Source organism: Thioalkalivibrio nitratireducens DSM 14787 (genome assembly GCF_000321415.2).
Taxonomy (GTDB): Bacteria; Pseudomonadota; Gammaproteobacteria; order Ectothiorhodospirales; family Ectothiorhodospiraceae; genus Thioalkalivibrio; species Thioalkalivibrio nitratireducens.
The window spans coordinates 3,842,844-3,898,231 of sequence record NC_019902.2 but is presented as its reverse complement, the minus strand read 5'-3'; the positions used below and the strand labels follow the sequence as shown (position 1 = coordinate 3,898,231).

At 67.4% G+C, this 55,388-nt stretch carries 55 protein-coding genes, 1 pseudogene and 1 riboswitch (2 of these 57 cut by a window edge); of the genes and pseudogenes, 18 read left to right on the top strand and 38 right to left on the bottom strand.

The genetic code is table 11. From position 1 onward, the window contains the following. A protein-coding gene (gene thiC, locus TVNIR_RS17845) for a phosphomethylpyrimidine synthase ThiC (protein ID WP_015260482.1) crosses the window boundary here: on the bottom strand, positions 1–173 show its beginning. Its footprint begins 1,717 nt before the window's first position; only the first 173 of its 1,890 coding nucleotides appear in the window; it begins with the start codon at positions 171–173; its stop codon lies beyond the left edge, outside the window. Between the two features lie 47 nt (positions 174–220). After that, positions 221–316, bottom strand: a riboswitch (TPP riboswitch). A gap of 196 nt (positions 317–512) precedes the next feature. On the opposite strand from thiC, the gene copM reads away from it, so the two are divergent. After that, the gene (copM, locus tag TVNIR_RS17840) at positions 513–917 is read left to right on the top strand and encodes a CopM family metallochaperone (RefSeq protein ID WP_015260481.1); all 405 of its coding nucleotides are present in this window, start codon (positions 513–515) and stop codon (positions 915–917) included. Between the two features lie 100 nt (positions 918–1,017). Here the strand turns inward: copM and pyrE are convergent, their stop codons facing one another. Then, entirely contained in the window at positions 1,018–1,662 is a 645-nt protein-coding gene (gene pyrE, locus TVNIR_RS17835) for an orotate phosphoribosyltransferase (protein WP_015260480.1), read from the bottom strand. A 238-nt stretch (positions 1,663–1,900) separates the two neighbouring features. Between pyrE and TVNIR_RS17830 the strand changes: the two genes are divergently transcribed. Together TVNIR_RS17830 and TVNIR_RS17825 are read left to right on the top strand one after the other, a co-directional pair. Continuing rightward, positions 1,901–2,713, top strand: a complete 813-nt coding sequence (locus TVNIR_RS17830) for an exodeoxyribonuclease III (protein WP_015260479.1) — start codon at positions 1,901–1,903, stop codon at positions 2,711–2,713. Between the two features lie 99 nt (positions 2,714–2,812). Then, positions 2,813–4,204 carry an AmpG family muropeptide MFS transporter gene (locus TVNIR_RS17825; RefSeq protein WP_043739920.1) on the top strand — a complete coding sequence of 464 codons (1,392 nt, stop codon included), beginning with the start codon at positions 2,813–2,815 and terminating at the stop codon, positions 4,202–4,204. A gap of 142 nt (positions 4,205–4,346) precedes the next feature. Here the strand turns inward: TVNIR_RS17825 and TVNIR_RS17820 are convergent, their stop codons facing one another. The 3 genes from TVNIR_RS17820 to TVNIR_RS17810 form a co-directional block, all read right to left on the bottom strand. Then, a complete protein-coding gene (locus TVNIR_RS17820; protein ID WP_015260477.1) occupies positions 4,347–5,024 on the bottom strand; it encodes a hypothetical protein in 678 nt (225 codons plus the stop codon). A 207-nt stretch (positions 5,025–5,231) separates the two neighbouring features. Then, positions 5,232–6,848 carry a BCCT family transporter gene (locus TVNIR_RS17815; RefSeq protein WP_015260476.1) on the bottom strand — a complete coding sequence of 539 codons (1,617 nt, stop codon included), beginning with the start codon at positions 6,846–6,848 and terminating at the stop codon, positions 5,232–5,234. A 183-nt stretch (positions 6,849–7,031) separates the two neighbouring features. Further along, positions 7,032–8,096 carry a porin gene (locus TVNIR_RS17810; protein WP_015260475.1) on the bottom strand — a complete coding sequence of 355 codons (1,065 nt, stop codon included), beginning with the start codon at positions 8,094–8,096 and terminating at the stop codon, positions 7,032–7,034. Between the two features lie 553 nt (positions 8,097–8,649). Here TVNIR_RS17810 and TVNIR_RS17805 point away from each other — a divergent pair. From TVNIR_RS17805 to asnB, 5 genes are all read left to right on the top strand, one after another. Continuing rightward, positions 8,650–9,159: a MarR family winged helix-turn-helix transcriptional regulator gene (locus tag TVNIR_RS17805; RefSeq protein WP_043739919.1), complete on the top strand. Its 510-nt coding sequence runs from the start codon at positions 8,650–8,652 to the stop codon at positions 9,157–9,159. Between the two features lie 52 nt (positions 9,160–9,211). Beyond that, positions 9,212–10,453, top strand: a complete 1,242-nt coding sequence (locus TVNIR_RS17800; protein ID WP_043739918.1) for a Zn-dependent hydrolase — start codon at positions 9,212–9,214, stop codon at positions 10,451–10,453. A 12-nt stretch (positions 10,454–10,465) separates the two neighbouring features. Then, positions 10,466–11,203, top strand: a complete 738-nt coding sequence (locus TVNIR_RS17795) for a cysteine hydrolase family protein (protein ID WP_015260472.1) — start codon at positions 10,466–10,468, stop codon at positions 11,201–11,203. A gap of 124 nt (positions 11,204–11,327) precedes the next feature. Next, positions 11,328–12,404 carry an aspartate/ornithine carbamoyltransferase family protein gene (locus tag TVNIR_RS17790; protein WP_015260471.1) on the top strand — a complete coding sequence of 359 codons (1,077 nt, stop codon included), beginning with the start codon at positions 11,328–11,330 and terminating at the stop codon, positions 12,402–12,404. Between the two features lie 233 nt (positions 12,405–12,637). Next, positions 12,638–14,656, top strand: a complete 2,019-nt coding sequence (asnB, locus tag TVNIR_RS17785; protein ID WP_015260469.1) for an asparagine synthase (glutamine-hydrolyzing) — start codon at positions 12,638–12,640, stop codon at positions 14,654–14,656. 46 nt (positions 14,657–14,702) lie between these two features. On the opposite strand, the gene TVNIR_RS17780 is transcribed toward asnB, so the two are convergent. The 4 genes from TVNIR_RS17780 to TVNIR_RS17765 form a co-directional block, all read right to left on the bottom strand. Further along, entirely contained in the window at positions 14,703–15,599 is an 897-nt protein-coding gene (locus TVNIR_RS17780; RefSeq protein WP_015260468.1) for a PfkB family carbohydrate kinase, read from the bottom strand. A gap of 783 nt (positions 15,600–16,382) precedes the next feature. Next, positions 16,383–17,216 carry an endonuclease/exonuclease/phosphatase family protein gene (locus TVNIR_RS17775; protein ID WP_015260467.1) on the bottom strand — a complete coding sequence of 278 codons (834 nt, stop codon included), beginning with the start codon at positions 17,214–17,216 and terminating at the stop codon, positions 16,383–16,385. Positions 17,217–17,527: 311 nt separating this feature from the next. Continuing rightward, entirely contained in the window at positions 17,528–18,160 is a 633-nt protein-coding gene (locus tag TVNIR_RS17770; protein ID WP_015260466.1) for a thiol:disulfide interchange protein DsbA/DsbL, read from the bottom strand. 168 nt (positions 18,161–18,328) lie between these two features. Next, complete coding sequence (locus TVNIR_RS17765; protein WP_015260465.1) at positions 18,329–18,946, bottom strand: c-type cytochrome; 618 nt, start codon at positions 18,944–18,946, stop codon at positions 18,329–18,331. A gap of 154 nt (positions 18,947–19,100) precedes the next feature. Here TVNIR_RS17765 and yihA point away from each other — a divergent pair, with 154 nt between their 5' ends. Continuing rightward, positions 19,101–19,748, top strand: a complete 648-nt coding sequence (yihA, locus tag TVNIR_RS17760) for a ribosome biogenesis GTP-binding protein YihA/YsxC (RefSeq protein WP_015260464.1) — start codon at positions 19,101–19,103, stop codon at positions 19,746–19,748. Between the two features lie 656 nt (positions 19,749–20,404). Here the strand turns inward: yihA and TVNIR_RS17750 are convergent. Genes TVNIR_RS17750 through polA form a run of 3 tightly spaced genes read right to left on the bottom strand, consistent with a single transcriptional unit; the run spans position 20,405 to position 24,255 of the window. After that, the gene (locus TVNIR_RS17750; RefSeq protein ID WP_015260462.1) at positions 20,405–21,034 is read right to left on the bottom strand and encodes an SCO family protein; all 630 of its coding nucleotides are present in this window, start codon (positions 21,032–21,034) and stop codon (positions 20,405–20,407) included. Continuing rightward, on the bottom strand, positions 21,031–21,528 hold the full coding sequence (locus tag TVNIR_RS17745) for a hypothetical protein (RefSeq protein ID WP_015260461.1): 498 nt from the start codon (positions 21,526–21,528) through the stop codon (positions 21,031–21,033). Before TVNIR_RS17745 ends, TVNIR_RS17750 begins: the two co-directional genes overlap by 4 nt. Before the next feature lie 18 nt (positions 21,529–21,546). After that, positions 21,547–24,255 (bottom strand): DNA polymerase I, encoded by a 2,709-nt coding sequence (polA, locus tag TVNIR_RS17740; protein ID WP_015260460.1) that lies wholly within the window; start codon positions 24,253–24,255, stop codon positions 21,547–21,549. A gap of 114 nt (positions 24,256–24,369) precedes the next feature. Here polA and TVNIR_RS17735 point away from each other — a divergent pair, with 114 nt between their 5' ends. The 6 genes from TVNIR_RS17735 to TVNIR_RS17710 all read left to right on the top strand — a co-directional run bounded on the left by TVNIR_RS17735 (position 24,370) and on the right by TVNIR_RS17710 (position 29,360). After that, positions 24,370–25,122 carry an LOG family protein gene (locus TVNIR_RS17735; protein ID WP_015260459.1) on the top strand — a complete coding sequence of 251 codons (753 nt, stop codon included), beginning with the start codon at positions 24,370–24,372 and terminating at the stop codon, positions 25,120–25,122. A 1-nt stretch (position 25,123) separates the two neighbouring features. Continuing rightward, positions 25,124–25,486, top strand: a complete 363-nt coding sequence (locus TVNIR_RS17730) for a DUF2782 domain-containing protein (RefSeq protein ID WP_015260458.1) — start codon at positions 25,124–25,126, stop codon at positions 25,484–25,486. Between the two features lie 53 nt (positions 25,487–25,539). Then, complete coding sequence (locus tag TVNIR_RS17725; protein ID WP_237251681.1) at positions 25,540–25,824, top strand: DUF4124 domain-containing protein; 285 nt, start codon at positions 25,540–25,542, stop codon at positions 25,822–25,824. 158 nt (positions 25,825–25,982) lie between these two features. Then, entirely contained in the window at positions 25,983–27,065 is a 1,083-nt protein-coding gene (glnL, locus tag TVNIR_RS17720) for a nitrogen regulation protein NR(II) (protein WP_015260456.1), read from the top strand. Next, entirely contained in the window at positions 27,062–28,495 is a 1,434-nt protein-coding gene (gene ntrC, locus TVNIR_RS17715; RefSeq protein WP_015260455.1) for a nitrogen regulation protein NR(I), read from the top strand. The genes glnL and ntrC overlap by 4 nt, the downstream gene beginning before the upstream one ends. Before the next feature lie 400 nt (positions 28,496–28,895). After that, the gene (locus tag TVNIR_RS17710) at positions 28,896–29,360 is read left to right on the top strand and encodes a tRNA (cytidine(34)-2'-O)-methyltransferase (RefSeq protein ID WP_015260454.1); all 465 of its coding nucleotides are present in this window, start codon (positions 28,896–28,898) and stop codon (positions 29,358–29,360) included. Between the two features lie 114 nt (positions 29,361–29,474). Here the strand turns inward: TVNIR_RS17710 and TVNIR_RS17705 are convergent, their stop codons facing one another. From TVNIR_RS17705 to TVNIR_RS17685, 6 genes and pseudogenes are all read right to left on the bottom strand, one after another. Next, a complete protein-coding gene (locus TVNIR_RS17705) occupies positions 29,475–30,497 on the bottom strand; it encodes an NAD(P)H-dependent glycerol-3-phosphate dehydrogenase (protein WP_043739915.1) in 1,023 nt (340 codons plus the stop codon). A gap of 73 nt (positions 30,498–30,570) precedes the next feature. Next, positions 30,571–31,074 (bottom strand): annotated as a pseudogene (gene secB / locus TVNIR_RS19415) (protein-export chaperone SecB); the annotation flags it as partial. A gap of 38 nt (positions 31,075–31,112) precedes the next feature. After that, entirely contained in the window at positions 31,113–31,553 is a 441-nt protein-coding gene (locus tag TVNIR_RS17700) for a thioredoxin family protein (RefSeq protein WP_015260451.1), read from the bottom strand. Further along, the gene (grxC, locus tag TVNIR_RS17695; protein ID WP_015260450.1) at positions 31,550–31,819 is read right to left on the bottom strand and encodes a glutaredoxin 3; all 270 of its coding nucleotides are present in this window, start codon (positions 31,817–31,819) and stop codon (positions 31,550–31,552) included. The genes TVNIR_RS17700 and grxC overlap by 4 nt, the downstream gene beginning before the upstream one ends. Before the next feature lie 144 nt (positions 31,820–31,963). Then, positions 31,964–32,392, bottom strand: coding sequence for a rhodanese-like domain-containing protein (locus TVNIR_RS17690; protein WP_015260449.1), 429 nt, complete (start codon positions 32,390–32,392; stop codon positions 31,964–31,966). 18 nt (positions 32,393–32,410) lie between these two features. After that, positions 32,411–32,761 (bottom strand): ArsR/SmtB family transcription factor, encoded by a 351-nt coding sequence (locus TVNIR_RS17685; protein ID WP_157092379.1) that lies wholly within the window; start codon positions 32,759–32,761, stop codon positions 32,411–32,413. 68 nt (positions 32,762–32,829) lie between these two features. Between TVNIR_RS17685 and TVNIR_RS17680 the strand changes: the two genes are divergently transcribed. From TVNIR_RS17680 to TVNIR_RS17670, 3 genes are all read left to right on the top strand, one after another. Continuing rightward, a complete protein-coding gene (locus TVNIR_RS17680; protein WP_043739914.1) occupies positions 32,830–33,981 on the top strand; it encodes a murein hydrolase activator EnvC family protein in 1,152 nt (383 codons plus the stop codon). Positions 33,982–34,085: 104 nt separating this feature from the next. Further along, positions 34,086–35,390, top strand: a complete 1,305-nt coding sequence (locus TVNIR_RS17675) for a S41 family peptidase (RefSeq protein WP_015260446.1) — start codon at positions 34,086–34,088, stop codon at positions 35,388–35,390. Further along, positions 35,387–35,944: a DJ-1 family glyoxalase III gene (locus TVNIR_RS17670; RefSeq protein ID WP_015260445.1), complete on the top strand. Its 558-nt coding sequence runs from the start codon at positions 35,387–35,389 to the stop codon at positions 35,942–35,944. Before TVNIR_RS17675 ends, TVNIR_RS17670 begins: the two co-directional genes overlap by 4 nt. A 119-nt stretch (positions 35,945–36,063) precedes the next feature. On the opposite strand, the gene TVNIR_RS17665 is transcribed toward TVNIR_RS17670, so the two are convergent. The 20 genes from TVNIR_RS17665 to mnmG form a co-directional block, all read right to left on the bottom strand. After that, positions 36,064–36,924 (bottom strand): HAD-IIB family hydrolase, encoded by an 861-nt coding sequence (locus TVNIR_RS17665; RefSeq protein ID WP_015260444.1) that lies wholly within the window; start codon positions 36,922–36,924, stop codon positions 36,064–36,066. Then, the gene (locus TVNIR_RS17660) at positions 36,917–38,200 is read right to left on the bottom strand and encodes an amylo-alpha-1,6-glucosidase (protein WP_211263130.1); all 1,284 of its coding nucleotides are present in this window, start codon (positions 38,198–38,200) and stop codon (positions 36,917–36,919) included. The genes TVNIR_RS17665 and TVNIR_RS17660 overlap by 8 nt, the downstream gene beginning before the upstream one ends. Continuing rightward, positions 38,197–39,435 (bottom strand): S1C family serine protease, encoded by a 1,239-nt coding sequence (locus TVNIR_RS17655; RefSeq protein ID WP_015260442.1) that lies wholly within the window; start codon positions 39,433–39,435, stop codon positions 38,197–38,199. Before TVNIR_RS17655 ends, TVNIR_RS17660 begins: the two co-directional genes overlap by 4 nt. Positions 39,436–39,539: 104 nt before the next feature. Continuing rightward, positions 39,540–40,106 (bottom strand): endonuclease dU, encoded by a 567-nt coding sequence (locus tag TVNIR_RS17650; protein WP_043740893.1) that lies wholly within the window; start codon positions 40,104–40,106, stop codon positions 39,540–39,542. A 28-nt stretch (positions 40,107–40,134) separates the two neighbouring features. Continuing rightward, entirely contained in the window at positions 40,135–40,437 is a 303-nt protein-coding gene (locus TVNIR_RS17645) for a DUF3175 domain-containing protein (RefSeq protein WP_015260440.1), read from the bottom strand. Positions 40,438–40,456: 19 nt separating this feature from the next. Further along, on the bottom strand, positions 40,457–42,304 hold the full coding sequence (gene glmS / locus TVNIR_RS17640; RefSeq protein WP_015260439.1) for a glutamine--fructose-6-phosphate transaminase (isomerizing): 1,848 nt from the start codon (positions 42,302–42,304) through the stop codon (positions 40,457–40,459). A gap of 10 nt (positions 42,305–42,314) precedes the next feature. Then, positions 42,315–43,703, bottom strand: a complete 1,389-nt coding sequence (gene glmU / locus TVNIR_RS17635) for a bifunctional UDP-N-acetylglucosamine diphosphorylase/glucosamine-1-phosphate N-acetyltransferase GlmU (RefSeq protein ID WP_015260438.1) — start codon at positions 43,701–43,703, stop codon at positions 42,315–42,317. 72 nt (positions 43,704–43,775) lie between these two features. Next, a complete protein-coding gene (locus TVNIR_RS17630; RefSeq protein ID WP_015260437.1) occupies positions 43,776–44,198 on the bottom strand; it encodes a F0F1 ATP synthase subunit epsilon in 423 nt (140 codons plus the stop codon). Positions 44,199–44,385: 187 nt separating this feature from the next. Then, positions 44,386–45,765, bottom strand: coding sequence for a F0F1 ATP synthase subunit beta (gene atpD, locus TVNIR_RS17625; RefSeq protein WP_015260436.1), 1,380 nt, complete (start codon positions 45,763–45,765; stop codon positions 44,386–44,388). A 71-nt stretch (positions 45,766–45,836) separates the two neighbouring features. Next, a complete protein-coding gene (atpG, locus tag TVNIR_RS17620) occupies positions 45,837–46,697 on the bottom strand; it encodes a F0F1 ATP synthase subunit gamma (RefSeq protein ID WP_015260435.1) in 861 nt (286 codons plus the stop codon). Positions 46,698–46,709: 12 nt separating this feature from the next. Then, a complete protein-coding gene (gene atpA / locus TVNIR_RS17615; RefSeq protein ID WP_015260434.1) occupies positions 46,710–48,251 on the bottom strand; it encodes a F0F1 ATP synthase subunit alpha in 1,542 nt (513 codons plus the stop codon). Between the two features lie 13 nt (positions 48,252–48,264). Then, entirely contained in the window at positions 48,265–48,801 is a 537-nt protein-coding gene (locus TVNIR_RS17610; protein WP_015260433.1) for a F0F1 ATP synthase subunit delta, read from the bottom strand. 9 nt (positions 48,802–48,810) lie between these two features. Then, positions 48,811–49,281 (bottom strand): F0F1 ATP synthase subunit B, encoded by a 471-nt coding sequence (locus tag TVNIR_RS17605; protein WP_015260432.1) that lies wholly within the window; start codon positions 49,279–49,281, stop codon positions 48,811–48,813. Between the two features lie 52 nt (positions 49,282–49,333). Beyond that, positions 49,334–49,573 carry a F0F1 ATP synthase subunit C gene (gene atpE, locus TVNIR_RS17600; RefSeq protein ID WP_006746696.1) on the bottom strand — a complete coding sequence of 80 codons (240 nt, stop codon included), beginning with the start codon at positions 49,571–49,573 and terminating at the stop codon, positions 49,334–49,336. 58 nt (positions 49,574–49,631) lie between these two features. Next, complete coding sequence (gene atpB / locus TVNIR_RS17595; protein ID WP_043739913.1) at positions 49,632–50,474, bottom strand: F0F1 ATP synthase subunit A; 843 nt, start codon at positions 50,472–50,474, stop codon at positions 49,632–49,634. A gap of 31 nt (positions 50,475–50,505) precedes the next feature. After that, complete coding sequence (locus TVNIR_RS17590) at positions 50,506–50,889, bottom strand: ATP synthase subunit I (RefSeq protein ID WP_043739912.1); 384 nt, start codon at positions 50,887–50,889, stop codon at positions 50,506–50,508. A gap of 352 nt (positions 50,890–51,241) precedes the next feature. Beyond that, positions 51,242–52,090, bottom strand: coding sequence for a ParB/RepB/Spo0J family partition protein (locus TVNIR_RS17585; RefSeq protein ID WP_015260429.1), 849 nt, complete (start codon positions 52,088–52,090; stop codon positions 51,242–51,244). A 74-nt stretch (positions 52,091–52,164) separates the two neighbouring features. Continuing rightward, on the bottom strand, positions 52,165–52,953 hold the full coding sequence (locus TVNIR_RS17580) for a ParA family protein (protein WP_015260428.1): 789 nt from the start codon (positions 52,951–52,953) through the stop codon (positions 52,165–52,167). Then, positions 52,950–53,576: a 16S rRNA (guanine(527)-N(7))-methyltransferase RsmG gene (gene rsmG / locus TVNIR_RS17575; protein ID WP_015260427.1), complete on the bottom strand. Its 627-nt coding sequence runs from the start codon at positions 53,574–53,576 to the stop codon at positions 52,950–52,952. The genes TVNIR_RS17580 and rsmG overlap by 4 nt, the downstream gene beginning before the upstream one ends. Next, on the bottom strand, positions 53,569–55,388 hold the 3' portion of the coding sequence (gene mnmG, locus TVNIR_RS17570) for a tRNA uridine-5-carboxymethylaminomethyl(34) synthesis enzyme MnmG (RefSeq protein ID WP_015260426.1). It continues 52 nt past the right edge of the window; 1,820 of the gene's 1,872 nt are visible here — the last part of the coding sequence; the start codon falls outside the window, past its right edge; the stop codon is at positions 53,569–53,571. The genes rsmG and mnmG overlap by 8 nt, the downstream gene beginning before the upstream one ends.

The following is a 55,388-nucleotide window of genomic DNA, read 5'->3' as shown; positions in this document are numbered from 1 at the left end:
TCCTCGGTTGCGGTCGAGGTGTGCGTCGGTTGCTGGATGACCTCGCGCATCGGCACACGAAGATCGGGGCGCGTGCCCTGCACGAACACCTTGCGGGAATTCGGGAAGGGCCGGGTCACGGCGTTGGAAACCTGCGCGGTGCGGCGGATGAAATCTTCGGGGATGGCGCTCATCGTGTTTCCTCGGGGCTGGACCTGTAGAGGAAACGCGATCCCGCGTATGCGGATTTCGCAAGCTTCCCTCCGCCGGTACGAGCCGGATCAGGTTCGAGGGGACTCTCTCAGCCGGCCCGGTGCCGGCACCCCCAGCTTGTATGCGTATGCGGCCACGCTATAGCAGCGACCGGACCTTTGCAAGAATCCGGTCCGAAGCCATCCGCGCAGGTCGGCGGCAGGGAGCGCTGCCCGCCCCGGGGCAGCGGGTGATATCCCCAGGGCGAACGCGGTCCGGGATTATCGTGCAGCGATCAGCGTCTACTGTTTCGGACACACCATTTCGCAAGGAGATAGCCCATGTCCGCATCGAATCATCTTGTCGCCAGCGCGTTGGCTGCAGGGGTGCTCGCCCTTGGAGGTTCGGCGTTCGCATCGAACCACGGTCACGACCACGCGCACCACGACCATCACGGCCACGCCGCGACGGCCGCCGACGAAGAGCCTGCATCCACGCGTGCTTTCCGCGAGGTGAACGATCGCATGCACGCCGAGATGAACATCGCTTTCACCGGCGATGCCGATGTCGACTTCGTCAAAGGCATGATTCCGCACCACGTCGGCGCGATCGAGATGGCCCGGGTCGTGCTGGAGTTCGGCGAAGACGAGGAGATCCGGGCGCTGGCCGAGGAAATCATCTCTGCGCAGGAGCAGGAGATCGAGCAGATGCGCGCCTGGCTGGTCGAGCGCGGCCACGGGGAATAGGCGCGCGCGGACCCTGCCGGGGCGGGCTTGCGGCGCGGCGCAGGCGGGTCGGCTCGTGGCCGGCCGGGCAGACCAGTGGCCCGGGCGGCACGCCGACGCCTCAGCCGCCGCGGATCCCGTAGCGATCGCGGTAGGCGCTCAGGGCCTCGGCGTGTGCCGGGTCGCGGCCATCAGCCTCGAGCATCGCGATCAGATCGGTCAGGCGCGCGACTCGGATGACCTGGAGGCCGAGTTCCTGCTCGACCTCCTGAATCGCCGAGCGGTCGCCCTGTCCGCGCTCTTCGCGGTCCAGCGCGATCGCGACCGCGGTCGGCTCGGCGCCCGCCGAGCGGATGATCGCCACCGATTCCCGGATTGCCGTGCCCGCGGTGATCACGTCGTCGACGATCAGCACCCGCCCGGCCAGCGGCGCGCCCACGAGGGCTCCACCCTCGCCGTGATCCTTCGCTTCCTTGCGGTTGAACGCCCAGGGCAGGTCGCGACCGTGTTCGGTATGCAAGGCCATCGCCGTGGCCGCCGCGAGCGGGATGCCCTTGTACGCTGGGCCGAATATCAGGTCGAACTCGACTCCGGACGCCATGATCGCCTCTGCGTAGTGGTGTCCCAGTCGCACCAAGTCCGAACCGCGATCGAACAGGCCGGCGTTGAAGAAGTACGGGCTCACACGGCCCGATTTTAGTCTGAACTCGCCGAAACGCAGCACGTTGCGTTCCAGGCAGTAGGCAAGGAAATCCTGCGCGGACATCTGGGATACCCCGGGAAAACTGTCATTCTGGCACGCGGCGGCCTCCGGGGCACGCCGGGGCTTGCGTGGTCCGCGCGTGCGGCGGCAGGAACCCGCCACGCGTGGCCCGGCCTGTGCTCCCCGTTGGCGGTGCGCACGCCGCAGCGGCCCCGGGCGGCTGGCGCAGGAGCGCGCGCAACGAGGCGTGGAGAGTTCGAGGTCTTCCCCGTGGGCACCGGCCCGGGTATCTTGCGCGCCCATGCGTGTACTCAGCCTCAATGCCAACGGGATCCGTGCCGCGGCGCGCAAGGGTTTCTTCGACTGGCTGCCCCAATCCGGGGCCGACATCGTCTGCATCCAGGAAACCAAGGCGCAGATCGAGCAGCTCGCGGACCCAGTGTTCCACCCCGACGGCTATCACAGTGCCTATGTCGATGCCGAGAAGCGGGGCTACAGCGGCGTTGCCATCTACAGCCGTGTCCGGCCCGACGCGGTGATCACCCATCTCGGCTTCGAGGAGGCCGACCAGGAGGGGCGCTACGTCGAAATGCGCTTCGGGAACCTGTCGGTGGCGTCGCTGTACCTGCCGTCAGGCTCGTCTGGAGACCATCGCCAGGAATCGAAATGGCGCTTCCTGGACTTCTTCCTGCCATGGCTCGCCGAGCGCGCACGTGAAGGGCGCCAATGGCTGATCTGCGGTGACTGGAACATCGCCCACCGCGAGATCGACCTGAAGAACTGGAAGCCGAACCAGAAGAATTCCGGCTTCCTGCCCGAGGAGCGTGCGTTTCTGGACCGGGTGTTCGGGGAGCTGGGGCTGGTCGACGTGTTCCGCAGCCTGGATCCACGGCCCGAGCAGTACACCTGGTGGTCCAACCGGGGCCAAGCCTGGGCCAAGAACGTCGGCTGGCGCATCGACTACCAGATCGCGACCCCGGCGCTTGCCGCGACTGCACGGGACCCGGTGATCTACAAGGAGCAGCGCTTCTCCGATCATGCACCGTTCTGGATCGACTACGATCATGCACTCGACTCCGTTCGCGACACGACCGAGACGGCCGCGGCCGGATGATGTCGAACATACCCGGCCGCTCGACAAGGAGCCGTTTCCAACGCGGGTCGGGCGGAACCCATTCCCGACGGCATCGACCCGCCACGGTGAATTACCGGCATGACTGAAACGACCGCAGCCCCGAACGCCCCTGGCCGGCGCGGGTGGGGCGCGGCGTTCGCTGTGTACGGCCACCCGCGGGTGATCGGGATGCTGTTTCTCGGCTTCTCGGCGGGGCTGCCGCTGTTGCTGGTCGGGGGCACCTTCACCGCCTGGCTGCGCGATCTCGGGGTCGAACTGGCCGCGATCGGTTTCCTCAGCTGGGTAGGCATGGCCCACAGCATCAAGGTGTTCTGGGCCCCGGTCGTGGACCGCATGGCGCTGCCGCTGCTGACCCGCTGGTTTGGGCGCCGCCGGGCCTGGATGCTGTTCGCACAGGGAGTGATTGCACTGGCGCTGGCCGGGATCGCCTTCACCGATCCGCGCGAGCACCTGTGGCTGGTCGCGGTATGGGCGATCCTGGCCGCGTTCGGTTCCGCGACCCAGGACATCGCGATCGACGCCTACCGGATCGAGGCGGTCAGCCGCGACCGCCAGGGCGCGATGGCCGCCAGCTACGTTTTCGGCTATCGGGTTGCGCTGCTCGCGGCAGGCGCCGGCGCGTTGCACCTCGCCGCGGCGGGCGACTGGAGCCTGGCCTACGGCACGATGGCCGCGCTGATGGCCGTGGGCATCGTGACCACGCTGATCATCCGCGAGCCCGAGGTCGGGGTCGACACCCGGACCCGGCGTCTCGAGCAGCGCGTGATCGACTACCTGGACCGCACCCGCCACCGCGGCTGGCGCCGGGACCTGACCGCCTGGTTCATTGGTGCGGTCGTCGGGCCGTTCGCGGACTTCTGGCAGCGCTTCGGGCTGGTGGCGATCGCGATCCTGCTGTTCATCGCAACCTTCCGTATCAGCGACATCTTCATGGGCGTGATGGCGAACCCGTTCTATCTGGATCTCGGTTTCAGCAAGACCGAGATCGCGAATGTCGCGGCGGCCTTCGGGCTGGCGATGACGCTGACCGGGGCCGCGATCGGCGGGCTACTGGTCATGCGCTTCGGCATCCTGCGCATGCTGATCGCGACCGCGATCCTGGCGCCGCTGACCAACCTGACCTTCTCCTGGCTGGCGACCCTCGGCCCGCAGACCTACGGCCTGGTATTCGCGATCATGGCCGACAACATCAGCGGCGGGCTCGCGATCTCGGTGTTCATCGCCTACCTGTCGAGCCTGACCAACACCGCTTACACGGCCACGCAGTACGCGCTGTTCAGTTCGATCATGACGCTGCCGGGGCAATTCCTCGGCGGGTTCACCGGGCTCTTGGCGGCACACATCGGCTGGTTCTGGTTCTTCATCTCGTCGGCGGTGATCGGCCTGCCGGCGATCCTGCTCGCCGTATTGCTGGGTCGCCTCGCCCACCCCGATCGGATCCGCCAGCCCGGCCGCGATTCCCCGGTTTGAGAACGCGGCTACAGGGGGGGGCGTAACCCGTCGCGGACCCTTTCCGCCGGATGAGGTGCGGCGGCAGCGGTTGCCGCTGCCCGATCCTGCACGTAACGGCCCCGGCGCCGGGTGGCCTGTCGGACGCCGGAGGCGTCGCGCGTCAGCGGGTCGCGTCCCACAGCGGCCGGTCGAGCAGCCGGGCGACTTGTTCCGCCTCCGCGCGCAGGGCGGCGAGACTGCCGCCGTGCCGCAGCACCGGCACCCGCTCGCCATCCTTCAGCACGAGGTTCAGTTCATAGACCCTGCGGCGGTTCTTCCCGGTGCTCCAGGTGCGAAGCAATTGCAGCGCATGGACGTCGTTCAGTTCCGCGAAGTGCTTGAGCCTGCGCCGGTCCGCGACTCGCCCCGGCGCCTTGCGGCCTTTCCAGAACAGGCCGCGGCGCAGGTCGAACACGATCGGCGCCGACGAGAAGTACAGGCCGCCGAACCCGACCGCCGCGAATACCAGCCCGAACGCGGTGACGCCCAGCATGTCCGGGTTCCATTCGAAGCCTTCCGCCTGAAGCCCGTTGCCGTAGAAGACTGCGAGCAGCCCCAGCCCGATCGCCGCGAAGATCATCCAGAACAGCTTGGCCCCCAAGGTGGTGCGGAACTCCAGCCTGCCCTGCTCGACCTCGCGCAGCCGGTGGGTGCGGAAGTTCGCGCTGCTGCCGCCGATCGGGGTCCAGTCGGTCTGCTCCGCCACCGGGTCGTCGTAGCGGGTGGGATCCAGTGGGAGGTCTCCCTGCAGCACCCGCTGTGCTGCCGCTTGCAGTCTCGCTCCGAGCCCTTTCGCCATCTCCCGTACCCTCCCCATTCGCCGACCGGCCCGCTACCGGGCACTCGCGGCGCAGGGTAGCCGGCGCTGCGTCGAGCAGCAAGACTCGAGCGAAGCCACCGCCGGCAGCAGCAGTGCCCGGATGCGGCCGCGGTCTGCCCGCCGAGCCGCCGCTGCAGACGGCCTGCATGGCGGCCCGGATCGCTGCGGAGTCGGTGCCGTGGTGGTTCAAGCCGCCTTGTCGGGCGCGAACTTCAACAGGATCCGCTCGTGGTGCAGACCGATCGCCAGGCTCACGCACATCAGCAGCAGCACCACCACGAACGGCAGGCCGGTGCTCACCGCGCCGGCCTGCAGCGCCTGCAGCGCCGCGACGCCGCCCACCGCCAGCAGGACACCGGCCACGAGGCCCTCGATGGTCGCCCAGAAGATGCGCTGTGACTGGGGTGAGTCGGTTTTGCCCCCGGAGGTGATGCTGTCGATGACCAGCGAGCCGGAGTCGGACGAGGTCACGAAGAAGATCAGCACCAGCACGATCGCGAGGAACGAGGTGATGGCCGTGAACGGCAGGTTCTCGAGCATCTGGAACAGGGCCAGAGACGAGTCGCTGATCCCGTCGGCCAATGCGCCGATTCCGGCCGAGGCCTGATCGATCCCGCTGCCCCCGAAGGCGCTCATCCAGATGATCGTGACCACCGTCGGTACCAGCAACACCGCGGTCACGAACTGGCGTACCGTGCGGCCCCGGGAGATCCGCGCGATGAACATGCCGACGAACGGCGACCAGGAGATCCACCAGGCCCAGAAGAAGATGGTCCAGCCGTGATAGAACGTGTCGTCCTCGCGGCCGACGGGATTGCTGAGCGGCAGCATGTACTGCGCATAGGCGGAAACGGTCGTCCCGATATTCGAAAGGAACGCGACGAAAGCCCCGGCGATCATCACGAAGATCAGGAGCAGCAGGGCCATGCTCAGGTTGATGTTGCTCAGCACCTTCACGCCGCCGTCGATTCCGCGGATCACCGAGATCAGCGCGATCACCGTGACCACCACGATGATCGCGATTTGCGTGTTCAGCCCGCCGTCGATGCCGAACAGGAATTCCAGGCCTCCCGCGGCCTGCTGGGCGCCGAGCCCCAGCGAGGTGGCCAGCCCGAACATCGTCGCCAGTACCGCGAGGGTATCGATCACGTGACCAAACGGCCCCCAGACGCGGTCGCCCAGCAGCGGGTAGAACGTCGAGCGGATCGTCAGCGGCAGGCCCTTGTTGTACGCGAAAAACGCCAGGGACAGGCCGACGACCGCGTAGATCGCCCAGGGATGCAGGCCCCAGTGGTACATCGTCGCGCCAAGGGCGGCCGCCTTCGCCTCCTCGGTGCCCCCCTCGATGTTCAGCGGCGTGCCGAACCATTCGGTGAAGTACGCAACGGGTTCGGCGACACTCCAGAACATCAGCCCGATGCCCATGCCCGCGGCGAACAGCATCGCGAACCACGACAGCACCGAGTAGTCCGGGGTCGCGTCGGCACCGCCGATGCGGATGCTGCCTACAGGGAGCACGATCAGCGCCAGGCAGAAGAGCACGAATAAGTTCCCGGCCGAGAGGAACAGCCAGTCGAAGGTGTCGCCGATCCAGACGCGGGTCGCGCCGAGGGCTTCATTGGCCTGCTCGGGGAAGATCAGCGATCCCACCACGAACACCAGGATCAGCAGCGAGCTGACCACGAACACCGGATTGTGCAAGTCCAGGCCCAGCGGGTTGATGTTCTGCTGGCCGATCTCGTAGTCGGTCTCGTAGCGTTGCGCGATTTCCTCGACCTTGGTTTCGATCTTGTCGTCGTTCACCGGGAATCCTCCCTTGTCTGGGTTCAACGGGGCACCCGAAGCCACCGCGTGCTGCGGCCGCGCGCGCCTCGCCGTCCGGAAGCGACCGCCGGCGTGCGTGGCTCAAGCACGGGTTAAAGGGCGCCCGTGCCTGCCGGAGCCGCCGGGCCGCGCAGGCGTGCGGCCCGGTTCGGCGCCCCGCCTTCAGAAGTCGTAGCGAAGCCCTGCCGCGAGCACCTGTCCGCCGTTCGCGCCTGCCGGAAAATCGCCGAGGCCACCGCGCTTGGTGGTGATCGCTGCGGTGCTTTCCTCGTAGTAATACTCGGCGAACAGGGTCAGGGCATCGTTGACACGATGATCGACGCCCAGATGGACGACGGTATCGCCGTAATTCTCGACATCGGCGAGCATGATCTTGAACGTGTTCTTGTCGCGCGTGTAACTGGCGAAGACGTTGAAGGCTTCATTGCCGTCGCGATTGAAGGCCCCGGGGCTGTCGTTGTCGGAATCGAAGCGTTCGTACTTGGCCGCGAGGTAGAGGTCCCCGAGCTGGTGGGCCGCGGCCAGGCCCCAGATCCGGTCCCGGTCACCGACCGGGCTGCCCCGGTCGTCGAGCCCGGCCGACACGGTGGTGTCTCCGAACGAGTAGGTTGCGGTCAGCTGTGTGCGGCTGTCGTCGATGCGCGACGTCGACTTGACGTTTCCGCGCTTGTCCGAATACGAGGCGGCAAACGACAACCCGTGGAAATCCGGGCTGTAATATGCCACGGTGTCGCGAACCCGAAAGACCGCGTAGGTTGCAAACCCGCTGTAATAGGTACTGAACATGTCGACCGGGTAGGAGATCGCGTTGTAGTACGGCATCCACTGCTGGCCGAACTGCAGCGTGCCGAAGTCGCTCCGCAATCCGATCAGTGCGACCCGCACGTTTTCCTCGTCGGAGCGCCCGAAGCCACCCTGATCGTACGGATCCTGGATCTTCAGGTTGGCCGTATCGACCGGCAGTTCCAGCTGACCGAAGACCTCCAACCCGGGGTTCAGCGCCCAGTCTGCGGTGACCCCCAGCCGCGAATAGGCGTCGCGCAGGGCGCTGTACGAGTCCAGGCCGCCGGCCGCCTCGTCCCGGTTGTCGGGGCGTACGTGCTCGCTGTGGATTCGCAGCGACCCATAGAAGCTGAAGTTGGGGCCGCCGGCGCCGTTGTCGGCACCTGCCATGCCCGGGGGAAACAGCGAAGCGGCGGCCAGCGCCGCGAGGATCTTCTTGTTCATTCGGTTTTCCCTCTGGTTCGGTTCCAAACGCCATCTTGTTGCGCGCAGGCGGTGCCCCCAGCACGCCTCCGCGCATTGCGCGGGCGATCTACACGGCACTCCGTTTCCCCCCGGCGCCAGGGCGTCACGCATCCCGTTGCGACAGGCCCCAGGTCGGGCATGGAGGCGTGATCCTCCGGCCAATGCTCGCACGGCCCGTGGCCCTGAGGTTGGCTGCGGGGTTGCACGGCCGGTATTTTTGCACAAAAATACCGGTCCGTCTCCTGGACAACAGACCGACACCCGGCGGGCGGCTGCCCGGAACCGGTCGAACCTCTCCCGGGGCGCCCGGCCCGAACTCCCGGCAGGGACATCTGTCGTCAGGTAAGGAAGGTTCTGCCGGGCGAAGGCCAGCCGCCGACCGTACCCAACGTTCAGGGAATCGAATCACCGTCGAGCCATGCATGCCTTGACCCCTTGCAGCACCATCGCCGGCGCGTGCCACCGTGAGCACGCGGTGCGCTGCAAGCCTCCGGATGTGAGGCACGAGGCTTGAGTCGGGGGTGGTATCGTAATGTCCAGAGCTCGTAGCACTCCGCCGACGCCCGATGCCGACCGGACCGAGACCGTGCGTTCGGTCATCCGGCAGTTGCGGGTGATCATCCGCGCGTTGCAGGGCCATTCCCGCAGCGTGCAACGTTCCTGCGGCATCAGTGCGGCGCAACTGTGGGCGCTGTGGGAAGTGCGAGGCTGCCCCGGGCTGAATGTCAGCGATCTCTCGCAGCGTCTATCGGTGCATCCGTCGACCACATCGAACCTGCTGGACAAGCTGGAACATGCCGGGTTGGTCGAACGCCTGCGGCGCAAGCGCGATCAGCGTATCGTGCGCCTGTTCGTCACCCCGGCGGGGGAGGCACTGCTGGACCGGGCGCCGGCTGCACCCCAGGGCGAGTTGAACCGTGCGCTGCACGCGCTGGATCCGGTTGAGCTGGAGGCACTCGACGCCTCTCTGCACGTCCTGGTAGGGCGCATGGCGTCCGCCGAACCGACCGCAGGCCTGCAACCCTTCGATGGCGGCGCATGACTCGCCGAACGCAGTACGCCGCCGGTTCAGAAATCCGTAAACGGGAATCACGATGTCCGAAATACGAGTGAACATGGAGCGGCTGCGGCAGGACGTGATGGATCTGGCACAAGTCGGCCGCGACACGGAATTCGGCCTCAATCGCCGTGCGTTCACCGAGTGCGATCGGCAGGGCCGGGACTGGTTCCGGCAACGCCTCGCGGTGGCCGGCCTCGAAGTCCATCAGGATGGTGCAGCAAACCTTCATGGACGGCTGGAGTTCGATGGTGAGCGCCCGGCGGTAGTGATGGGATCCCATCTGGACACCGTGCCCGGCGGTGGACCGCTGGACGGGGCGCTCGGGGTGCTGGTCGGGCTCGAGGTCCTGCGTACGGTGAAGGAACGCGCCATCCCGCTGCGTTTCCCTCTCGAGGTCATCGACTTCACCGACGAGGAGGGGCGATTCGGGGGGCTGTTCGGATCCCAGGCGATGGCCGGGCAGCTGACACCGGAACGGATCCACGGGGCCCGGGATCTCGAGGGGACCACGCTGGTGGATGCCATGGCCGGCTGGGGCCTGGACGCGAACGAGGCGCTGGGCGCTCGCCGCGACCCGAACAGCATCCACGCATTCCTCGAACTGCACATCGAGCAGGGACCGGTGTTGGACCGGCGGCGGATCGGCATTGGCGTGGTTGAGGCGATCACCGGCCTGTTCAAGTGGGAGGTGCGCCTGAAGGGCCAGGCCAACCATGCCGGCACCACGCCGATGGACATGCGCATCGACGCGTTCCAGGGTCTGGCCGAATTCGGCGGCGAGATCCACCGCATCCTCGAGGAGCACGGCGGTCCGAACAGTCGGGCGACCATCGGGCGGGTGGAGCTGAAACCGGGCGCCGCGAACACGATTCCCGGCCTCGCGACCTTCTCGCTGGAGGTTCGCGACACCGACGACCGGGTACTGAAGGCGCTGTCGGATGCCTGCCGGCGGACGCTCTCCAGTATTGCGCGCCGCCGCGACCTGATGTTCGAGTTCGACGTGCTCTCCGAGATTCCGCCGGCGAAATGTGATCCGGGGTTGGTCGAACTGATCAGCCGCGAGGCGGAGGCGATGGGGCAGTCGTACCTGTGCATGGCCAGCGGGGCGGCCCATGATGCTCAGAGCATGACTTCGGTCGCGCGCACCGGGATGATTTTCGTACCCAGTATCGAGGGCCGCAGTCATTCCGCGGGCGAGTGGACGAACTGGGAAGACATCGAGGCCGGCGCTAACCTGATGCTGCGCAGCGTGCTGGCGCTGGCGGCTCGAGACTGACGGGAGGATCCCATGACCGACAAGATCACCAGGATCACCGATTTCGACGCACTCGATCCACTGCGCGATCAGTACCGCGGCAGCCTGATCTCGACCCGCCTGCTGCGCGAGGAGCTTGCGCGCCACCATGTCGCACTGTTGTGCATCGACCTGCAGTACCTCGATGCCGCTCGCGGGCACGGCGTGTTCGCCGATGCCGCTGCCTCGGGGGTTCCGCTGGCGGCACAGGAGTACTACTTCCACAAGCTCGAGACCGAGGTGCTGCCGAACGTACGTAAGCTCCAGGATGCGTTCCGGGCACGGGGGCTCGAGGTGATCCATACCCGGATCCAGTCGATGACACGTGACGGGCGGGACCGCAGCCCGGGGCACAAGCGGCTGAACCTGCATGCCGCGCCCGGCTCGAAGGAAGCCGAGTTCGTCGAGTTGGTGGCCCCGGTCGGTGACGAAATCTTGCTGAACAAGACCGCCAGCGGCGTCTTCAATTCCACCAACCTGCACTACCTGCTGCGCAATCTCGACATCAGCTCGCTGTTCATGGTCGGGGTCTACACCAACGAGTGTGTCTCCACCGCGGTACGCGACGCCTGCGACCTGGGGTTCTACGTGACCCTGATCGAGGACGGCTGTACCACGGTGACGCCGGAACTGCAGCAGGCGACCATCACCACCATCCGGGACCGGTATGCGCGGGTGATGAGTGCTGCCGAGGCGATCGCGGAGATCAACCGAGCACGGCAGGCCTCGTGAGCAGCACACGCGCAAGCACGATGCCTGCCGGTCCGTCAGCCCGGGCGGGCCCGCCGGGCCGATCCCGGCCCGAAGCCCGCGGGCACCACGACCGTTTCCGTCCAGACAGCACGAGAGGCCCCGCGTGACCCACCTGGAAGAACAGCTGCAGCGTCCGCTGCAACCGAAGGACGGCACTGCCGGCATCGAGCGGCCGAAGGCGTTGGTCGATGCGCTGCCGGAAGACCCCGAGCCCCTGCTCGAGATCGCGGCCCGGCACGTGGTGTCCAGCCGGCAGTTCGACCGTGCGACGCTGATCCAGCTGTTCCGGCTGGCTGCGCAGTACGAGGCGACACCGGCGCTGATGCATCTGCCGCTGACGGGCAAGATCCTGATCAGCGCCTTCTACGAACCGTCCACGCGCACGCGGCTCTCGTTCGAGAGCGCCTGGCACCGGCTGGGCGGCGCGATCATGTCGATCACCGACCCGAAAAGCACCGGCATGGCCAAGGGCGAGTCGCTGGTCGACATCGCCGAGATGTTCAATAATTACGGCGACGTCATCGTGTTGCGCAGCAGCGAGGATCAGGCGGTCTACCAGATGCTCGAGGGGCTCCGCATCCCGATCGTGAACGCCGGTAACGGCATCGACGAGCATCCGACCCAAGCGCTGGCCGACGTGTACACGCTGGCGAAGTGGCGACCGGAACTGTTCCAGGGGCATGTCGACCTGCAGGCGCGAATCCGGGTCGGCATCATTGGCGTGCCCTCGCGCATGCGCACGGTGCGCAGCCTGTTGCTGATGCTCGGCCGGTTCCCGGAGGCGATCCGCGAGGTTGTGATCATCTCCCGAGAGCACGAGAATTTCGACTCCGGCCAGCGCGAGGAACTCGAGGCCGCGGGGCTGGTGCTGCGCGTGGTGGACCAACTCGACCCGGTGCTGCCGGAACTCGACGTGGTGTACATCAACGCAATCGCCTGGGTCGGCGACACTTTCGAATCGTTGGGCACCGGCCTGCACTTGACCCGGAACTCGCCGCTGAAACCGGGTGCGATCATTCTGCACCCGCTGGCGCGCGGGGACGAGCTCGCCACCGATCTCGATGATACCCCGCACAACTGGTACTTCGCCCAGGCCCGCGGCGCGGTGTTCGTGCGTATGGCGCTGCTGACCTCGGTGGTGCGCCGGATCAGCGCCGTGATGGACACCCCGGAACAGTGACAGGGGCCGTGGGAGACTCGGGGGCAGATGGGATGGCGTCGGCCGCGGCAGCGGGACGCCGTGAATGCACCTTTGCAGGCTTGCCGGCAACATCCCTGCTGACGACACCCGGTGCCGGACCGACGCCATTCGCCCGTACGCCCGCGATGAGAACCCGATCGGGGCAACCGCGCGCTGCTGACGATTCGTGACGCGCTGCGGCTGAACCACCCCAAAACTTCAGGAGACAGCCTATGTGTGGCATCGCAGGAATCTTTCATGCCGACCCGGAGCGCCGGGTTGATCCCGAAACGCTGGTCGCGATGGCCGCGATCCAGTACCACCGCGGCCCCGACGGCTTCGGCTATCGGGTGCAGCAGGATCGCGGCGTCGGCTTTTCTCATGCCCGGCTGTCGATCATCGACCTCGACGAGAACCGGGGCCGCCAGCCGTTCGTGATGCCCGACAACAGCATCATGACCGCGGTCAACGGCGAGCTGTACGACTACAAGCGCATCCGTGCCGACCTGACGCTGCGCGGCGTCCAGTTCCGCACCAAGAGCGATTCGGAAATGGTGATGCATCTCTACCGGCGCGTGGGGCTGGAGGATGCGATCCCGCACTTCCGCGGCGAGTTCGCGATCTCGCTGTACGACCGCGAGCACGACCGGCTGGTGCTGATCCGCGACCGCTTCGGCGTCAAGCCGCTGTATTTCACCGAGGCGAACGGCGCGTTCGTGTTCGGCTCGGAGCTGAAGGTGCTGTTCGCACACCCGGATGTGCCGCGCCGATTCTCGGACACCGGGCTGTTCCACCAGTTGATGCAGACCATCGTGCCTGGGACCACCGCGTTCGAGGGCGTACACCAGGTGAAGCCCGGCCACATGGTGATCGTCGAACGCGCCCACGGGAAGCTGAAAGTGCGTCAGGAGAAGTACTGGGACATGGACTTCCCGCTGGCTGCCGAGCGCCCGGAGCACGACGACACCGACGAGGAATACTGGATCGAGGGCGTACGCGAGCATCTGATGGAGGCGGTGCAGCTGCGGCTCGAGGCCGATGTCCCGGTCGCCTGTTATCTGTCCGGCGGGATCGACTCCTGCATCACGCTCGGGCTGGCGGCAGCCAGTCAGCAGAGCCCGGTCAAGGCGTTCACCATCGGCTTCGACGACGTCGCCTACGACGAGACCGCGATCGCTCGCGAGATGGCCGAGAGCGTAGGAGCGGACCAGGACATCATGACCCTGCAGGCCGACCACCTGTACGACAACCTGGTCGAGACGCTGTGGCACACGGAGCGATCCATCTACAACACGCTGGGTGTCGCGAAGCTGCTGATGAGCCGGCACGTGAACGAGGCGGGTTACAAGGTCGTGGTCACCGGCGAGGGCTCGGACGAGCTGTTCGCCGGTTATCCGGCGTTCCGGCGCGACATGTTCCTGCACGGGCTCGACACCCTGCCGCCGGCGGAACGCGCGTCCTGGGAACAGCTCCTGGCCGAGAGCAACAAGCTGTTCAGCGGCGCGATGCTGGCCGAGAACGAACTCGACGACCCGGCGCTGACCCGGCTGGTCGGGTTCACCCCGTCCTGCCTGCAGCCCTGGCTGGCCGCCGCCGATCACGTTCCGGGGCTGCTGGCTCCGGGGCGGCGCGCAGCGCTCGCCGGCTACGCGCCCGGCGCCGCGATCGCCGGCGCGCTCGATGCGGAAATGCTCGAAGGCCGGCATCCCCTCGACAAGGCCCAGTACGTCTGGATCAAGACCATGCTCGAGGGGCAGATCCTGACCTGGGGCGGCGACCGGGTCGACATGGCCAACTCGATGGAGGCCCGCCCGCCGTTTCTCGACCATCACCTGGCCGAATTCGCGGCGCAGCTGCCGCCGTCGATGCGCATCAAGGGCCGTACCGAGAAATACGTGCTGCGCGAGGCGATGAAGGGTCTGCTGCCGCGGGTGCTCTACGAGCGCGAGAAGTTCGCGTTCATGGCCCCGCCGGCGCATACCGACCCGAAGAAATGGGCGGCGATGAAGGCGCTGGCGGATCAGTACCTGTCGACGGAAGCGATCGAGGCGGCCGGGCTGCTGGATCCGGAGGGTGTGGCACGCCTGTTCGAGCTACATGAGGCCGAGGACACCCCGGTGGCGACCCAGGTTCAGCTCGACGCGGTGATCAACCACATGATCAGCGTCCAGGTGCTGCACGAGCACTTCGTCGCCGCCGACATCCCGCGCATGGCCCGCCGCAAGGCCGAAGCCCTCGGCTGGCGCCCGTGACACCACGCCTGTCGTCCCGCAACGGCACTGCCGGCAGGGTCGGCTGCTAGTCGGCCCAGCCCACCCGTGCGGCGGCGTAGAACGAGGGGTCGGTCGTGGTTGCACCCTGCAGCGTGCAGACGCGGGCGGCGAAATCGAGCGCCCGTGCCAGCGTGGTCTCCCACGGCCACGCCTCGAGGATGCCGAGGATGGTCACGCTGGCGAAGGCATCGCCGGCACCCACCGGGTCACGCAGATCGGTGACCGCAGGCGCGCCAGCGTCGAACCGGTCACCGGCGTTGGTATGGATGCCCGCCCCCTCGGATCCGGACGTCAGGACTACCGCCTCGCGAATCTCCGCGCGTTCGATTAGATCCCGGACCCGGTTCCCATCGTTCGTGCCACGCGTCAGTTCGCGGAGCTCGTCGCGATTAAGCTTGACGTAGTCGGCACCGCGAAGCATCTCCAGCACCGAGTCCGCCTGGTACCATGGAGGGCGCAGGTTCACGTCGACGAAACGGCGGTCGGCGCGCCCGGCCAGCAAGTTGCAGGCCGAGCGGCTCGGTTCGGCGCGCAGCGCGAGGCTGCCGTGGTAGAGCATCGGCAGCGGTTGTGTGAGGAATGCCGCCAGCGAGCCGGGATCGACACGGTCGTAGGCCTGGTTCGGCAGGATGTCGTAACAGGGCTCACCGACCTCCAGCGTGACCTGCACGCGTCCGGTCGGTGCGTAGGGCACGATTTGCAGCCCGCGCAGATCGAGTCCTGCGCTGGCCATGGCCGCGCACACGCGTTCGCCCAGTTCGTCGGTGCCGACTGCACCGACGAACAACGGCTCGGCGCCGAGCCGTTGCAGGTTCCAGGCGACGTTGAACGGGGCGCCGCCGAGCACGTTGCTGCCGTCCGGGAAACTGTCGAACAGCACCTCTCCGAAAATCACCGGGCGCACGCCGCTGCTTGCCGTCATTACAAGGATTCTCCCGAGGAGGATGAATGGCCCATGGTACCGTGAAGCCAGGTCCGATCACGACCCGCGGCCAGCCTGGGCCGCGGCGTACGTGCCGGGATCGTGCGCCCTGTGCGGGCGACGACGCCACCGAGAGATACCCCGAGACGACTCCTGCTCCGCGAAGGCCACCGGGTCGATGCGCGCCAGGGCACATTCATGAGAGATGGCACATCCACCGCTACACGGATCCAGCTGGCGGGGATGTTGCCGCTGGGGCTGTTCGCTGCGCTGCTTGCGCCCGATACCCTGGCGATCCCGGCCGTGGCGGATCGCATGGAGCGTCTCGCGGGGCTGCGCATCCTGGCGGTGGACGACCACCGGATCAACCGACACTTGATGCGGGCAGTGCTCGAGGCGAACGGTGCCGAGGTTGTGCTCGCTGCCAACGGCAGCGAGGCGGTGGCCAGGGCACCGAAGCAACGGTTCGACGTGGTGACATCGGGGTGTTCCTCCAGGTTGGGTAGTCGGGAACCGATGCGCGGCTTGCCGTGGCACGCCGGTGTACACCGGTTGGCACTTCACTTCTCTGGTGAAGTGCGCGACTCAAGCATGGAGGTTCCCCGTCCCTGGCGCTGTAGGAATTGCTCGAGAATAGACCTAGGACTTTTTCCTAACTTTCTGGGGTGCACCCCCGGGGACTTCGGGAACGCCCGCGGCTGGGCGCCGCAGAACGTGTACCCGGCAGGGCCGCTCCGTGCACGTGCCAGATCGGCCTGCGCCGGGCCCTCGAATCCGGCCCGACTAGGCGCTGGTGGCCGCGACGCGGGGGTGGCCCTGATCGGCGTCGATGATGCGTCCGGCCCCCGGCAGCTCGATCTCGATCCCGACCGGCAGGTGGTCCGACAGCTGTACGTCATACACGCGCATGTCGCTGACGCTGAGATCGGGGGTCAACAGGATATGGTCGAATACCCGTTGCGGATCCCAGGACGGATAGGTGGCGGCACAGGGCATCGGGTCGAGCAGGCCGGTGCGGGCCACCAGCTGCTTCAATTCCCGGCTCTCGGGATGGCAGTTGAAGTCGCCCATCACGACCGCGTGGGGCTCGTGAGCGATGCGTTCGGCGATGTAGTCGAGTTGCGAACGCCGGGCGCGCCGCCCCAGCGCCAGGTGGACCAGAACCAGCACCAGCGATTCGCCGTTCTCGAGCCCGAACCGCGCCTCGATCGCGCCGCGCCCCGGGATCGGACCGGGAAGGCGGTGCATTTCCACCCGGTCGGGTTCGGTGCGCGTCAGCAGGCCCATCGCGTGTTTCGCAAAGGTGCCGAGATCCCGGTTCACGCGCGTATAGGCATGCGGGAAACCGGCGCGTTCCGACAGGTACGCCGTCAGGTCGACGTAGCTGCTGCGCAGGCTGCCAGCATCCATCTCCTGCAGCCCGACCACGTCGAACGCCGAGATGAACCGGGCGACGCGGTCGAGATTGGTCATGCGCCCATCGAAGGGCAGCAGGTGTTTCCAGCTGTGCGTCAGGTAGTGGTGCGGTCGCGAGAAATGGATGCCGACCTGAGCGTTGAAGCTGAGCAGCCGCAGCCGCTTGCGTGCTCCCTCGGGGCGTTCGAGGGGGCTGCGCAACGGGAGGCCTTCATCGCTGGGTCCCAGGCTGACGAGTGACAAACAGCGCCTCCGGTGGTCGCGTTAATCTAGATGCGCGGGCGCTTCCCGAAGCCGGACGCGGTCCAGCCGTGGTGTACGCCCTGTTCATGCGACCTGCGGGGCGGCTTGTGGTTCCCCTGCGATCGGCGTGGGAAACGCGATGCGGCCGGCAATCGCGGTTCCGGGGTGCGACCCATCGCGCACACGCAGGGTGGCCGCCCTGGTTGGCACAGCCATCGGCCGGTGGGGTTCGGCACCCGCCGCCCGACGGGCGGGGCCACGGAGCTCCCTCAGGCCGAGAAGTCTCCGATCAGGTGGTCGACCACGCGCAGCATCTCCCGGTGGCTTCCGCTCATGCCGGAGGAGACCATCGCGCGCCCGTCGACGACCATGGACGGCGTACCCTCGACCTGGTAGGCCTGCACCCTGAGGCCGGCATCCTGCAGGGCCTCGCCGGTTTCGGGCGAACGCATGGCCTCGCGGAAGGCATCGGCGTCGAGCCCCCGCTGATCGACGAAACGCAGGATCGCGCTCTCCGAGCGCAGGTTGCGGCCCTGGCCGTGGATCGCCTCGAAAAACGGCTGGTGGATCTCCGGGAGCACGTCGAGCGCCTGCGCCGCAAAGAACACCCGGGCATGCAGCGCCCAGAGGTCGTTGAACGGCGCCGGCAAGTGCTGCAGATCCACATGATCGGGGAGGTTGGTCTTCCAGTCCCGCAACAGGGGCTGCAACTGGTAGCAGTGGGGACAGCCGTACCAGAACACCTCGACGACCTGGATCCGGCCTTCGGGCAGCCCGGTGTCTACGCGCGGGAACAGTTCGCGGTAGTCGATGCCCGCGGCGTAGTCGCGTGTCAGTCCGGCGCCTGATGCTAGCAGGGCGCTGCCTCCGACCAGGGTGCCAATGAAATGACGTCGATTCATGGTCCATCTCTCCGTTGGGTGTTGCCGTCTGCCGCCGACGATTCGAGGGCGGCGATGCCGGGTCCGGTGTTGGACGGCCGGCCACGCGCTTCGTTCACTCGGGAGGCGCGTCTACAAAAAAAGGTGGCCAGGGCCACCTTATTCGATTGCCGCAGGCTTCGTCGTGAGCTACCGAGCGCGCAGGCCGGCCATGTATTCCGACACCGCCCGGATGTCGTCGTCCGACATCCGGGCCGCCACGTTGCGCATCATCCGGCCGTTGTCGTTCGCCCGCTGCCCGGAGCGGAAATCATGCAGCTGGTCGGCATTGTACTGCGCGTGCTGGCCCGCCACTCGCGGGAACATCGCCGCCGGGTTGCCCTTGCCGGTGGCGCCGTGGCAGGCGATGCATGCTGCGACACCGGCAGAGGGAATACCGCCGCGGTAGATCCGCTCGCCGCGTTCGGCGACCGTCTCGTCAGCGGTTGCCGTGGACATCTCCAGGCGGGCGTAGAAGGCCCCGAGGTCACGCATGTCCTGTTCGTCTAGGTTCGCGACCTGCCCGGCCATCAGTGCGTCCTCGCGGCGCCCGGTCTTGTAATCCATCAGCTGCTTATGGATGTAGTCGGCATGCTGGCCGGCGAGCTTCGGCCATTCCGGGTTCGCACTGTTGCCGTCCGCGCCATGGCAGGCGGCGCAGGCCTGCGACAGTTCCTGGCCCCGCGCCGGATCCCCGGCCTGCGCCGACAGCGGCAGCAGAAGCGCCAGAGACAGGATCATGGGGAGGCTTGCACGCATGTAATTCATGATCGACGAAACTCCTGCTTGGAAACCACGAGCCGGTCGTGCCGGACCTTGTGCCCCGGGGGCCAGGGACATCAAAATAAGGGGCGCAGTATATAGCATAAGCGCCGCACCCCGGCAAAGACCCATGCCCGCGCGGGCCCGGTCCAGGACAATCATGCGTAACCCGTTTCGTGAAGCCGAGTTCGTGCTGGGCGCCGGCCAACTGGACCAGTTGCCCGAGGATACAGGTGCGGAAATCGCGTTCGCCGGCCGCTCCAACGCCGGCAAGTCCAGCGCGCTCAATGCGCTCTGTGAACGCCGTGCGCTCGCCCGGGTCGGCCGTACGCCTGGGCGTACACAGGAGATCAACGTGTTCCGGCTCCCGCCTACAGGCCGGCGGCGCCTGGTGGATCTGCCCGGATACGGCTACGCAAAGGTCTCCGCCAGGCAGCGCGCGCACTGGGACCGGCTGATCGGAGATTACCTTCGTGAGCGTCGCAGCCTGGCGGGCCTGGTGCTGATCATGGACATCCGCCACCCGCTGACCCCGCTGGACGAGACCCTGCTGCACTGGCTGGCGGGCCAGCCGCGTACGCTGCATGTGGTGCTGACCAAGGCCGACAAGGTCTCCCGGAGCGAGGCCGATCGGCAACTGCAGGCGACCCGCCGGGGGCTGGAGGCGCGCGGGCTCGAGGCCACGTTGCAGACCTTTTCCGCGCTCAAGCGCAAAGGCGTCGACGATCTGCGCGGATTGCTGCTCGACTGGCTCGACGCCGCGGACCCGGAAGGGCAGACCACCGGCGCCCATCGGGCGCCGGACTGACGCTCATGGCGATACGCGTCGCGCCAAGACCGGACCGATGAATCACAATCCCGAGGAAAACAGAACTATTCCCCGCCGATGGGTTGCGCGCCGCGCAACCTGGTAGAACCCTCGTGGGTGCGGGACACCATCGCTCCTGGCCCGTCACTGGCCGATGGTGCCGATCCCGGGGGGATTCTGGTCAAGGTAGGGAAAGGGCCAGTTCCGTACGCCATCGCGGCGACAATATCCGCCCTCTACGCGGCGCTGGTCCAGATATTGCTGGAGACTGTGGCCGGCAACTAAAGGCCGGCCCGGTCGCGACCCTTGGCGGGCACTGGGTACTCCGCCATGACAGGCTGTACTGGATCGGTTTCCAGTCACAGTATGCCGCTGTTCTCCGCCCGCTCGGGGATTCCGACGGCACCAACGAGCCGATCCGATAGTCGCTCAGCGATTCCCTACGTGCACGCTACCGTGGTGAATAGTGGCCAAAAAAATGCCCCAGTCACAGGGGGATGACCGGGGCAAGATGGGTTCCGGCAGGGGGGGCCGGAACCATCCCGCTCAGGGAGGGAAGCGGGAGGCGCTGGGCTTAGCGCCTATTACTGTGACGCGACCCCCGCGGAGAAGTTCCCGGCACGTGATGGCACTCGTGAAGGTGACTGCTTCCCGTTTCACTCGGGCTTGACCGGGGAGCCGGCGTGCGCCTCCAGCGCCTCGAGCAGCTGTGCCGAGGTGGTGCCGTGCGGGTGGACCTGCAGCAGCACGCCGTCCGGCCCGATCAGGTAGGTCGACGAGGAGTGATCGACCACGTACCCGAGCGTCGAGTCCACCTCCGTGTACTGGTAGAACGCCCCGTAGCGCTCGGCAATCTCCTGCAGGCGCTCCTGCGGGCCGGTCGCGCCGACGATTGCGGGGTGAAAGAACGCGACGTAGTCGCCCAGGCGCTCGGCGTCATCGCGCCCGGGGTCCACGCTGACGAACAGCCCATGGACGCGATCTTGCCACCGTGGCGGCAGGCGCGAAAGCGCGCCGGCGATCCAGCCGAGGGACACCGGGCAGGCGTCCGGGCAGGAGGTGTAGCCGAAATAGACCCAGACGAAGTCCTCGCGGAAGTCGTCAAGGCTCAGTGGTGCGCCGGTGGTGCTGACCGGCAGTTCGATCGGGCCGCCTTCCGGGGCCTGCGCGGTCGGGAGCACCCGGTGCGGCGCCGTCGGGTCGCTTTCAGGCGGGCGAAGCCCCAATACGATCAGCGTCAGCGCGAACGCCGCCAGCGCCAGCCAGACCAGCGTGCGGGTGGTCACGTGCCGCCGCCGGCCCCAGTGTTCCGGGTGACGAAGTGGAACCGCGCTTCGGCCCGGTCCGGGTCGCCCTCGGGCAGCACGGTGACCGCCCAGGTCATGCGCTCGCCGGTACACGCGGGCAGCACCGCCTCGCCCCGGTAATGCCCCGGTGCGATTCGCTCCAGGCGCGGCCGTTGATAGCCCATGAACATCTCGACGCCGGACAGGTCGATCTCGACCCATTCGGGGTCCAGTTCCGAGAACGCCACCTCGACGTTCATCGGCTCCAGGTGGCGGATCGGCCGCGGTTCGATCGCCACGCGCAGCGTTCCGCCGGAAGGCAGCGGCGTCAAGCAGGTGCGCGCCGCCAGGTCGCAATCCCGAGGTTCGACGATCACGGCCGTGTCCGCGCCCCGGCCCGGCAGCAGTCGGTCGGCCCAGACCCACAGCGCCGCCACGCCCAGAAGCGCGGCGGCCCAGGGAACCGATCGGGAAACCATCTCGGAAAACGTCATGTCAATCGGCACCCGCGGTCAATGCGCGGCATCCCAGTTGGCGCCCACGCCAACGTCCACTACCAGGTCGACTGCGAGTTCCGCGGCGCCGGACATGTCCGCGACCACCGCGGTGCGCAGTGCTTCCACTGCGTCCTCCCGGACCTCGAGTACCAGCTCGTCGTGTACCTGCATGATCATCCGTGCATGCAAAACGCCTTCTTCCAGGCGCGCGGCGACCTTCAGCATTGCGCGCTTGATGATGTCTGCGGCCGTTCCCTGCATCGGTGCATTGATCGCGACCCGTTCGGACTGCGCGCGTCGCGCCGGGTTGCGGCTGCCGATCTCGGGCAGGTAGAGCCGGCGGCCGAACAGCGTTTCCACATATCCCTGATCGCGGGCCTGTTCCTTCGCGCGCTCCATGTAGTCCTTGACCCCCGGGTAACGCGCGAAATAGCGGTCGATGTACTCGCGCGCCTGGCTCTGTTCGATCCCCAGGTTGCGCGCAAGGCCGAACGCCGACATGCCGTAGATCAGCCCGAAGTTGATTGCCTTCGCGGCCCGGCGCTGGTCCGGGCCCACTGACGCGGGTTCCAGCCCGAAGACTTCTGCTGCGGTCGCGCGATGGATGTCCTCGCCTGCGGCGAAAGCCTCGAGCAGGCCCCGGTCGCGCGAAAGGTGGGCCATGATGCGCAGTTCGATCTGCGAATAGTCAGCGGCCAGCAGCACCTGCCCGGGTTCGGCGATGAACGCCTGGCGGATCCGGCGGCCCTCGTCGGTGCGCACCGGAATGTTCTGGAGGTTAGGGTCCGACGACGACAGCCGGCCCGTCGCCGCCACCGCCTGGTGATAGGAGGTGTGCACGCGCCCGGTTTCGGGGTGGATCCGCTCCGGCAGCCGTTCGGTATAGGTGCTGCGCAGCTTGGCCAGCCCGCGGTGTTCGAGGATCAGGCGCGGCAGCGGATACTCGGCCGCCATCTGTTCCAGCACATCCTCCGCGGTGGACGGCTGCCCCTTCGGGGTCCGGCGCAGCACCGGCAGGCCGAGCCGGTCGAACAGGATTTCCTGGATCTGCTTCGGCGAGCCCAGGTTGAACTCGGCGCCGGCTTCCGAATAGGCGCGCTCGGACACCTCGTCCATGCGCTTCGCGAGTTCCGCACTCTGCGCGCGCAGCAGTTCCGCGTCGACCCGGACGCCGGTGCGTTCCATGTCGGAGAGCACCGGCACCAGAGGGAGTTCGATCTCGCGGTAGACCGCGCGCGGCCCCTCGGCGTCGGCGAGGCGCGGGTTCAGCGCCTGGTGCAGGCGCAGACAGATGTCGGCATCCTCCGCCGCGTACTCGGTCGCCCGGGCCACTGCGACCTCGGCGAACGGAATCTGCTTTGCGCCCTTTCCGGCGACGTCCTCGTAGGTGATCATGCGATGGCCTAGGTGCCGCTCCGCGAGACTGTCGAGGTCGTGGCGGTTTGCGCCAGCGTCGAGCACGTAGGACTCGAGCATTGTGTCCTCGCGGATGCCGCGCAGGGTGATGCCGTGGTTGGCGAGCACGTTTCGATCGTACTTCAGGTGGTGCCCGAGCTTTGCCCGTTCCGCGGATTCCAGCCAGGGGCGCAACCGTTCGAGCGTGCGGGCGCGCTCGAGCTGGGGGGCGGCGTCCGGGCCCTCGTGGGCCAGCGGGACATACCAGCCCCGGCCCGGCTCGACGCTGAACGACACGCCGACGATCCGGGCCTGCATGTAGTCGAGGCTGGTCGTCTCGGTGTCGAATGCGACCAGCTCGGCGTGTTCCAGCCGGTTCAGCAGATCGCGGAACGCCCGGTCGTCCTGGATCGCGGAGTAGTCGCGCCGTTGCGCTTCTTCCGGCGGCGGGTCGTCCGCGGAGTCGGCGCCGGCATTCCCTTCGAGTTCCTCCAGCCAGCGCCGGAAACCGAAGCGACCGTACATCTCGCGCAGACGTGTCGTGTCGGGTTTGCCCAGGGCCAGTTCGTGCTCGTCGATGCCCAGATCGACGTCGCGCCGCACGGTGACCAATTCGCGCGAGAGCGGCAGCCGCTCCAACGCCGCGCGCAGGTTCTCGCCGACCTTGCCCTTGATCCGGTCGGCGTTTTCGATCACCGCGTCGAGGCTGCCGTATTCGGCGAGCCACTTCGCCGCAGTCTTCGGGCCGACCTTGTCGACGCCGGGGACGTTGTCGACAGTGTCGCCGACCAGCGTCAGCAGATCGACGATCCGTTCTGGATCGACCCCGAATTTCTCGCGCACGCGCGGCGGGTCGAGTACGGTGCCGTTCATGGTGTTCACCAGCGTCACGCGGTCGCTGACCAGCTGCGCCAAGTCCTTGTCGCCGGTCGAAATCACCACCGGCTCACCGCGCGCCTGTGCCTGTGCGGCCAGGGTCGCGATCACGTCGTCCGCCTCGACCCCGGGGATGCACAGCAGCGGCAAGCCCATGGCCCGCACCAGTTCGTGGAGCGGCTCGATCTGTACGGCCAGTTCCTCGGGCATCGATGGGCGGTTCGCCTTGTACTCGGCGTAGAGGTCGTCCCGGAAGGTCTTGCCCGGGGCGTCGAAGACCACCGCCATCCGTTGCGGCCCGTAGTCGGCCCGGAGCTTGCGCAGCATGCCCAGGACCCCATACAGGGCGCCGGACGGTTCGCCGCCGGGAGCGGTCAGCGGCGGCAGGGCGTGGAAGGCTCGGTACAGGTACGACGAGCCGTCCACCAGCACCAGGGGAACGTTTTCGGTCATCGGATCGGGTTCGGTGGGCGTCGTCCCGAGTGTACTGCGTTGCCGTCCCCACCGGGAACCGCACGGCCGGTCCGGCGGTTTGTCGGCGGGTCCAACGGGCGCTACGCTAGCGCGATGAAAAAGGATGCGAATGCCCCACCGGAGCAGCCGAGTGCGCGAGCTCATCATCCAGGCCTGGCCCCGATCGACGATTCCGAGCTGACCCGGGAAAGCTGGAAGATCTTCCAGATCATGGCCGAGTTCGTCGAGGGCTTCGAACGGCTCGCGCGGATCAAGCCGTCGGTGAGTGTCTTCGGTTCGGCCAGGATTCCGCCGGGGCATCCGGACTACCTGCTCGCCGAGGAGATCGCGCGCCAGTTGTCGGATTCCGGTTTCGCGGTGGTCAGTGGCGGCGGCCCGGGCATCATGGAGGCGGCGAACAAGGGGGCGTTCGCGGGGAAATCGCCGAGCATCGGTCTGAATATCCAGCTGCCGCACGAACAACAGGCGAATCCGTACCAGGACATCGGCCTGGGGTTCCGGCACTTTTTCGCGCGCAAGGTGATGTTCGTGAAATACGCGTCCGCGTATGTGGTGCTGCCCGGGGGCTTTGGCACCCTCGACGAACTGGCCGAGATCCTGACCCTGGTCCAGACCGGTAAGTCGCGCCGGATCCCGATCGTGTTGGTCGGAACCACGTTCTGGCGCGGCCTGCTGGACTGGTTCGAGCAGACGCTGGTCGCCCGCGGTACGATTTCGACCGGCGACTTGGCGTTATACTCGCTGGTAGACACTCCCGAGGCCGCGGTCAACGCCATCTTCGAGTACTACGAGGCACGCAGCTTCGAGCCCTCGGCAGAGGAAAAGCAACGCCTGATGGAGCTCTGAAATGCGCTGGATCCTGTTCGCGGCCCTAGCGGGCCTGATCGCACTGCCGGCCGCCTGGGCGCAGGAGTGGAGCGATGCTCCACCTCCGCCGGAAATAGCAGCCGACGCCCCGCCGCCGGTCCTCGACGAGCGTGCCCGGCAGCTGCAGCGGCTGGAGGAGGCCGATATCACGCTGATCGAGCGGCGCGACGGGCTGATTCGGGAATACCGGTTCGGCGGGCGCCTGTTCATGGTGGAAGTGATCCCCCGCTATGGGCGACCCTACTACCTGCTCGACACCACCGGGGACGGCATGCTCGATACCCGCCGGCCCGGCCTGGGCCCTGACTTCGTGCCGCCGCAATGGATCCTGTTCGCGTGGTGACCCGGCGGGGGCGGGCAGCCCTTTTCTTCCCCGGTCTCCTACCGGCCTTGCTGTTGAGCGCATCGCTGGCGGTCGCCAGCGACGTCTATCGCTGGACCGGTCCGGACGGAACGCCGCACTTCGGCGATCGGCCACCGACCGGGGCAGATTCGGAACGGATCGAGGTGCGTGCGCCTATGGGTGCGCTGCCGCTGCCCGACGCCGAGGAGATCCTGCGCAGGCCGCTGCGGCCCGTGACCGAGGAACCGGTGGGTGCGCCGGAAGCGCCCACCGTCGAGGCGGATCCGGACGAACCCGACCCGGTGACCCGGGATCGCCGTAGCTTCCGCGGCCGTTAGCACCAACCGGGTGCGCCCGGTCGCGCGTATCGCACCATATTGGTGCTATTATCCCCCGGCACCCGTGCATCCTGCGTCCCTTTGGCGCCGGATCGGCGAATCAACGGCGCAGGCGATGGGCGCGCGATTCTGGCGCAATTCCTGCTAGGTCCTCCCCGATGAATGCCAATGCTGTTCCAGACCGATCCGGTACGGACGTCTGTTCGTGGTGGGACGACCTGTCGACCGCAGTGCTGGTCACCGACGGCCGGCTGCGGCTGATTTCGGTCAACTCGGCAGCCGAGGTGCTGCTCGGCCTCAGCCGCGAGCGGGTCGTTGGGGCGCAACTCGGGCAATCGCTGCGCCTGGACCGGAACCTGACCGGGCAGTTGCAGCACGCGATGACCCTGGACCATCCGCTCACGCTGCGTGCCCGTCGCCTGCAACCGTTGCGCGCACAGGGGTTTCTCGCCGATCTGGTGGTCTCGCCGCTGCACGATGCGATGCTACCCGCGCGCCTGCTGATCGAACTCACCGCCATCGACCGCCAGCAGCGGATCAACCAGGAAGACCAGCTGCGCCAGCAGCAGGCGATCAGCCGGGCAGTGACCCGCGGGCTCGCGCACGAAATCAAGAACCCGCTGGGCGGCCTGCGCGGTGCGGCGCAGCTGTTGGCCTGCGAGCTCGACGATTCGGCGCTGCGGGAGTACACCCGGATCATCATTCGCGAGGCGGACCGCCTGCGCGGCCTGGTCGATCGCATGCTGGGACCGAACAATCTCCCACGGCTCGAGCCGGTGAACGTGCACGAGGTACTCGAGCACGTGCGTGGGCTGGTCAGCGTGCAACTGCCGCTGGATCTGCGGATCACGGCGGATTACGACCCCAGCATCCCCGAAGTGCTGGCCGATCGCGACATGCTGGTGCAGGCGATCCTCAATCTGGTGCAGAACGCGATGCAGGCACTCGGCGACCACGGCGAGATCCGCCTGATGTCCCGGATCCTGCGCCAGTACACGATCTCCGGCGAGCGCCACCGCCTGGTCGCGCGCCTGCGGGTGCGCGACAACGGCCCGGGCGTTCCCGAGGAGATCCGCGAGCGGATCTTCTTTCCGATGGTGACCGGGCGCGCATCCGGTACCGGGCTGGGTCTGCCGATCGCACAGGGCCTGGTCCAGCTGAACAACGGCCTGATCGAGTGCCACTCGCGGCCGGGATGCACCGACTTCGACGTCCTGCTGCCCCTGGAGAGCGAGCAATGAAAACGTCCATCTGGGTCATCGACGACGACGATTCGATTCGCTGGGTGCTCGAGCGTGCGCTGAGCCGCGCGGGCCTCGACGCCCGCGGCTTCGAATCGGCCGATCTGGCCTGGAGCGCTCTGGAGCAGGACGAGGCGCCGGACGTGATCGTCGCCGACATCCGGATGCCGGGTTTGAACGGGCTGGATTTCCTGGCCCGCGTGCGCAACCGTCCGGATCACCCGCCAGTGATCATCATGACCGCGTTCTCGGATCTGGAAAGCGCGGTCGCAGCCTACCAGACCGGGGCTTTCGAATACCTGCCGAAGCCGTTCGACCTGGACGAGGCGGTGGGCCTGGTCCGCCGGGCGCTGCAGGCGCGCCGCGAGAGCAGGGTCAGCGCCGGTGACGAGGCCGGGCCGCCCGCCGCCATCATTGGCGAGGCGCCGGCGATGCAGGAGCTGTTCCGTGCGATCGGCCGGTTATCGCGGTCGAACATCACCGTGCTGGTGAATGGCGAGTCCGGCACCGGCAAGGAGCTGGTGGCCCGCGCGCTGCACCAGCACAGCCCGCGTGCGCACCAGCCACTGATCGCGCTGAACACTGCCGCGATCCCGAAGGATCTGCTCGAAAGCGAGCTGTTCGGTCACGAGCGGGGCGCGTTCACCGGTGCAAGTCAGGGCCGCAAGGGGCGCTTCGAACAAGCCGACGGCGGCACGTTGTTCCTGGACGAGATCGGCGATATGCCCTTTGACCTGCAGACGCGCCTGCTGCGGGTACTGTCGGACGGCACCTTCTACCGTGTTGGCGGGCATACCCCGATCCGGGTCGATGTGCGCATCATCGCTGCCACGCACCAGGACCTTGAGGACCGGGTGGCCGCGGGCCTGTTCCGGGAAGACCTGTTCCACCGGTTGAACGTGATCCGCATCCATGTGCCCGCGCTGCGTGAGCGCCCCGAGGACATCCCGCTGCTGATCCGCCATTTCATGCTGGAGGCCGCCCGCGACCTGGACGTTGAACCCAAGCTGATGCGGCCCGAGGTCGTCGCCGAACTGCAGCGGATGCGCTGGCCGGGCAACGTGCGCCAGCTGGAAAACACCTGCCGCTGGCTGACGGTGATGGCCTCCGGCCGCGAGGTTCACCTCGAGGATCTGCCGCCGGAACTGCGAGGACAGCCGGCGCAGGAGTCCACCGATTCCGGCACACGTGTTGCGCCGGTGCGCGACTGGACCCGGGAGCTTGCCGAGCGTGCGCGGGAGCACTGGCGCAGCGGGTCCCGGGGCGTGCTGGCGGTGGTGCAGCCCCAGTTTGAACGCACCCTGATCCTGGAGGCGCTGGCGATGACCGACGGCCATCGCCAGCAGGCTGCAGCGCTGCTGGGCTGGGGGCGCAACACCCTGACGCGGAAAATCCAGGAACTCGGTATCGATCGCCCCGACCCCCGCTAACCTCCATGGCCCGTGTGGCCACCCCCGATGATGAAAGAGGCGTAGGGCGGAAAAGGCCGAAGGCCGTCATCCGCCAACCGGCGCCCGGGGTGCCGCGGGCGCCTGGGCACTGCGAACGCCGTGTGGCGGATGACGCTGCGCTAGTCCGCCCTACGTGTCGCCCGGGACGCGACGCGGGTTCTTTCACCTCAACGCCTGTGCCAGCGGCCACCCCGCAACATGAAAATGCGAGCCACGGAAAGCACGGAAAGCACGGAAAAGGGTTAAATTTGTATCATCTTCCGTGGCCGTATTTTCACGTTGACGGCCGTGGCTCGTCGCCGCTACCCCGGCCACGCAAGAAGCGTACGCCGGCGCGCAGAATGTCGTCTCCAGGAGCGGACCCGGGAAATCCTCAGCCATGCTGCATATCGTACTCTTCGAGCCCGAGATCCCGCCGAACACCGGCAACATCATCCGCCTGGCCGCGAATACCGGCGCCCAGCTTCACCTGATCCACCCGCTGGGCTTCGCGCTCGACGAACGGCGGCTGCGCCGCGCGGGCCTGGACTATCGCGAGTTCACGGCAGTTCACGAGTACCAAAGCCTGGCGGCCTGCCTGTCGGCTGGAGCCCTGACGCGTCTGTTTGCGCTGACCACGCACGCGCGTCGCCGCCACGATACGCCCGCCTTCGCGTCCGGTGACGGTTTCCTGTTCGGCCCCGAGACTCGCGGTCTGCCCGAACCTGTGCTCGCACGATTTCCGGACGAGCGGCGCCTGCGCATCCCGATGCGGGCGCAGAGCCGAAGCCTGAACCTCTCCAACGCGGTCGCGGTCGTCGTGTTCGAGGCCTGGCGCCAGCTGGGGTTTACCGGCAGCGTCTGATCATCTCGCTCCAGGCGCTGCCTGACCCGGGCATTCCCGTTGCAGCACGTCTTCCGGGGCCGCCAGCGGCTCGGGCGGGGATGCTAGCGCTTGCGGTATGCGTCCGCCGCCGGGTTATTCGTCCTCGGCGACCGGGTCGCGTTCGAGCAGGCGGCGAGCGGTTTCGCGCACCGGGCGGCCCTGGTACAGCACCGCGTGAACCTCGTCGCAGATCGGCATCTCGACGCCGGCCTGCTGTGCACGTTCCACGGCCACCCGCGCGGTCTCGGCCCCTTCCACGGCCTGGCCGATCCGCCTCCGGGCGGTATCGAGGTCGTAGCCCTCGCCGAGGAACAACCCCAGCCGGCGGTTGCGCGACTGGTCGTCCGTGCAGGTCAGGATCAGGTCGCCGAGACCGGACAGCCCGGTCAGCGTCTGCGGCCGTGCGCCCACCGCGGCCCCGAGGCGCTGCAATTCAGCCAGCCCGCGTGTCATCAGCGCGGCTCGGGCGTTGGCGCCGAAGCCGGCGCCGTCCGAGATGCCGGCGGCGATCGCGAGCACGTTCTTGAAAGCGCCGCCCAGCTCGACCCCGAGCACGTCGGCATTGCGATAAAGACGCATCGCCCGGCCGTGGAAGGCGCTGGCGACCAGCTCGGCGAGGCCGGGCTCGGACGCGGCGATGGTCAGCGCAGTCGGCTGCTCCCGCGCGACCTCGGCGGCAAACGACGGGCCCGAGAGTACGGCCGGGGAATGGCCGGGACATTCCTGTTCAAGAACCTCGTGGAGCCAGGCGCCGGTCGCCATCTCCAGCCCCTTGGTGGCCCAGGCGATGCGCTGGCCCGGCTGGATCCGCGGGGCGATCCAGCGCAGGGTCTCGCGAAAACCGCCGGTCGGCACCGCAACCAGGATCAAGTCCCGACCGATGACCGCCCGGTCGCGGTCGGCGACGACATGCAGCGACTCGGGGAAGACGACCCCGGGCAGGTACCGAGCGTTCTCCCGTCGCTGTTCGAGCCGTTCGGCCTGCCCGGGATCGCGGGCCCACAGGACCACGTCCGGATGCAGGCGCGCGGCCTGCAGGGCCAGTGCCGTTCCCCATGAACCTGAGCCGAGGACGGCGACCCGGGGTGTGCGGTCGATCGCGTGCTGCGTGTCCATCGCCGGTCAGCGCGGTGCGTGGCCCGGGGGAGGACCGGCAGCGCGTCAGGCGGACGCCGGGCCGGCAGGGGCTCGCGGCGTCCGACGGTGCGCCCTGCTGTTTCTGCTGATGCTGCGCATACAGCGCGTCGAAGTTGATCGGCTGCAGCAGCACCTGCGGGAAGCCGCCCTTCAGCACCATGTCGGCAACGACCTCGCGGGCGAATGGAAACAGGATGTTCGGGCAGTATGCCCCGAACAGATGCCCCTTCTGCTCGGGCGAAAAGCCGCGTGCGACGAATACCCCAGCTTGCTTGACCTCGACCAGGTAGGCGGTCTCGCTCTGCGAAGTGGTCGTGACGGTCAGACCGAGTTCCACCTCGTAGACCCCGTCCTGTTCGTTCAGCGTGCGGGTCTTCGTGTTCAGCTGCAGGTTGGTCTCGCCCTTCCATTCCTTCAGGAAGATGTCGGGCGCAGACGGTGCCTCGAACGACAGATCCTTGATGTAGAGCTTCTGGATCGTGAACTCGGGGCCCTGGCCCTGCGGCGGGGTACCGGAGTTGGTGCTGCTTGCGCTCGGGTTATTCTCTTCAGCCATGTCGTCGTCTCGTGCAAGGGGTGTAGGGAGGGCGGCGGTCAGCGCGCAGCGCGGCGTGCCCAGGCGACGATGTCGCCGGTGGACATCGCTCCGCTCTGCCGGGCGATTTCGCGCCCGTGATCAAACAGGATCATCGTCGGGATGCCGCGGATGCCGAAGCGGGCTCCTGCGTCGGGGTTCGCCTCGGTGTCGAGTTTCAGCAGCCGCATCGCAGGTTCCAGTTCGCTCGCCGCGCTGGCGAACTGGGGGGCCATCATGCGGCAGGGAGCGCACCAGGACGCCCAGAAATCGACCAGCACCGGGCGCTGGTCGCGACTGACGAAGCGCTCCAGCCGTGCCAGATCGACCGCACTCGGGTCGCCGCTGAACAGCGGATTGCGGCAAGCCCCGCAGCGCGCGCCCCCGGCACGGGAATCCGGCGCTCGGTTCACCTGGCCGCAGTGCGGGCAGACACGGTGTGCCCCGGCTGCAGCATTCATGCTGTCTGCCTCGCTGCGCTGGTTATCAGGTGCTCCAGCCGTCCGTTGCGGTGCAGCGAGGCAAGGTCGTCGTAGCCGCCAATGTGGGTGTCGCCGAGGAAGATCTGCGGCACCGAAGTACGCCCGGAACGCCGTTCCATCGTGCGGCGCTGCTCCGGGTCGATGTCGACGCGGATCACCTCGTACGCGTGGCCCAGCTTGTCCAGCAACTGGCGGGCCAGCGTGCAGTAGGGGCAGAATTCGGAGAGGTAGACTTGAAATCGCATCCACCAACCTTAACGCGAAATGCGCGCGCAGTGCGCTAGGAATCCCCCTCTCCCGCTGGTCGGAGAGGGACGGAGAGAGAGAACGATCACCGCGATACGTGACCGGTTTTCATCGTTCCGGGTGGCGCGCGTCGGCACGAGCGTTCACTTCTTCTTCACTGGCAGGCCGGCCGACTGCCACGCCTGGATTCCGCCCTGGAGATTGGTCACGTCGGTGAAGCCCGCGCTCACCAGCTGCGAGGCCGCCACCGCCGATCGTGCACCGCTGCGGCAGTAGACCACCACAGGGGACTCCTTGTAGCGCTCGATGTCCGCGATCCGCTTTTTCAGAACTCCCAGCGGGATGTGCCGGGACGAGCCGATCCGGCCGCCGGTGAGTTCGTTGTCCTCGCGCACGTCCAGCACCAGCGCGCCCTCGCGGTTCATTACCCGAACCGCCTCCGACGGTGGAAGGGCCCGGTACTTCCGGGTCGCGCGCTGGAACTCGGTGTACAGAATCAGTGCGACCACCGCGATCAGGGCGCCGGTCAACAGCGGGTGATTGCCAAGAAATTCGGGCAGGCGTTCAATCATGGTGACAACCGTTCAGGGTCAGGAGCGGCAGAACACGTCCTGCATCATGCTGATCAGGCGCAGGGTCCGGGCATCGCCGACGCGGTAGTAGACGCGGTTCGCGTCCTTTCGAGTCGCGAGGATACCCTTGTCGCGAAGGATACCAAGGTGCTGGGAGATATTGCTCTGGGAAGTCCCCACCTGGTCCACGATCTCCTGCACGCTGATCTCGCGGTCCCCAAGGATGCAGAGTATCTTCAGCCGCAGTGGATGGGACATGGCCTTCAGCGAACGGGACGCGCGCTCGATGTCCTCGTCCTGGGTCATCAGGGTTTCATCGAAGCAGATCGGATCGTGGTTCACGGCAACACACCCGTATTTTGGGAACATCATGGGCAGATACGGCTATCGTACAGAATATAAGCAATCAAAAGTACTCGGATGTTTGCCCGAGCGCAATGGCTAGGCTGCGGAAATTCCCCCTTATACAGCCCCTTGGCGGCTGGCTGCTTGCGCTGATCCTGGTGCCTGCCACGGTGGCGGGCGTGGAGACGGAGTCCGAGCTCGAGGCCACCCGGGAGGCCATGGAACTGCTGGAGCGCCATCAACAGCGGCGGTTGCGCGAGATCGAGCGCATCGAGGAGCGAATCGCGGAGGTGGCCAGGCGCAATCAGGAACTGCGTACCGAGCGCCGCGAACTGGGCGCTGCCCTAGCGGCACAGGATCTGGCGGTGGAACGGCAGCAGGCCCGGGTCGACCGACAGGAGACCGAACTGGCTGCAGCCAGGCACCAGGCCGCACAACTGTTGCGTGGACAGTGGCTGCGCGAACGGCATCGCCGATGGCATGGCCAGGGCGGCGCAGCGCGGCACTATACCGAGCTCGATGCCCGGATCCAGGCCAGACGCGAACAGCTGCTCGCCGGGATCGATCGCGCACTGCAGGAACTGGCCGAGGCACGTGACCGGCTGGTCGAGGCGCGGGGCTACCTGGTCGAGCAGGAACGCGAGGCGCAGCGTCTGCAGCGGGAGATCGACCGCCAGGAGGAAGAGCAGGCGGCGCTGCTGGCCCGGGCGCAGCGGGAAGCGGAGCGCGAGGCGCTGGAGCTGGCGCGCCTGGAACGGAATGCGCAGACGCTCGAGAGCGTGCTGCGCCGGATGCGCGCAGCACCGCCCCCGCGCCGGGAAGCCGCGGAACCGGAAGCGGGGCCGTTCGCTTCGCGCCGGGGCGGCCTTGCGCCACCGGTCGACGGAACCGTGCTGCACCGTTATGGAGGATCCCGGGGCGGCGGGGTGCACGCACGGTGGCGAGGCGACGTCTTCGACGCCGGAGACGATGCGCCGGTACTCGCGGTGCACGGCGGGCAGGTAGTCTACGCGGACTGGATGCGGGGATACGGATTCCTCGTGATCCTCGATCACGGTGACGGCTACCTCACCCTGTATGGCAACAACCGGGAACTGCTGGTGCGCCAGGGTCAGCAGATCGAACGGGGCGCCGTGATCGCACGCGCCGGGGCGACGAGCACCGTGATCGCGCCTGGACTTTATTTCGAGTTGCGCCACCGCGGGGAGACATTGAACCCGGCGTCCTGGTGGGACTCAAAGTAGCACACCCGATGCCCCGATTCCGCGCCGCGGGCGCGCGATTGCGGGTTGAGGTGCAGGCAGTGGTAACATCCCGAATCAATGGCTTCCCGCGTGGGGATTCGAGTATGAACAAGCGTTACAGCGTCGGCTACGGGCTCGTGATCGGCGTCATCCTGGGTCTGTTTCTGAGCGTGTCCGTCGGCGTCTTCGCCGACCGCCACGAAGGCGCAAGCGCGCAGATCCCCGTGGAAGACCTGCGTCGGTTCACCGATGTGTACATGCGCATCAAGCGCAACTATGTCTCCGAGGTCGAGGACCGGGAACTGCTCGACAACGCGATCAAGGGGATGCTCTCGGGTCTGGACCCCCATTCGGCTTACCTCGACGAGCGCGAGTTCCGCGACCTGCAGGTCGGCACCAGCGGCGAGTTCGGCGGACTCGGGATCGAGGTCGGGATGGAAGACGGCTTCGTCAAGGTGATCGCGCCGATCGACGACACCCCGGCCAGCCGCGCCGGCATTCGTGCGGGCGACCTGATCATTCGTCTGGACGACACCCCGGTCAAGGGCATGAGCCTGTCGGACGCGGTCAGCAAGATGCGCGGCAAGCGCGGCACGGATATCACGCTGACCATCATGCGCGAAGGCGTCGATGGCCCGCTGCGCATCACCATCACCCGCGACGTCATCCGGGTGCAGAGCGTGCGCTGGGAGGCGCTGGAACCCGGCTTCGGTTACGTCCGGATCACCAATTTCCAGGCCCGCACCGCGCGTGATCTGGTCCGTGCGGTCGAATCCCTGAAGGAGGCCGGACCGTTGCACGGGTTGGTGCTCGACCTGCGCAACAATCCGGGTGGCGTGTTGAACGGGGCCGTGGGCGTCTCGGACGCGTTCCTCGACAGCGGCCTGATCGTGTATACCGAGGGCCGGCTGCAGGAGTCCCAGTTCCGCTATACGGCATCTCCCGGGGACGTGGCCGCGGGTGCGCCGATCGTTGTACTGGTCAACGAGGGTTCGGCATCGGCGTCCGAAATCGTCGCGGGGGCCCTGCAGGACCACAAGCGGGCGGTGATCATGGGCGTCCAGACCTTCGGCAAGGGGTCGGTGCAGACGATTCTCCCGCTGGCTCAGGAAACCGCGATCAAGCTGACGACCGCGCGCTACTACACGCCGGATGGGCGGTCGATTCAGGCCGAGGGGATCGAGCCCGACATCCGGATCGAGCCATTGACGGTGGCCCGCAACGACGACGGAGCGGCGCGCGTGAGCGAGGCGAACCTCGATCGCCACCTGCGGGGTAACAACGAGCATGATGACAACGGTGCCGCCGACGCCGAGGAGCCGAGCGAACCCTTGGCCCAGCGCGACTACGCGCTGAACGAGGCGCTGAACCTGCTGAAGGGCCTGGCGATCCTGGGGCAGCGCTCGTGAGCCGGGCCCCGGACGCGATCCGGGTGCTCGTGCCGCTGGCCCCCGGCGCGGAAGAACTCGAGGCGGTGACCCTCATCGATCTGTTCCGGCGCGCCGGTTTCACCGTGGTGGTGGCCGGGCTCGAGCCGGGCCCGGTGACTTGTTCCCGGGGTACGGTGATCGTTCCCGACCGGCCATTGGAGGATCTCGCCGGACAATCGTTTGACCTGGTCGTGCTGCCGGGCGGATTGCCCGGCGCCGACCATCTGCGCGACGACCCCCGTGTGCAGGCGCTGTTGCGCGGGCAGGCGGACGCAGGGCGCGTGGTCGCGGCGATCTGTGCGGCACCGAAGGCGCTGGCCAGCGCCGGTCTGCTGGCGGGGCGTCGCGCCGCCGCCTACCCGGGTGCGCTCGAAGAGAGCGGGTTGCAGCCGACCGGCGCAGCGGTGGAGATTGACGGCGGCGTGGTCACGGGTCGCGGTCCGGGGGTCGCGATGGACTTTGCGCTGACGCTGATCGAACAGCTCGGCGGGAAAGCTCTGCGCGAACGTGTCGAGGAGCCGCTGTTGCGCTAGTGGGCGCCGTGCGAAGCCCGTTGTCAATCGAGTTTGGCGCGACACGACAGTGCGCAGATTCCGCCAACAGGTATCCGGGCCCGGCCGGCGGCCGCAGGCTCCGTGGCCACGGGTCGCGCTCAGCGGCGTGTTCCCGGGCCGCCGGTCAGCCACGCGACGGCCTCGGGGAAGAAGTGGGCAACCCCCTCGAGCACGCCGGCGGCGTAGTGTCCGTTCATGCCGAGGAACCCGCCGCGGGCGACGTACAGGCGTTCCGGATGGCCGGCCTCGCCGGCGCGGCGCACCGCTTCCGCGCGCACCTCGTTCGGTGCGTTGCGCACCAGCACGGCCTGCAGCCCGCTGACCAGCACGTCGAGGTCGTTGCCGCTGTCCCCGGCGAACATCGTCGCGCGGTCGGGAAAGCCCTGTTCCCGCATCAGGAACTCGATCGCGTGGCGCTTGTTCGCGGAGGCGGGCAGGACGTCGAGCAGGCCGCGATCGGCCTGCTCGTCGATGCTCCAGATCAGGTTCGCGCGCACGCCGTGCGCGTCCAGGCACTCCCGCACCGCCTGCAGGAGCGGCCCGGGCCGGACATCGGACGGCGCGTAATAGCTGAGCTTGAAGTCGTTCTGTTTCTCGGGCTCCTGCAGTTCCAGGCCGTCGAGTGCGTCGAGCCAGCCGGCTAGATCCGGCCCCTCCCAGCCCTGCCAGTCCGGCGCGATCTCCTGCGACCAGGCCCGCCAGCGCGTCCAGCGCTCGCCATCGAGCCGGTAGATGGTTGTGCCGACATCGCCGATCGCGAACTCCGGCACTGGCAGTGCGTAGTCGCGGATCGCACCCCGCAGCAGGTCCTCGTCCCGACCGCTGACGTAGACCAGTACCGTCTCGGGCCGGGCCGCGAGGCGGCGCAGCAGCGGCCGCGCCTCGGGCGACTCCGGCTGGTCCCCGTTGGGGATCACGGTCCGGTCCAGGTCGGTACACAACACCAGGAGGTCAGGCATCGCCATTGATCCGGAACGGCGTCCGGCCCTGCAACGCCTGTTGGCCGATCACCGCCCCGGCCGCGCTCCAGCCCTGACGGGGCGTGCCGCCGGGTGTCAGTTTCCGGCCATGAATGAACTCGGGAAAGCTCCAAGGCTGACCGTCGATCGCCTGTGAATTGGCCCGATGGATTCCCGCGAGCAGGGCTCGCGCGTGCCGGGTGCGCCCCCGGCGCGCGAGGTCGGCGACATGGAAGCCCGTCAGCATCGGCCAGAGCCCGCCGTTGTGAAACTCGTAGGGCCGGTTCTTGAACGTGTAGGAAAACATGACCTGCAGATCCTCCCAGTCCTCGTCGACCGGTTCGATCACCGGATGGAACGCCGGCAGCAGTGGCATCTCTTCGTTCAGCAGTTCATCCGCGATGAAGGCATCGACCCGTTCGCGCTGGGCGTCGTTGGCCACGCCGAACAGCGAGGCCAGCACGTTGGCGAAGGCATCGAAGCGGTAGCCGTAGCCGCTCGGCGAAAAATGCGGCATCCAGTACCGGTCCGCGCAGTGCGGCGCGGCCTCGAGCCCCTTGCGGTACAGCACCTCATGGTAGGTGTCGCCGGGCACTGTGCCGTCGCCGTTGAACCAGTAATTCCCGCGGATCAGGTGGTGCAGTCGTCCGATGCGCTCACCCAGCGCATGATCGGCCGAACCGTGTACCTCTTCGTGCAGCGTGGCGAAGCTGCGCTGGGCCTGGAGATACAGTAGCTGGTCGTAGAGCACGTAGCCGCTCTGCAGGTACTCGTCGGCCCAGTCCCCGGTCACCGGTACGTACAGCAGCCCACGGTTGTTGAACTCCCAGGCGCCGAGCAGAAAGCGCACCTTCTCGATCGCCGGAAGCATGCGGTCGAGGAAGGCACCGTCGCCGGTGGCGCGCCAGAACTCGGCACAGGCGATCACGAACCAGAGGTCGGCATCGACTCGCCCGGTGGTCCCGCCATAGCTGATGCGCCCGGTGGCCGGGTCCACGTTGCTCGGGATCTCGCCATGCGGGCCCTGGTGCGCCGCCAGCACCTCCAGCGTGCATCGGGCCGTCGCGATCAGGTCGGCGTCGTCGGTGCAAAGCGCCGCCAGTGTCAGGATCGCGCCGTCCCGGGCCCAGATGCGCCGGTAGTTCGAGCGCTGGGTCGGGGTGGCCAGGAAGCCGTCGGCTGTCGCGCAGGCGCGCAGCAGGTCGATCGCGCGCTCGTAGCCCTCGTTCCCGTCTGCGTCCAACGCGCCTTCCTGCATGCCCCCAGAGGCGCTCATTCGTCCTCCCGCGGGATCACTTCCAGCGCGATCTCGAGGTCCAGCTCCTGGCCATCGCGCCAGATCGTCACGGTCACGATGTCACCGGCCCCGCGCTGGAGCACGGCGCGCTGTACGTCGATCGCGCGCGTGACCGGTTCGCCGTCGATTGCAGTGATCACGTCCATCCCGTACGGGAAGGGCTGCCCGTCGACCACCACCACGCCCTCCGGGCCTCGGATCCCGGCGCGGTCTCCCGGGCCGTCCCGGGAGACGCCGGTTACCACCACCCCCTGGGACGGTAATTCCAGCTGCTCCCGGAGCGCGCGCGGGTAGTCCGCGACCCGAAGGGCGATCTGCAGACCGATGCGGGGACGGTCCGGGAGCTGCGCGGCCGCAGCCGCAATGCCAGACAGGCCGCCGGCGAGCAGCTGCGACATCGCCTCGCCGAGCAGATTGCTGGGAACCGCCAGGCCGATGCCGGCGAACGCCCCTGCCGGGGCCAGGATGGTGTTGTTGATGCCGACGACCTGCGCCGCGGAGTTCAGCAGCGGGCCACCCGAGTTGCCGGGATTGATCGCTGCATCGGTCTGGATGTAGGGGATCTCGATACCCACCAGCCCGGGCTGCGTGCGTTCGACCGCGGAAACAATGCCGGCGGTCACGCTGGAATGCAGGCCGAAGGGGTTGCCGATCGCGACCGCCTTCTGGCCGACCTGTACCTGGTCGGAGTCGGCGAGCGGGATCGGTGGTACGAACGGAGCCATCTCCGGCTCGACCAGTTCGAGCAACGCCAGGTCGACATCCGGATTCGCGCCCAGGATCCGGACCGGATGCTCGGTCTCGGGGCTGCCGAGGTAGGAGACGCTCAGGCGGGCGCCGGAGGCCAGTTCAATCGTGTCGTCGGGGCCCTCGCCCATCGCCATCGCGACCACGTGAAAGTTCGTGATGATACGTCCCGCGTCGTCCACCACGAAGCCGCTGCCTCCCGCGACCCGCTGCCCGTCCGACTCGCGTTCGGCCGGGGTTCCGGGCGCCGATACGCGTACCGACACCACGCTGGGAGCGACGCTTTGCACGACCTCGATGGTGTTCTGTTCGTAGGCGAGGCGCTCTCCCCGGAAGTCGGTTCGAGGCGCGCAGCCGAGGCTGCTGCCGATCGCGCCTGCAAGCAGCAGGAGCGCCGGGAGCCACGCCGTTGGGCTCTGCCACCACCGCGGGTCGGGTTCGGTTCGGGTCTGCACCGCGTTCGTCATTTCCGGGTTCCTCGTGTCAGGGGCACGCCTCCATGCGCTGGCCTGATGCTCCCTTGCGAGAGGATAGGGGCTTCAGGCCTGCAGGCCAAACCGCAATCGTCCACTCAGGGGCGGTGGCGGCTCTCGCCGGCGGCGATTCCTCCGGCGATCAGGTGCGCGGCGCGCAGCGGTTCCGGCAATTTGCCGTGGATCTGCAATGCCTCGATCAGAATCCGGGCGCCTTCGGGGTCGAGCCCCTGACGCTGCACCTGCACGCCCGCGATGTGTTCCATCGGTCCAGCCGCCTCGATCAGCCGCCATTTGCGCCGGCCGCCGGGCACATGTTCGAGCAGTGCGCGGCGGATCGCCGCGAGATCCGGGGGGTGGCGCGCCACGACCAGTACCGGCAGACCGGCTTGCCGTTGCAGCGCATCCAGGTCGACTACGTTGAAACCCGCGAACGCGATCCCCTGCAGCAGGATGGCCTGGAGCTGGGGAAAGAATCGCGACTCCACCAGGGAACGGACCAGGCGTTCGGTGGCGTTGATCCCGTCGCGGCGCACGCGAGTCGAGATCACGCCCTCCAGCCGGGTTCCGGCGAAGACCGTCCCGACCACCAGCACGTCGCCCCGATGTGCGCGGGGGAACGGCGCGTCGTCGAAGCCCGCGACATGGGAAATGCGCCGGGTCACGCGCAGATGATGGCCCTGGACCCAGGTGTCATGCTGGCCGGCCGCGCCGGGGCCTGCCATAGGCGGCGCGGAGCTCGTCCTTGGCCCGTTCCAGACACGCCCGACGCTCTTCCGGGAGGTTGCGCCCGGCGCGGTTGATGTAGAAGTTGAGCATCGACATCGCGGATCGGAACGGGGCGGTCTTGCGACGCGCGCTGCGGTCGGCCGAGCGCTTCAGGGACAGCGCGATCTGCCGCGGATCGTCGAGCGTGAAGACCCCGGTTTCGAGGTCGAGCGCATCGCTGTGTTCGGTGACCCTTTGTGACCAGCGGCGTGGCGTTTCCGGGCCCATCGAGGGTGTGGTTCCCCGGCTACTCGACGGTGACCGACTTGGCGAGGTTGCGCGGCTGGTCGACATCGGTGCCTTTCAGCACCGCGGTGTGATAGGCGAGCAGCTGCAGCGGTACCGTGAACAGGATCGGGGCGAGCCAGGGGAACGAATTGCGGCAGGGCAGCCCGATCCAGGCGTCCGCGGTGCTCAATGTCTGCGAGGTCTCGCAGTCGGCGAACACGATCAGTTCGCCCCCGCGCGCCCGTACCTCTTGCAGATTGCTCGCCAGTTTCTCCAGCTGCGGGTCGTTCGGGGCCACCGCGACCACCGGCATGTCGGCGTCGACGAGGGCCAGCGGCCCGTGTTTCAGCTCTCCCGAAGGGTAGGCCTCCGCATGGATGTAGGAGATTTCCTTCAGCTTCAGCGCTCCCTCCAGCGCGATCGGGAAATGCTGGCCTCGACCGAGGAACAGCGCGTGCTGCCGCTCGACCAGTTGTTCGGCCACTTCCGCCACCGCGGCATCGATCGAGAGCACTTCCCGGATCTGTTCGGGGAGCGCGCGCAGCGCCTGCACCCATTCGGCACGCGTGTCCGCATTCATGCGGGTGCCGGGTGCGTGCTCGGCCAGCAGCAGGACGAGCAGGGCCAGCGCTACCAGCTGGGTGGTGAAAGCCTTGGTCGACGCGACACCGATCTCGGGTCCGGCGTGGGTCATCAGCACCAGGTCGGCATTGCGCACCATTGCGCTTTCGGGCACGTTGCAGATCGCCAGACGGGCACAGAACGGTTCCTGCCGGGACTGTTTCAGCACCGCAAGGGTATCGGCGGTCTCGCCGGACTGGGAGATGACCACCAGCAGCGTTCCCGGCTGCACCACGTGCGGACGGTAACGGAACTCGCTGGCCACCTCGACCTGGCAGGGCAGCCCGAGCGTCGCCTCGAGCCAGTAGCGTGCCACCATCCCGGCGTGATAGCTGGTGCCGCAGGCGACGATCTGCACCGCGCGCACCGCGGCGAGTTGGCCCGCGGTGTCTGGTCCGAGCAGGTTCGGCAGCAGCGCCTGCGCCCCGAGGCGGCCCTCGAGTGTTGCGGCAATGGCCTCCGGCTGCTCGTGGATCTCCTTGAGCATGAAGTGCCGGTAGGCGCCGCGGTCCGCGGCCAGCGCCTCCCGGCTGCTCTCCCGCACCGGGCGGTGCACCGGGTGGCCATCGGCGTCGACCACGGTGATCGCGAGGCGTTCGAGCACCGCGAAATCGCCATCCTCCAGATCGACGAAGCGCTGCGTGACCGGGAGCAGCGCCTGGATGTCGGAGGCTGCGAAGTTTTCCCCGATGCCGAGCCCGATCACCAGCGGGCTGCCCTCGCGGGCGAGCACGATGCGCTCGGGGGCCTCACGGTCGATCGCGGCGACGGCGTAGGCCCCGTGAAGCCTGCGTGCGGCCGCGCGCAGTGCGATGAGCAGGTCGCCGCTGCCGTTGCCAAGTTCCTCGCAGATCAGGTGGGCGATCACCTCGGTATCGGTCTCGGAGGTGAAACGGTGGCCGCGCGCTTGCAGCCCGGCGCGAAGTTCTGCGTGGTTCTCGATGATCCCGTTGTGGACCACCGCGATCCGCTCCGCGGAAACGTGGGGATGAGCATTGCCCGAACTCGGCGCGCCGTGCGTCGCCCAGCGGGTATGGGCAATACCCGCGGTTCCCTTCAGGCCGCTCCGCTCGACCGCGTCCGCGAGCGTTGCAACCTTGCCCAGCGTGCGTTCGCGCAGCAGGGCGCCATCGGCCAGTACCGCGACGCCCGCCGAATCATAGCCCCTGTATTCGAGGCTGCGCAGGCCCTCGATCAGGATCGGGACGATGTTCCGCTCGGCGATGCCCGCAACGATGCCACACATAGGACGGAGTCTAGTCCTTTCCGGGCGTGCGCGGGCGCTTGCCGGGTCGGCGCCAGCCTTCCAGCGTCCGCTGCGGTGCGCGGGCAAGCGTCAGCCGCTCGGGCGGTGCGTCGCGGGTCAGCACCGTGCCCGCACCCACGGTGGCGCTGTCCCCGACGCGAACCGGTGCGACCAGCGCCGAGTTCGAGCCGATGAAAGCATCGGCGCCGATGTCGGTCCGATGCTTGTTCGCACCGTCGTAGTTGCAGGTGATCGTGCCCGCACCGATGTTGGCGCGGGCACCGACCGACGCGTCTCCAATGTAGCTGAGGTGGTTCGCCTTCGCACCGGGGCCGAGTACCGCGTTCTTCATCTCGACGAAATTGCCGATTCGGGCCCCCGCCTCGAGACGGGCGCCTGGGCGCAGGCGCGCAAACGGTCCGACATGGCAGCCCGGTCCGACGGTGCAGGACTCGAGCAGCGAGTGGGCGTCGATCACCGCGCCATCGGCGACGGTCACGTCGCGTAACCGGCAGCCCGGACCGATGGTCACCGCCTCGCCCAGGCGCACATCGCCCTCGAGGATCACGTTGGCATCGATGAAACAGTCGCTGCCGAAGGCAAGCGAGCCGCGAAGGTCGAAACGGGCCGGGTCGCTCAGGTGCAGGCCTTCGCGCATGCACCGCTCGGCGCGGGAGCTTTGCAGCAGCCGTTCCTGGGCTGCGAGCTGTACCCGGTCATTGATTCCGAGCACCGCCTCGGGCCGTGTGCTCATCAGCAGCGCGACCGGCCGGTCCTCGCCGCGGGCTTCGGCAACGACGTCGGTCAGGTACCATTCGCCCCGGCGCCGTTCTGCTTCGGCCTCGCCGGCCGCGAGCCAGCGGAGCAGGTCGCGGGCGCCCGCGCAGAGGATGCCGGTATTGATCCTCCGGATCGAGCGCGTCGCCGGGTCCGCGTCCCGTTCCTCGACGATGCGGTCGAGGTGGCCCGGTGGCCGTTCGATCAGCCGCCCGTAGCCGGATGGGTCGTCGACCTCTGCCCCGAGGATCGTCAGCGGGGCGCTGGCATTCAGACAGGACTCGAGGTCGGCGCGCGGTACCAGGGGCACGTCACCGTAGAGCACCAGTACGCGGGAGTCCGGATCCTGGCCGGCGAGCGCGAGATGCACCGCGTGGCCGGTGCCCTTCTGCTCGTGCTGCTCGACGAACCGGACGTCCGCTGCCTGGGCCGCGGCCCGGACCCGCGGCGCTTCGTGCCCGACCACCACCGTGATCGATTGCGGGGCCAGCGTGCGAGCGCGTTCGAGGACATGGGTGATCAGCGGGGCGCCGCCGAGCGGCTGGAGCACCTTGGGCAGCCGGGAACACATGCGCGTACCCTTGCCGGCGGCCAGCACCACGACGTGCAGCGGGCGCGTCATCGCGTCATCCATGCGACGCAGGCGCCGCCCGAAGGCGGCGCAGGGCCGAGATACCGAACGGGCCGGCCACGATCAACTGGAGCGGCGCAGCTTCTGGATCATCTGCAGGCGTGCCGCTGCCTCGACGAGTTCGGCCTGCGCCTTCGCGTAGTCGAACTCGGCCTTGGAATGTGCCAGCGCATCTTCGGCCCGGCGCTTGGCCTCCAGCGCCTCGGCCTCGTCGAGGTCTTTGGCGCGGATCGCGGTATCCGCGAGTACGGTCACCACATACGGCTGGACCTCGATGATCCCGCCGGATACGAACACGTGCTGCGGCTCGCCCTGCTCGGTCTCGCGGATGCGCAGCTCCCCCGGCTTCAGGCGCGCGAGCAGCTGCGTGTGGCGGGGGTAGACGCCGATCTCGCCGAGTTCGGTCGGCGCCGCGATCATGTAGGCCTCGCCGGAGTAGATCGACTCCTCGGCGCTGACGACGTCGACATGGATGGTCATGGCCATGGGGAACGCTCCTTAACGTGACGAGCGCGCGCAGCGCGCACCGGCTCCCCCTCTCCCGCTTGCAGGAGAGGGGTGGGGAGAGGGGGCGGTCACGGTGATGCGCGACCGATTTTCATCTCTCGGATTGGCGTGTATCGCCATGATCGTTACCGTAACGGGCGCGCGTAGCGTGCATCGTGACCGTTCGTCACTTGAGTTTCTCGGCCTTCTCGACGGCTTCTTCAATCGATCCGACCATGTAGAAGGCCTGTTCCGGTAGGTGGTCGTATTCGCCGGAGACGATCGCGTTGAATCCGCGGATGGTGTCCTTCAGCGACACATACTTGCCCGGGGAACCGGTGAAGACCTCGGCAACGAAGAACGGCTGCGACAGAAAGCGCTGAATCTTGCGCGCCCGGGCGACCAGCAGCTTGTCGTCCTCGGACAGTTCGTCCATCCCGAGGATCGCGATGATGTCCTTCAGCTCCTTGTAGCGCTGCAGCGTGTTCTGCACCGCACGGGCGGTATCGTAATGCTCCTGCCCGATGATGTTCGGATCGAGCTGGCGGCTGGTCGAGTCCAGCGGGTCGACGGCGGGGTAGATGCCCAGCTCCGCAATCTGCCGCGACAGCACCACGGTCGCGTCGAGGTGTGCGAAGGTCGTCGCAGGCGACGGGTCGGTGAGGTCGTCCGCCGGCACGTACACGGCCTGGATCGACGTGATCGAGCCCTTCTGGGTCGAGGTGATGCGTTCCTGCAGTACGCCCATCTCCTCGGCCAGCGTCGGCTGGTAACCCACCGCGGAGGGCATGCGCCCGAGCAGCGCCGAGACTTCGGTGCCGGCCAGGGTATAACGGTAGATGTTGTCGATGAACATCAGCACGTCGCGGCCCTCGTCGCGGAAGAACTCGGCCATCGTCAGGCCGGTCAGCGCGACACGCAGACGGTTGCCCGGCGGCTCGTTCATCTGGCCGTAGACCAGCGCCACCTTGTCGAGAACGTTCGACTCCTTCATCTCGTGGTAGAAGTCGTTGCCCTCGCGGGTACGCTCGCCGACGCCGGCAAACACGGAATAGCCGCTGTGTTCGATCGCGATGTTGCGGATCAGCTCCATCATGTTCACGGTCTTGCCGACGCCGGCGCCGCCGAACAGGCCGACCTTGCCGCCCTTCGCAAACGGACAGAGCAGGTCGATGACCTTGATTCCGGTTTCCAGCAGTTCGGTGGAACCCGCCTGCTCGTCGAACGCGGGGGCCGGCCGGTGGATCGACCAGCGGTCCTTCGATTCGACCGGGCCGGCATTGTCGACCGGCTTCCCGAGCACATCCATCACCCGCCCCAGCGTTGCAGTGCCGACCGGGACCTGGATCGCGTCGCCGGTGGAGACGACCTCGGTCTGGCGTTTCAGGCCGTCGGTGCTGCCCATCGCAATGGTGCGCACCACGCCGTCGCCGAGCTGCTGCTGGACTTCGAGCGTCAGGTCATGGTCCTTCAGGCTCAGGGCCTCGTAGACTTTCGGGACGGCGTTGCGCGGAAACTCCACGTCGACCACCGCGCCGATGATTTCGACAATCTTTCCAGAACTCATGTGTTCAATCCTCTAAGTCGCAAATTCTTGTCTGGGCGCGAGGCCGAAGGACAGGACGGGCGGGGCGCGCACTACACCGCGGCGGCGCCGCCGACGATTTCCGAGATCTCCTGGGTGATCGCCGCCTGGCGGGCCTTGTTGTAGATCAGCTGCAGTTCCTTGATCAGCGAACCGGCGTTGTCCGAGGCCGACTTCATCGCAACCATGCGCGCCGCCATCTCGCAGGCCACGTTCTCGACCACCGCCTGGTAGATCATCGACTCGACGTAGCGTTCGAGCAGCGTGTCCAGTACCGGGTGCGTGTCGGGCTCATAGATGTAGTCCCAGTGGTGCTTCAGTTCCCGCTCGTCGCTGGGAGCGGTGGGCAGCATCTGCGACACCACCGGCTTCTGGGTCATCGTGTTCACGAACTTGTTCTCGACCAGCAGGACCCGGTCGATCGTGCCTTCGCGGAAGCGGTCGAGCACTACCTTGATGCCGCCGACCAGGTCGGTCAGACGCGGGCGGTCACCCAGGTGCGTCGCCTCGGCGATGATGTTGCCGCCGAGGCGCTTGAAGAATCCGAGCGCCTTGTTGCCGAACAGGCACAGGTCGACCTCGATGCCCTGATCGCGATAGTGCTTCATCTCCAGCACGGCCTTCTTGAACAGGTTCACGTTCAGGCCGCCGCAGAGCCCGCGGTCGGTCGAGACGATGATCATCGCGACCCGCTTGACCTCGCGCTCGATCATGAACGGATGCTGGTACTCGGCGTTCGCCATCGCGACGTGTCCGATCACGCTGTGGATCTTTCGGGCGTAGGGGCGCGATTCCTCCATCCGCTCCTGGGCCCGCCGCATCTTCGACGCGGCGACCATCTCCATCGCCTTGGTGATCTTCTGAGTACTCTTGATACTCTTGATCTGCGATCGGATTTCCTTTGTGCCCGCCATTGCGTGCTCCCGTTACCAGCTGTGTTTGGCCTTGAACTCTTCAAGGGCCTTGCGCATGCCCGACTCGATCTCGGCGTCGTAGTCGCCGGACTCGTCGATCTTGTCCAGCAGCGCCTTCTGCGACGAGCGGACGTAGTCGAGCAGCGCCTTCTCGAAGCGCACGATCTGGTCAGCGTCGACGTCGTCAAGGAAGCCTTCGTTGGCCGCGAACAGCGAGAACGCCATCTCGCCGATCGAGAGCGGCGAGAACTGCCCCTGCTTCATCAGCTCGGTCACGCGCTTGCCGCGGTCGAGCTGTTTGCGGGTGAGTTCGTCGAGGTCGGAGGCGAACTGCGAGAACGCCGCGAGTTCGCGGTACTGCGCCAGCGCCAGGCGCACGCCGCCGCCGAGCTTCTTGATGATCTTGGTCTGCGCGGCGCCGCCGACGCGCGACACCGAGAGACCGGCATTGATCGCGGGCCGGATACCGGCGTTGAACAAGTCGGTCTCGAGGAAGATCTGACCGTCGGTGATCGAGATCACGTTGGTCGGCACGAACGCGGAGACGTCACCCGCCTGCGTTTCGATGATCGGCAGCGCGGTCAGCGAGCCGGTGCGCCCGGTGACCTCGCCGTGGGTGAACTGCTCGACGTACTCGGGGTTGACCCGAGAGGCCCGTTCGAGCAGGCGCGAATGCAGGTAAAACACGTCGCCGGGATACGCCTCGCGGCCCGGCGGGCGGCGCAGCAGCAGTGACACCTGGCGGTAGGCCCAGGCCTGCTTGGTCAGGTCGTCGTAGACGATCAGCGCGTCTTCGCCACGGTCGCGGAAGTACTCGCCCATCGAGCAGCCGGAGTACGGTGCGATGAACTGCATCGCGGCCGATTCGGAGGCGTTCGCCGCGACGATGATGGTGTGCTCCATCGCCCCGGCATCCTCGAGGCGGCGTACTACGTTGGCGACCGAAGACGCCTTCTGGCCGACGGCCACGTAGATGCACTTCACGCCGGAGCCGATCTGGTTGATGATCGCATCGATGGCCACCGCGGTCTTGCCAGTCTGGCGGTCGCCGATGATCAGTTCGCGCTGGCCGCGGCCGATCGGCACCATCGAATCGATCGCCTTCAGGCCGGTCTGGAGCGGCTGCGACACCGACTGGCGTTCGATCACGCCCGGCGCGATCTTCTCGATCGGCGCGGTCAGATCGGTCGTGACCGGTCCCTTGCCGTCGATCGGCCGGCCGAGTGAGTCGACCACCCGGCCCAGCAGGCCCGGGCCTACCGGTACCTCGAGGATGCGGCCGGTGCAGCGGACCGTATCGCCCTCGGTGATGTGCTTGTAGTCGCCCAGCACGACTGCACCGACCGAGTCGCGCTCGAGGTTCAGTGCCATGCCGTAGGTATCACCGGGGAACTCGATCATCTCGCCCTGCATCACGTCGCCGAGGCCGTGGATGCGGCAGATGCCGTCGGTGAGGCTGACCACGGTGCCCTCGGTGCGGGCTTCCGACCCGGTCTCGAACTTCTCGATGCGCTGCTTGATGAGATCACTGATCTCGGACGGGTTCAGTTGCATGAATGAATTCCTCTTAGCGACTCAAATGTACGGCCAGGCGGTTCAGCTGTCCACGAACCGACCCGTCGATGACCAGATCGCCGGCACGGACCACGACACCGCCGAGCAGGGATGCGTCGACCGAGCAGTCCAGTTCGACCTCGCAGCCCAGGCGCTCGCGCAGCGCGTCGAGAATCTGCTTCTCCTGGGCCTGGGTCACCTTGCGGTACGACACGACCTGCGCGACGACCTTCTTCTCGGTCTCGGCCTTGAGCGCGGCGAACTGTGCGCGCGCTGACGGCAGTGCGGCCAGCCGGCCGCGCTCGGCCAGCAGCCGCAGGAAATTCTGGACCTCGGGACTCAACTGGCCATCCGCGATATCCAGCATCAGTTGCGCCTTGACGCCCCGCTCGACCCGCGGGTCGGCGAGAACGGAGTGCACGCGCTCGTCCTCGGCGATCGCTGCGAGCAGCGCGAGTTCGTCGTCCCAGGCCTGCAGCGCGTCTCGCGACTGCGCCAATTCGAAGGCCGCGCGGGCGTAGGGGCGGGCGACCGGAGTCATGTCGGACATGGGGGCTCCTTACAGCCGTGAAGCCAGATCTTTCAGCAGGTTGCCGTGCGCCTTCGCGTCGATCTCCTTGGACAGGATCTGCTCGGCGCCTTGCACCACGAGCCTGGACAGTTGCTTGCGGAGTTCCTCGCGCGCCCGGTTCATTTCCTGCTCGATGTCGGCCTGGGCGGCTTCCTTGATGCGCTCGCCTTCCTCGCGGGCCGTGGTCTTGCTCTCCTCGACCACCTCGTTGGCACGCTTCTGCGCGGCGGCGAGGATCTCGTTCGCCTGCTGCTTGGCCTGCTTGATGACTTCCTTCGCCCGCTCCTCGGCGAGACGTTGCTCGTTCTGGCCCCGCTCGGCGGCCGCCAGACCGTCGGCGATCTTCTTGCGCCGCGTCTCCAGCGCACCGGACAGCGGCGGCCAGACGTAGCGCATGGTGAACCACACGAATACGCTGAATGCCAGCAACTGGCCGATGATGGTCAGATTGATGTTCATCCTGGTACCTCAGGTTGACGAGTGGTGAGGGGTCCTCGGGACTCGCTCAGCCTCAGCCGCCCAGGGCGAACAGCACGTACAGGCCGATACCGACGCCGATCATCGGGACCGCGTCGGTCAGGCCCATCACGATGAAGAACTGGGTGCGCAGCATCGGGATCAGTTCGGGCTGGCGCGCCGCGCCTTCGAGAAAACGCCCGCCGAGGGTTCCCACGCCGATCGCGGCGCCGACGGCGGCCAGACCCAGGAGCAGGGAGCCAGCCAGGACGATCAGAGCGTTTGCCATTTCCATCGATGTATCTCCAGTCGAGTTTTTGAATCGGTCAGTTGGATTGAGAAGATAGCGAACCCTAGTGGTCTTCGCTGTATGCCATGTCGATGTAGACGACCGTCAGGACCATGAAGATGAAGGCCTGCAACGGTACGACAAGAATATGGAAGATTGCCCAGCCCACGTGCAGCACACCGCCAACCAGTCCCAGCACCAGGCCGGCCGAGTACATCACGCCGATCAGAATGAAGATCATTTCCGCGGCATACAGGTTTCCGAAGAGTCGCAGGGCGAGCGAGACGGGTTTCGCGATCAGGTTGATCGTTTCGAGCACGAAGTTGATCACCCAGAACACCGGCTTGATCACGGTGATGCTGGTCTGGAACGGAATCCCGGTCAGTTCCTTGATGAAGCCGACCGGGCCCTTGATCTTCAGGCTGTAATACAGGATCAGGATGAACACGCCGAGCGCGAGGCCGACGGTCACGTTCACATCGGTGGTCGGCACGATCTTCATGTAGGGCACGCCGGCCAGGTAGGCCAGGTGCGGGACCAGGTCGACTGGCACCAGGTCCATCAGGTTGAGCAGGAACACCCAGATGAAGATCGTCAGCGCCAGCGGCGCGACCATGTCGTTCTTGTGCCGGAACGAACCGCGGACGTTTTCGTCGACGAACTCGACGATCCACTCGACGAAATTCTGCCAGCCGCCGGGTACGCCGGCGGTGACCCGCTTGGCGGCGGCGCGGAACGCCAGGATGAACAGGAGGCCCAGACCGATCGACCAGAGCATCGAGTCGACGTGGATGGCCCAGAAGCCCATCGCGTTGGCCTCGGCGCTGCTCATCGCGAAGCCCAGTCCCGTTTCGGGATGGTAGCCGAAGGTGAGATTGGTCAGATGGTGAGCAATGTGCTCTTCCATGGTGGGCAGTTCGCTTCCTGAAGCCATGCAGTTATCTCTTCATTGCTTGAGCAGAAACCCGGTGCATCCACCACACCGGCACAAGGTGCACTGCCAGGAAGGTGCCGAACAGCACGAAGACCGCCGGATCCTTCACGGTGGCGAACACGAGGCCGAATCCCGCCGCGACCAGGGCGAGGCGCGCCAGTTCGGCACCCATCATACGCGTGGCCAGGCTTCCGGGCTCTGCTGCCTGGTAGCGCCGGAATACCAGCGCAATCGCAAGCAGGTTGCCGGCACTGGCAATGGTGCCGCCGAGCAGGGCCGCGAGGGCGGGCCCCGAGCCGAACGGCAGGAGGGCTGCCGAGACGATCAGCGTCAACGCGAGCTGCAATCCAAGCGACTGCACTGCGGGCGTGGCGGTCTGTGGCGTCATGCGATGGACGCGGTCAGGCGCGCGCCCCTCCCCGAAAAAGTGCGCGAAGTATAAGAGGGGCCTAATGATCAGGTCAAACCCGCAGCGCCCGGGGGCGGGGTGTTGGCGGGGGGGCGTTTCCGGACCCGCTCGACCCTTACCTCGGTGCTCTGCGGCGGCCACGGATGGCCGCCGACGGTCCGGAAACGCCCCCCCGCCAACACCCCTCAGGCTTCGGGGGCAGGGTCCCCCCAGAATACTTGCTCCGGAGGAGCGGACATGGTCGGGTGCCCCTGAAGCACGCAGAGCGAGATCTCCGCAAACCCCGGCGCTGGCGGCCCGAGTGGGCACCACCCACGGGGGGCATGCGGAATCAATGAATGTGGGCGAGGATGCCATCGAGTTCGTCCAGGCTGTTGTACTCGATGACCAGGCGTCCCTTGCCTGCCCGGTTGTAGCGTACCTGCACCGCCGCTCCGAGGGTGTCCGACAGCCGGGTCTCGAGTTGTCGCACCTCCGGCAGCGTGCGCGGTGCGGGAGCCGGTGTGGCGGGTTCGGCCAGCAGGCGACGCACGAGCCGCTCGGCGTCGCGTACCGAGAGCTGCCGCTTCACGATCAGTTCTGCCGCGTGGGGCTGGCGCTCCGGTGGCAGCGCGAGCAGGCAGCGGGCGTGGCCCATCTCGAGTTCGCGCCGGTTCACCCGGTCCTTTACGGTGTCGTGCAGTTCGAGCAGCCGCAGCAGATTCGTCACCGCGGTGCGGGAGCGGCCCACCGCGTCCGCCGCGGTCTGGTGTGTCATCTCGAACTCGCCGATCAGCCGGCGGATCGCCTCGGCCTCTTCCAGCGGGTTCAAGTTCTCGCGCTGGATGTTCTCGATCAGTGCCATCGCCGCGGCAGCCTGGTCCGGGAGGTCGCGGACCACCGCCGGGATGGTCTCGAGCCCGGCCATCTGCGCTGCGCGCCAGCGGCGTTCGCCGGCGATCAGCTCGTAGCCGTCGCCGATGCGGCGGACCACGATCGGCTGCACGATTCCCTGGGAGCGGATGGATGTCGCGAGCTCCTCCAGCGCCTCGGTGGCCATGTGTACCCGGGGCTGGTAACGGCCTCTGCGCACCTGCTCGATCGGCAGATGTTCCAGCCTGTCCTGATCCGGTTCCGGGCTTTCGTTGCCGCTGAGCAGGGCTTCGAGTCCGCGTCCGAGACCACTTCTGCGTTTGACCATCGTGCCTCTTCCCGACAGGCGGTGCGTTCGTGCCGCCTAGATAACCATTTTTCCAGGTCGCCCGCGGGGCCCGGTCAGATTCCGGCGGGCGAGGAACTTCCGCTTCCGGGGCGGCGCAGCATCTCCCCGGCAAGTGCCAGATAGGCCACCGCCCCGCGCGAGCTGGCATCATACAGCAAGGCCGGCTGACCGAAGCTCGGCGCCTCGGCAAGGCGGACGTTGCGTGGCACGATGGTCCGGAACACGCGCTCGCCGAAGTGCCCGAGCAGTTGATCGGAGACCTCGCCGGACAGCCGGTTGCGCGGATCGAACATCGTGCGCAGCAGCCCGGCAATGCGCAGCCGGGGGTTCGGGCCGCGCTGGATGCTCTCGATCGTTCCCATCAGTGCGGTCAGCCCTTCCAGCGCGTAATACTCGCACTGCATCGGGATCAGTACGCCGTCGGCCGCGACCAGCGCGTTCACGGTCAGCAGGTTCAGGGACGGCGGGCAGTCGATGAGTACGTGCTGGTAGTCGGAACTCGAGGCCTCGAGCATTTCGCGCAGCCGGAACTCGCGGCGCTCCATCGTCATCAGCCGTACCTCGGCCAGGGTCAGGTCGCCGTTGGCCGGCACCAGATCGAACCCCGAATCCACCCGGTGGACACAGGTAGCGAGCGTTTCTTCGCCCAGCAGCAGCTCGCAGCTCGTCGGGCCCTGACCGTGCTTGTCGTGCCCGCTACCCGTGGTTGCGTTGCCTTGAGGATCCAGGTCGATCACCAGCACCCGCCGTCCGAGCCGCACCAGCGAGGCGGCCAGATTCACGCAGGTGGTGGTCTTGCCGACCCCGCCCTTCTGATTCGTGATGGCCAAGGTCTGAGTCACGCGATTTCTCTCTCGATGATGGCAATGTGCCGGCTGGCCGCTGATCCGGGAATGCTAACCGGTACGATGTCGCGATACGACCACCCTTCGGGCAGGGCGGTATGTGCGGCCCCGGGCTGGCCGAGCATCGCCAGCATCCTCCCGCCGGGTTCCACGCGGTGACCCGCCCGGCGCACGAACTCCGGGGGCGCCGCGAAAGCCCGCGACACCACGGTAGCAAAACCGCGCTCCGGCCGCAGGTCCTCGATGCGTGCGTGAACCGCGGTGACGTGCGGCAGCGCGAGTGCCGCAATCGCCGCCCTCAGGAAGCGCACGCGCTTCGCAGCGGCGTCCACCAGCAGGTATTCCCGTTTCCGGTCGGCCAGCGCCAGCACGAGGCCCGGAAGCCCGGCGCCACTGCCGACGTCCAGCACCCGGTCGCCGTGCAGCCAGGGCAGCAGCGTCAGGCTGTCGACGACGTGGCGGTCGAGCATTGCCTGCGCACCCTTTACGGCGGTGAGGTTGTGCACCCGGTTCCAGCGCTCGAGCAGTTCGAGATAGCGTACGACGCCCGGAATCCACGCCGGGTCGACGCCCCGCGCCGCACAGGCCGCGGTCAGTGCCGCGGCAGTTGGTTCAGGCACGGGCAGCGTGCTGCTTCAGGTGAACGGCGAGCGCCGAGAGCGCGGCCGGTGTGACCCCGGGGATGCGCTGCGCCTGTCCAAGCGTGTGCGGCCGGAAGCTCGTCAGCTTCTGTCGGATCTCGGTGGACAGGCCGTGCACACGCTCGTAGTCGATGTCCGCCGGCAGCGCGGTGGTCTCGAAGCGGTCCTGGCGCCGAATCTCTTCCATTTGCCGCTCGATGTAGCCCGCGTACTTCGCCTGGATCTCGACCTGTTCGGCCACCGAGTCGGGGATGTCCACTGCAAGTTCCGGAAGTCGGGTCATCAGGCCTTCGAAATCCACCTGGGGTCGGCGCAGCAGGTCCATCAGCGTTGCGTCTTCGGGGCGTCCGCCGAGATATTCGGTCAGTTCCGCATCGTCGCGCCGCGCGCGGTCGACGCGCAGCGACGAAAGGCGCTCCTGTTCCGCCTCGATCGCCCGCGCCCGTTCGCTGAAGGTCTGCCAGCGGCGGTCGTCGACCAGGCCCAGTTCGCGCCCGCGCGGGGTCAGGCGCAGGTCGGCATTGTCCTCGCGCAGCAGCAGGCGATACTCGGCGCGCGAGGTGAACATCCGGTAGGGCTCGTTGGTGCCGCGGGTCACCAGGTCGTCGATCAGCACGCCGATGTAGCCGTCGGCGCGACCGGGTGTCCAGGGAGGGGCCTCGCGGACCGCGCGCGCCGCGTTCAGTCCGGCGATCAGGCCCTGTGCGGCGGCCTCCTCATAGCCGGTGGTGCCATTGATCTGGCCCGCGAAGAACAGGTTCGGAACGTCGCGCGTGGCCAGCGACGGCAACAGGCCCCGCGGGTCGAAGTAGTCGTATTCGATCGCGTAGCCCGGGCGGGTCAGGTGGGCGTCGGCGAATCCTGGCAGGCTTTGCACCACCTGGACCTGCACCGCGTAGGGCAGGCTGGTGGAAATCCCGTTCGGGTACAGCTCCTCGGTGTCCAGTCCCTCGGGCTCCACGAACACCTGGTGGCTGGCCTTGTCGGCGAAGCGCACGACCTTGTCCTCGATCGACGGGCAGTAGCGCGGGCCAGTGCCCTCGATCTCCCCGCTGTACATCGGAGCTTGGTGCAGGTTGGCGCGGATCAGGTCGTGGGTTCGCTCGGTCGTGCGCGCGATGTGGCACAGCCGCTGCCTCGGGTGCTGGCCGCGGTCGCCGAGGAACGAGAACACCGGCCGGGGTTCGTCGCCGGGCTGGGGTGCGAGCGCGGAGAAATCCACCGTACGTCCGTCGATCCGCGGCGGTGTCCCGGTCTTCAGGCGGCCGACCGCGAAAGCCATTTCGCGCAACCGCGCCGCGAGTCTTACGCTCGGGGGGTCGCCGGCACGACCGCCCGGGTGCTTTTCGGGGCCGATGTGGATGCGGCCGTTCAGGAAGGTGCCCACGGTCAGGACGACCGCCCGCGCCTCGAAGGTCAGGCCGGCCTCGGTGACCACGCCGGTCGCGCGGTTGCCCTGCATGCGGATGTCGGCGACCGCTTGCTGGAAGATCCGCAGGTTCGGCTGGGCGTCGACAATCCGCCGCATCGCCTGCCGGTAGCGCTGGCGGTCGGCCTGGGCCCGGGTTGCGCGCACCGCCGGTCCCTTGCGCCGGTTCAGCACGCGGAAGTGGATGCCGGCGCGGTCCGCGGCCTCGGCCATCGCGCCGCCGAGCGCGTCGATTTCGCGCACCAGGTGACCCTTGCCGATGCCGCCGATTGCCGGGTTGCAGCTCATCTGGCCGATGGTCTCGATGTTGTGGGTCAGCAGCAGGGTGCGCGCGCCGGTGCGCGCGGCCGCGAGCGCGGCTT

Bases quoted from the DNA above. Each gene is read 5' to 3' on its own strand.
- copM (WP_015260481.1), top strand. From the start codon at position 513: ATGTCCGCATCGAATCATCTTGTCGCCAGCGCGTTGGCTGCAGGGGTG.
- pyrE (WP_015260480.1), bottom strand. From the start codon at position 1,662: ATGTCCGCGCAGGATTTCCTTGCCTACTGCCTGGAACGCAACGTGCTG.
- TVNIR_RS17830 (WP_015260479.1), top strand. From the start codon at position 1,901: ATGCGTGTACTCAGCCTCAATGCCAACGGGATCCGTGCCGCGGCGCGC.
- TVNIR_RS17825 (WP_043739920.1), top strand. From the start codon at position 2,813: ATGACTGAAACGACCGCAGCCCCGAACGCCCCTGGCCGGCGCGGGTGG.
- TVNIR_RS17820 (WP_015260477.1), bottom strand. From the start codon at position 5,024: ATGGCGAAAGGGCTCGGAGCGAGACTGCAAGCGGCAGCACAGCGGGTG.
- TVNIR_RS17810 (WP_015260475.1), bottom strand. From the start codon at position 8,096: ATGAACAAGAAGATCCTCGCGGCGCTGGCCGCCGCTTCGCTGTTTCCC.
- TVNIR_RS17805 (WP_043739919.1), top strand. From the start codon at position 8,650: ATGTCCAGAGCTCGTAGCACTCCGCCGACGCCCGATGCCGACCGGACC.
- TVNIR_RS17800 (WP_043739918.1), top strand. From the start codon at position 9,212: ATGTCCGAAATACGAGTGAACATGGAGCGGCTGCGGCAGGACGTGATG.
- TVNIR_RS17795 (WP_015260472.1), top strand. From the start codon at position 10,466: ATGACCGACAAGATCACCAGGATCACCGATTTCGACGCACTCGATCCA.
- asnB (WP_015260469.1), top strand. From the start codon at position 12,638: ATGTGTGGCATCGCAGGAATCTTTCATGCCGACCCGGAGCGCCGGGTT.
- TVNIR_RS17780 (WP_015260468.1), bottom strand. From the start codon at position 15,599: ATGACGGCAAGCAGCGGCGTGCGCCCGGTGATTTTCGGAGAGGTGCTG.
- TVNIR_RS17770 (WP_015260466.1), bottom strand. From the start codon at position 18,160: ATGAATCGACGTCATTTCATTGGCACCCTGGTCGGAGGCAGCGCCCTG.
- TVNIR_RS17765 (WP_015260465.1), bottom strand. From the start codon at position 18,946: ATGAATTACATGCGTGCAAGCCTCCCCATGATCCTGTCTCTGGCGCTT.
- yihA (WP_015260464.1), top strand. From the start codon at position 19,101: ATGCGTAACCCGTTTCGTGAAGCCGAGTTCGTGCTGGGCGCCGGCCAA.
- TVNIR_RS17745 (WP_015260461.1), bottom strand. From the start codon at position 21,528: ATGACGTTTTCCGAGATGGTTTCCCGATCGGTTCCCTGGGCCGCCGCG.
- polA (WP_015260460.1), bottom strand. From the start codon at position 24,255: ATGACCGAAAACGTTCCCCTGGTGCTGGTGGACGGCTCGTCGTACCTG.
- TVNIR_RS17735 (WP_015260459.1), top strand. From the start codon at position 24,370: ATGAAAAAGGATGCGAATGCCCCACCGGAGCAGCCGAGTGCGCGAGCT.
- TVNIR_RS17730 (WP_015260458.1), top strand. From the start codon at position 25,124: ATGCGCTGGATCCTGTTCGCGGCCCTAGCGGGCCTGATCGCACTGCCG.
- glnL (WP_015260456.1), top strand. From the start codon at position 25,983: ATGAATGCCAATGCTGTTCCAGACCGATCCGGTACGGACGTCTGTTCG.
- ntrC (WP_015260455.1), top strand. From the start codon at position 27,062: ATGAAAACGTCCATCTGGGTCATCGACGACGACGATTCGATTCGCTGG.
- TVNIR_RS17710 (WP_015260454.1), top strand. From the start codon at position 28,896: ATGCTGCATATCGTACTCTTCGAGCCCGAGATCCCGCCGAACACCGGC.
- TVNIR_RS17705 (WP_043739915.1), bottom strand. From the start codon at position 30,497: ATGGACACGCAGCACGCGATCGACCGCACACCCCGGGTCGCCGTCCTC.
- TVNIR_RS17700 (WP_015260451.1), bottom strand. From the start codon at position 31,553: ATGAATGCTGCAGCCGGGGCACACCGTGTCTGCCCGCACTGCGGCCAG.
- grxC (WP_015260450.1), bottom strand. From the start codon at position 31,819: ATGCGATTTCAAGTCTACCTCTCCGAATTCTGCCCCTACTGCACGCTG.
- TVNIR_RS17690 (WP_015260449.1), bottom strand. From the start codon at position 32,392: ATGATTGAACGCCTGCCCGAATTTCTTGGCAATCACCCGCTGTTGACC.
- TVNIR_RS17685 (WP_157092379.1), bottom strand. From the start codon at position 32,761: ATGTTCCCAAAATACGGGTGTGTTGCCGTGAACCACGATCCGATCTGC.
- TVNIR_RS17680 (WP_043739914.1), top strand. From the start codon at position 32,830: ATGGCTAGGCTGCGGAAATTCCCCCTTATACAGCCCCTTGGCGGCTGG.
- TVNIR_RS17675 (WP_015260446.1), top strand. From the start codon at position 34,086: ATGAACAAGCGTTACAGCGTCGGCTACGGGCTCGTGATCGGCGTCATC.
- TVNIR_RS17665 (WP_015260444.1), bottom strand. From the start codon at position 36,924: ATGCCTGACCTCCTGGTGTTGTGTACCGACCTGGACCGGACCGTGATC.
- TVNIR_RS17660 (WP_211263130.1), bottom strand. From the start codon at position 38,200: ATGAGCGCCTCTGGGGGCATGCAGGAAGGCGCGTTGGACGCAGACGGG.
- TVNIR_RS17655 (WP_015260442.1), bottom strand. From the start codon at position 39,435: ATGACGAACGCGGTGCAGACCCGAACCGAACCCGACCCGCGGTGGTGG.
- TVNIR_RS17645 (WP_015260440.1), bottom strand. From the start codon at position 40,437: ATGGGCCCGGAAACGCCACGCCGCTGGTCACAAAGGGTCACCGAACAC.
- glmS (WP_015260439.1), bottom strand. From the start codon at position 42,304: ATGTGTGGCATCGTTGCGGGCATCGCCGAGCGGAACATCGTCCCGATC.
- glmU (WP_015260438.1), bottom strand. From the start codon at position 43,703: ATGACGCGCCCGCTGCACGTCGTGGTGCTGGCCGCCGGCAAGGGTACG.
- TVNIR_RS17630 (WP_015260437.1), bottom strand. From the start codon at position 44,198: ATGGCCATGACCATCCATGTCGACGTCGTCAGCGCCGAGGAGTCGATC.
- atpD (WP_015260436.1), bottom strand. From the start codon at position 45,765: ATGAGTTCTGGAAAGATTGTCGAAATCATCGGCGCGGTGGTCGACGTG.
- atpG (WP_015260435.1), bottom strand. From the start codon at position 46,697: ATGGCGGGCACAAAGGAAATCCGATCGCAGATCAAGAGTATCAAGAGT.
- atpA (WP_015260434.1), bottom strand. From the start codon at position 48,251: ATGCAACTGAACCCGTCCGAGATCAGTGATCTCATCAAGCAGCGCATC.
- TVNIR_RS17610 (WP_015260433.1), bottom strand. From the start codon at position 48,801: ATGTCCGACATGACTCCGGTCGCCCGCCCCTACGCCCGCGCGGCCTTC.
- TVNIR_RS17605 (WP_015260432.1), bottom strand. From the start codon at position 49,281: ATGAACATCAATCTGACCATCATCGGCCAGTTGCTGGCATTCAGCGTA.
- atpE (WP_006746696.1), bottom strand. From the start codon at position 49,573: ATGGAAATGGCAAACGCTCTGATCGTCCTGGCTGGCTCCCTGCTCCTG.
- atpB (WP_043739913.1), bottom strand. From the start codon at position 50,474: ATGGAAGAGCACATTGCTCACCATCTGACCAATCTCACCTTCGGCTAC.
- TVNIR_RS17590 (WP_043739912.1), bottom strand. From the start codon at position 50,889: ATGACGCCACAGACCGCCACGCCCGCAGTGCAGTCGCTTGGATTGCAG.
- TVNIR_RS17585 (WP_015260429.1), bottom strand. From the start codon at position 52,090: ATGGTCAAACGCAGAAGTGGTCTCGGACGCGGACTCGAAGCCCTGCTC.